This is a genomic window from Mycobacterium hippophais, assembly GCF_027529605.1.
Lineage (GTDB): Bacteria > Actinomycetota > Actinomycetes > Mycobacteriales > Mycobacteriaceae > Mycobacterium > Mycobacterium arseniciresistens.
In genome coordinates, this window is the sequence record NZ_JAPZPY010000017.1 from 1 (window position 1) to 55,511 (window position 55,511).

Genomic DNA, 55,511 nt, shown 5'->3' on the forward strand with positions numbered 1-55,511 from the left:
GCGGCGGGTGAACAGTTCGGCCATGGCGGCGTGTTTGCGTGCGCAGGCGGCGGCTTCGATGCGTGCCCAGCCGGTGATCGCCTCGCAGACCTCGGCATCGGCCGACTCGGGCAGCGCGTCCATCTCCGGCGGCAACTCTTCGAACATGTGTTCGATTATAGCCGGCACCCCCGACAAGTAACCGAAACAGCGGGGATGGTCTCGGACACCGCTGACGTTGTCGACTGTCATGACCACGATGCGTGCGATCGGCTCATTCGCCGGCGGCCCCGTCGACGACCCAAGGACCCTGCAGGACGTCACCGTCGACATCCCGGAACTCCGCCCCCGCGACATCCTGGTCCGCGTACTCGCGGTGTCCGTCAACCCGGCCGACGTCAAGCAGCGCGCCGTCGTCCCGGAGTCGGCCACGCCCACCATCCTCGGCTACGACGCGGCAGGCATCGTCGAATCCGTTGGGCCGCAGGTTGAGTCGCTTGCGGTCGGGGACGAGGTCTGGTACGCCGGCGACCTCACCAGACCAGGGACCAACGCAGAGTTCCAGGCCGTCGACGAACGGATCGTCTCCCGCAAGCCGAGCGGCCTGTCCTTCGGCGACGCGGCCGCCCTGCCGCTGACCACCATCACCGCATGGGAGTCATTGTTCGACCGCTTCGGCCTGACGAAGGAGTCGACCGGTGACCTCCTTGTGCTCGGCGCCGCAGGTGGTGTCGGCTCGATCATGATCCAGCTTGCCAAGGCGCTGACCGGTGTGCGGGTGATCGGCACCGCCAGCCGTGACGAATCCCGGGAGTGGGCGACGAGCATGGGCGCCGATGTCGTGGTCAATCACCACAATCTGCGCGAGGAGACGCTCGCCGTCGCCCCTGACGGCGTCGACTTCCTGTTCTCGCCCCACTCGGCAGGCAACATCGACACCTACGCCGACATCGTGACGCCGTTCGGGCACATCACCGCGATCGACGAGCCGCCGGGCCTGGACCTCCTCGCGTTGAAGAAGAAGAGCATCGCGTGGCACTGGGAGCTGATGTTCACCCGAGCGATGTACGAGACGCCGGACATGATCGAGCAGCAGCGCCTGCTCGCCGCCACCGCCGACCTCGTCGACCGGGGCGTCCTGCGCACCACCGTCACCAAGACCATCGACGACTTCTCGTCGACCGGATTGAAGGAAGCCCACCGCGACGTCGAATCGGGCCGGGTCACCGGCAAGATCGTCATCACCCGCTGAGAGTTAGGTTGAACCCCATGCCACTACCGCAGCCGTCACCGACCACCACCGCCGTCGTCACCGGAGCATCGTCGGGGATCGGAGCCGACCTGGCCCGCGAACTCGTCGAACGCGGACACGGCGTCACGCTGGTCGCACGCCGCGAAGACCGCCTGCGCGAGCTGGCCGCCGAGCTCGGCGACCGCGTGCGGGTCGAGGTGATCGCCTGCGACGTCGCCGATCCCGACGCGCGTGCGGCACTGTTCGACGAGATCGAGCGACGCGGCCTGACGGTGGACGTACTCGTCAACAACGCGGGGATCGGCACCATCGGCCCGGTCGCCGAGTCGAGCGTCGCCGACGAGATCGCCCAGGTCCGCGTCAACGTCGAGGCCGTCATCGACCTCACCACCCGCGCGGTGCAGCAGATGGTGCCGCGTGGCCGGGGCGCGATCCTCAACGTCGGCTCCACGGCCGGGTTCCAGCCGTTCCCGGGCCAGGCCGGCTACGCAGGCACGAAGGCCTTCGTGAAGACCTACACCGACGGCCTGCGCGGCGAGCTGGCAGGCACGGGCGTCACCGTCGCGGCCCTGCATCCTGGCCCGGTACGCACCGGGTTCCTCGAGGCCGCCGGCGTCGACGAGCGCGAATTCGCCAACGCATTCCCGAAGTTCATGTGGATGCCGTCACGGGCCGTCGCGAAAACGGGCATCGAGGCGCTCGAAGGCGGCGGCGGCAGCGTCATCCCCGGCCTGCCGAGCCAGATCAGCACCCGGCTGTTCCAGCTGCTGCCGCACCGCGTGCTGCTGCCCCTGGTCGCCAAACAGCATCCCGGGCTGAAGAATTCACGCCGCTGACAGCGGCCAGGGTCGCATCCAGCCCTCCACCGGCAGCGCAAGGCCGTTGCACAGTGTGCACACCGTGCGGTACCAGCCGACGGCGATCAGCAGCTCCATCCGTTGTTCGTCGTCGAGCTCGCCGCCGAGCGCGTCCCAGGTGTCCGACGTCCATGACCCGGTGCGTTCCAGCTCGTCGATCGCCTCGATCAGGATGCGTTCGGCCGCAGTCCAATCCGCGGGTGCACCGGTGACCAACGCGTCGCACTCTTCGTCGCTCACCCTGGCCAGCGGCCCCCAGAACGCGGCTTGGCCGCCCCACTCGTAGGCGCATCCGACGAGTGCGCAGATGCGCAGGATCGCGATGGTGCGCACCCGCGCAGGCAGCCGGGCGTCCACGTACAGCGACTCGCCCATCTTGCGCAGCCGGTGTGCCAGCTTCGGGTGGCGCTGCAGGCAACGCACCAGCAGCAGTGGTTCGTAGGTGCGGTCCGGGTGGCCCCAGCTGTGGATCTCGGCGGCGTCGGCCTCGCTCCACGGCGGCGCCAGCGGCTGGACGCGACTCATGCGACGGGCGCCGGCCGTCGGCCCCGGACCAGCCGCCCGGGCCGGGCCGCTGTGGGCGCACCGTGCTCGGCGATCACCTCACCCGACACCACGGTCGCGACGTACCCGTCGGCGCGCTGGTCCAGCCGCCGCCCGCCCGCGGGCAGGTCGTGGGCCACCACGGGCTTGTGCAGCCGCAGTGCGTCGGGGTCGATGACGTTCAGGTCGGCTTTGTAGCCGACCGCGATGCGGCCCCGGTCGGCGAGGCCGGCGACCCGCGCGGGCGCGGACGTCAGCTCCCGCACCGCGTCGGCGACCGACAGCCGGCCCGCCGCGCGATCACGCACCCAGTGCGTCAGCATGTACGTCGGAAAGCTTGCGTCGCAGATCATTCCGTAGTGCGCGCCGCCGTCGCCGAGGCCGAGCACTACATCGTCGCGGCGGATCAGGTCGGCCACCGTGTCCAGCGAGCCGTCCCGGAAGTTGGCGAGCGTGACCAGCAGCATGGCGTGCCCGCCGTCGTCGAGAACCCGGTCGTAGGCCTCCTCGAGCGGGGTCACGCCGCGCGCTCGTGCCCTGGCGGCGATGCTGTCCGACCGGTCGGGTTCGTAGTTCGGCGGGTCGCCCAGGGGGAACATCCACTCGAACGCCTGCGCGGCGAACATCAGCGGGTGCCCGTCGCCGGCCGCGGTGTCGTTCAGGATGCGTTCGCGCACTTCGGGTCTGCGCATCTCGGCGACCCGTTCGGCCAGCGGCAGGCCCGCCAGTTCGCGGTAGCTCGGGTAGAGCACGAAGGGATGACCCGACAGTTCGAGGCCGAGCACCAGGCCGATCGGCCGCGGGAACACCTGGGCGCTGATGTCACCGCCGGCGGCATTAGCCTTCTCCACCATGGTGAGCGCGTCGACGAAGAACGGGTCACCGGCGTTGCCGATCGCCAGGGTGAAGGTGACGGGCAGGCCGACGTCCTCGGCCACGTCGAAGACGGTCCGGAGCGCGGGCTCGTAGTCACCGGCGACGAGGTCGGGCACGAACTGGATCAGCCCGCCTCCGCCGTCGTGGACGCCACGGGCGATCGCGTCGAACTCCGCGTACGCCGCGCCGAAACTCGGTATGGGCTGGCCACTTTCACTCTTGTGCAGGGTCAGCTGCGACGACGCGAAGCCCAGTGCGCCGACCTGGACGGCCTCGGCGGCGAGCTTGCGCATCATCGCCAGGTCCTCTTGGGTGGCCGGTTCGCGCTCGACGCCGCGCCGGCCCATCACGTAGACGCGCAGCGGCGAGTGCGGCAGGAAGGCGGCGACGTCGATGTCGCGCTGTCGCGAATCCAGGGCGTCGAGGAACTCGGGGAAGGTCTCCCACGTCCACGGCAGGCCGTCGACCATGACCACGCCCGGGATGTCCTCAACGCCCGCCATCACGTCGACCAGCACGTCGTGGTCCTCCGGCCGGCACGGCGCGAAGCCGACCCCGCAGTTGCCCATCACCGCGGTGGTCACGCCGTGCGCCGACGACGGCGTCATCCGGTCCGACCAGATGGCCTGTCCGTCGTAGTGGGTGTGCAGGTCGACGAATCCCGGCGTGACCAGCAGGCCGGTGGCGTCGATCTCCCGGGCGCCGGTCCCGTCGACGGCGCCCACCGCGGCGATGGCGCCGTCGGACACCGCGACGTCTGCCGTGAACGGCTCACCGCCGAGGCCGTCGACGACGGTGCCGTTGCGAATGACGAGATTGAATGTCGCGCTCCGCGCTCCGGCCTCATATGTCATGGCACGAATGTACGGTGACGGGGTGATCGATCACTTCGGAATCAACTGCGCTGACTTCGACAGGTCAAAAGAGTTCTACGACAAGGTGCTCCACGTCCTGGGTTACAGCAGGCAGATGGACTTCGGCGTGGCCGTCGGCTACGGCGCCGAGGGGCATCCGCACTTCTGGATCGCTGACATGAACGCCGGCGAGGTGCCCGGGCCCAACCGGGAGATGCACGTCGCGTTCGCCGCGAAGGACCCCGAGAGCGTGCAGGCGTTCTTCCGCACCGCGCTGGCGCTGGGTGTGGAACCTCTGCACGAGCCGAGACTGTGGCCGGAGTACCACGAGAACTACTACGGGGCGTTCGTCCGCGATCCCGACGGCAACAACGTCGAGGCGGTCTTCCACGGCGGCGGCCCCAAGGGTTAGTGCGGCGGAATCGTCACCGCGCGGCGTCCCCGCGACAGCAGCGCCATGAAGACGATCCAGCACGCCACCGCCGCCACGGCGAGCCACTTCGCGAGTTCGAAGCCGACCGTCAGCAGCTCGCCGCTCCAGCCGATGGCCCTGGTCAGGACCGACTGCTCGGCGTTGTTGTCCGCCACATCGGGCATCACCGCGCCGATGACGAGCAGCAGCAGCCACAGCAGCAGTTGCACCACGATCTGAGCGGTCGTCAGCCGGCCGTGCCGGCGGGTGTGCCGCAACGCCGACCACGTCGACATCGACAGCGCGATCACGAGCAAGGGAACCACCGTGAACGCCGATATCAGTGCGATCAGACCCACCGTCCCGCCGAACACCGCGCGACCCACCCAGACCCACAGGATCATCGCGATGTTCATCGGGATCATCGCGGCCACAACGACTCTGCTCAGCGCTGCCACCGACCGATCGTAAGCGCCCCGGCGGCCCGCTTCGGGCGGCAGTTCCGACGGGCTCACGGGTACGTTGAGACCCATGGCTGACTCTGACGCGACCGCGGCCCGCGAACTGCTGCGTGACTCGTTCACCCGGCTCATCGAGCACGTCGACGCGATCGCCGACGAGCTGTCCGACGAGGTAGCGCTCTACCGGCCGGCTCCGACCGCCAACACCATCGCCTGGCTGCTGTGGCACAGCGCCCGCGTGCAGGACGCACAGCTGTGCGACGTCGCCGGGGTCGAGGAGGTGTGGACGCGCGACGGCTGGGTCGACCGGTTCGGCCTCGACCTCCCGCGCGACGACACCGGGTACGGCCACGGTGCGGACGACGTCGACAAGGTCCGGGCGTCCGCCGATCTGCTCGCCGGCTACTACCACGCTGTGCACAAGGTGACGCTCGAGTACATCGCGTCGGTGACGCCGGAGGACCTGAGCAGGATCGTCGACGAGCGGTGGGACCCACCGGTCACCGCGAGCGCGCGACTGGTCAGCATCGTCGACGACTGCGCCCAGCACCTGGGGCAGGCGGCGTACGTGCAGGGCATCGCCGGCTGAGGTGTCGATGACAAGAGCGGCCGGATGGTGGCCGCCGGTCGCGATCGCGGCGATGGTGCTGCTCGGCGTCGCCGTCGGCACCGGGACCACCGGTCTCGACGCCTGGTTCTCCGACCGCGACTTCCCGCGGTGGTGGCGGGTGGTGGTGGACTGGCGGGTGCTGCTCGCCGTGCTGGCCGCGATATTCGCCGTCGCGCTGTGGCGCGGACGGTGGCGGCTGGCGATCGCCGCAGTGGTCTGTCCGCCGCTGGGCATCGCGGTGGTCTGGACCGTCAAGCCGTTGTTCGGCCGCCTGAGCGGCGGCGCCCTGGCGTATCCCAGCGGTCACGTGACGACGCTCGTGGTGGTGTCGGGCCTGGTGGTGCTGGCTGCAGGGAGCCGGTTGTGGGTGCTGGCACTTGCCGCGCTGGCCGTGGCGGTCGGCATGCTGGCCGTCGGATCGACCTTCCACTACTTCACCGACACGGTCGGGGCGCTGCTGCTCGGCACGGCGATCGTGACGCTGGCCGGCCGCGCGCTCCGGCACCCCACTTGACAGGTGTCAACCCCACTGCGATCTGCGTCACAGCAGGCGGTTAGCATGGGGACATGACTGCTACGCCTGACGTGGACGCGGCCGAGACCGGCACCATCCGCAACCCCGCGACCGGCGCCGTCGCCGGCACCGTGCGCTGGACGGACCCCACCGACGTGCCGCGCATCGCGACCGGCCTGCGGGCCGCGCAGCGCGACTGGGAGGCCCGCGGCGCCAAAGGCCGCGCGAAGGTCCTCGCCCGCTACGCCGTGTGGCTGGGTGAGCACCGCGACGAGATCGAAGAGCTGCTGATCAAGGAGACCGGCAAGTCCGCGGTCGACGCGGCGCAGGAGGTGCCGCTGCTGATCATGATCGCCTCGTACTACATCAAGACCATGGAGAAGGCGCTGGCGCCGGAGAGCCGGCCTGCGTCGCTGCCGTTCCTGTCGATCAAGAAGGTCACGGTGCACTACCGGCCCCGTCCGGTCGTCGGCATCATCGCGCCGTGGAACTACCCGGTGGCCAACCTGCTGATGGACGGCATCGCCGCGCTGGCCGCCGGATGCGCGGTGCTGCTCAAGCCGTCGGAGCGGACACCGCTGACGGCCGAGCTGTTGCTGCGCGGCTGGCTGGACTCCGGGGCGCCCGAGGTGATGGCGATCGTGCAGGGCGCCCGCGAGGCCGTCGAGGCCGTGGTCGACAACTCCGACTACATCCAGTTCACCGGGTCCAGCGCCACCGGCGCGAAGGTGATGGAGCGCGCCGCGCGCCGGCTCACCCCGGTCAGCCTGGAGCTGGGCGGCAAGGACCCGATGATCGTGCTCGAGGACGCCGACGTCGACCTGGCCGCACACGCCGCCGTCTGGGGCGCGATGTTCAACGCCGGCCAGACATGTGTGTCGGTGGAACGGGTGTACGTCCTCGACGCGATCTACCAGCAGTTCGTCGACGCCGTCGTGCGCGCCGTCGAAGACCTCAAGATGGGCGCGGGCGACGGGTACGACGTCGGCGCCCAGATCGACCAGAGCCAGGTCGCCGTCACCGAGCGCCACGTCGAGGACGCCAAGGCCAAGGGCGCCCGCGCGCTGACGGGCGGCGAACGGCCCGCCGGTGAAGGCAGCTTCTACCCGCCGACGGTGCTCGTCGACGTCGACCACTCCATGATGTGCATGACCGAGGAGACCTTCGGCCCGACCCTGCCGATCATGAAGGTGTCCAGCGTCGAGGAGGCGGTGCGCCTCGCCAACGACAGCCCATACGGCTTGAGCGCCTCGGTGTTCTCCAAGGACGTCGAACGCGGCAAAGCCGTTGCGCTGCAACTCGATTGCGGCGCAGTCAACGTCAACGACGTGATATCCAACCTGATGTGCACCACGGCCCCGATGGGCGGATGGAAGACCTCGGGCATCGGCGCCCGGTTCGGCGGCGCCGACGGGCTGCGCAAGTTCTGCCGTCAGGAGGCCGTGGTGGCGCCGCGCACCAGCGTCGGCGCCGGCGGCAACTACTACAACCAGTCCCAGAAGGCGCTCAAGCGGATGAACACGATGATGACGAAGATGGCGCTCATCCGCCCCCGCCGCGAAGCCCGCTAGCGTCCGCGGCGGCGTCCACCGCCAGTTCACTTCGGCGTCACCTTCGCGTACCGGCGAGCCGTTACGTTCGGCGCCGTGACCCTGCTGACCGACGGCTACACCGTCCGCGACGATGACGACGACGATCCGGTGCTGCTCGTGCAGCCGAGCGGCGACCCCGTCGACACGTGGCGGGAGAACTACCCGTACGACGAGCGGATGAGCCGCGAGGAGTACGAGCAGCAGAAGCGGTTGCTGCAGATCGAACTGCTCAAGCTGCAGAAGTGGAGCCAGGCCAACGGTCTCCGGCACGTCATCGTGTTCGAGGGTCGCGACGCGGCGGGCAAGGGCGGCACCATCAAGCGCTTCATGGAGCACCTGAACCCGCGCGGCGCCCGCGTGGTGGCGCTGGAGAAGCCGACCGAACGCGAACAGACGCAGTGGTACTTCCAGCGCTACGTTCCCCATCTGCCCGCCGCCGGGGAGATGGTGCTGTTCGACCGGTCCTGGTACAACCGCGCAGGCGTCGAGCGCGTGATGGGTTACTGCTCACCCGAGCAACACGCCGAGTTCATCCGGCAGGCACCGCTTTTCGAGCAGATGCTGGTCAACGACGGCATCAGCCTGACCAAGCTGTGGTTCTCGGTCACCCAGAGCGAGCAGCTCACCCGGTTCACCATCCGGCAGGTGGACCCGGTGCGGCAGTGGAAGCTGTCCCCGACGGACCTGGCGTCGCTGGACAAGTGGGACGACTACACGCAGGCCAAAGAGGACATGTTCGCGCTGACGGACACCGAGTTCGCACCCTGGATCGTGGTCAAGAGCAACGACAAGAAGCGCGCCCGGATCAACGCCATGCGGCACGTGCTCGGTAAGTTCGACTACGACAACAAGGACCACGAGGTGGTCGGCCGCGCGGATCCGCTGATCGTGGGACGGGCGCTGACGGACTGAAACCCCGCGCGGTCCTTCACCGACGTGGGGAGGCCCGGGCGTGCGATTCGTCATGACGGTGCTGCTGTGGCTCGTCACGACGGCAGCCCTTGCGGTGGCGGTGCCGACGGCGTGGGCCCAGACGACCGTCGTCAGCGAGGACGGCTACGCCGAATTCGCCGCGTCGGCCGCCGAGGACCCGGCGCTGCAGCAGGCGGTCGCCGCCGAGTTGACCACCCAGATCCTCGACCTCGCCGGCGACAACGGTTACGGCGGGCTCAACCCCGCCCTGGTGCGCCAGGTCGCCACCTCTTACACCGGTAACGCCGGCTTCCCCGGCCAGTTCGCGCAGGCCAACCGCATCGCGCACCGTTACGTGTTCACCGACTCCGCGCAGCCCGGCGACCAGCAGAACCAATGGCTGATCGACGTCGCGCCGATGCTGTCGGACACGTCGTTCCGCGCGACGCTGGGCGACCTCAACCTCGGCGTGCCCGAGACGCTCGAGGTGCCGATCACCGTCCCGTCCGCCGAGCTGCGGCCCGGCAAGCTGCGGCCGCTGGCCACCTGGACGCCGTGGGCCGCCGTCGGCTCGGCCGTGCTGGCCGGGGTGTTCGCGCTGCTGACCCTGGCCGCCGCTCGGTCTCGCGGCAAAGCCGTTGCCGCACTGGGAGTATCGGCACTGCTGGTGGGCGCTGCGGGCTGGGCCGGGCTGGAGGTCGCCCGCGGGCGCATCGACGGCGCACTCGGCAACACCACCGGCGACATCCGCCTGATCGCCGACGCGATGGTCGGCCACGCCGAGGACAGCCTGCACCACTGGTTCAACCTGACCCTGGCCGCCGGCGGCGCGCTGGTGCTGGTCGGTGCGCTGGTGGCGATGCTCGGCGGGTTGCGCCGCGAACGGCGCTCAGGGTTCGATCACGTGTGACGGATCCGGCCTGCGCTCCGGCGGCGCCTGGCTGTAGTCGCCCCACGGGCCGTCGCGACGCTCGACCGCGGCCCGCACGCCCTCCCTGGACGCGGTGTCGATGAAGTCGAGCGCGTCCGGGGTGTTGCGCATCAGCCCGTCGAGGATGCCGCCGAGCGTCTGGGTGGACGCCAGGCCCATGTTCTCGTAGGCCTGGTTGACGATGAGCTTCTGCGCCTGCAACTGCGACAGCGGGATTCTGGCGAGCCGCCCGGCGATCTCGGCGACACGGGCCTCGAGCCGCTCGAACGGCACCGCCTCGTTGATCAGTTCCACGTCCGCGGCCTCCCGGCCGGTGAGCGGCTCTCCGGTCAGCGAATGCCACTTCACCTTCGCCAGGCTCAGCCGGTAGAGCCACATCCCGGTGAGGTACGCGCCCCACATCCGGCTGTACGGGGTGCCGATGACGGCGTCCTCGCTGGCGATGACGAGGTCGGCGCACAGCGCGTAGTCACTCGCACCGCCCACACACCAGCCGTGCACCTGGGCGATCACCGGCTTGGACGCCCGCCAGATCGCCATGAACTTCTGCGTCGGACCCGTCTCGCGGGCGCTGACCATCGCGAAGTCCTTACCCGGGTCCCACCGGCCGTCGGTGTTCATCGCCTCGCCCCACTGACCGAAGCCGCCGCCGAAGTCGTAGCCGCCGGAGAACGCCCTGCCCGCGCCGCGCAGCACGATCACCTTGACCGCCGGGTCGCGTTCGGCCAGGCCGACGGCGGCCTCGATCTCGTCGGGCATCGGCGGCACGATCGTGTTGAGCTGGTCGGGGCGGTTCAGCGTGATCGTGGCGATCGGCGCTGCGACCGTGTAGAGCAGGGTCTCGAAGTCGGGCATGGCTGCAGTTTGGCAGGGGAGCGCGCCTGACTCACCGCCAGTCGCGGAACGCGCCGAGCAGCCGGTCACGGAACGCCGGTTCGATCGCGTCGTCGCCGATCCGGCCAAGGGTGTCGACGGTGGTGCGGAACTGCTGCAGGTAGTGGTCGCAGCCGTCGCACTCGACCAGATGCACGTCGAAGCGCGCCCGGGTGTCGGGGTCCAGCGAGCCGTCGAGGTACGCGGTCACCAGTTCGACGAGTTCGTTGCAGTCCATGTCTCCGGTCATCGCTGGTCCCTACCGTCTTTGTCTTGCACGTCTTGGTCTTGCACGTCGTTGTCTTGCACGTAGTCTTCGAGCGCCTGCCGGACCGCCGCACGGCCGCGGTGCAGGAGCACCCGTTGATTGCCGGTCGTGATGCCGAGCAGTTCACTCACCTCGGCCGAGTCGAGGTCGAGCAGGTCGCGCATCGTGACCACCTGCCGCTGCCGCTCCGGCAGCTTGTCCAGTTCGCGCCGGGCGACCGCCACGAGTTCGTCGCCGAGCACCGAGCCCTCCGGGGTGTCGGGGAAGGGCGCGGGTGCGGCGTCGGCCCGCCAGTGCCCCGGCCACTCGTCACCGGCGTCGCGGAACCGTGCCGGATCGACGGTGCCCTCGGTGAACGCCATGATCTGCAGGTCGCTGTCGCGTCGCTCGCGGACCGCCCTGGACTTGGCGATGTTGATCAGCACCGTGAACAGCCAGGTGCGCACCGACGATCGCCCCTCGAATCCCGCGATGCCCTTCAGCAGGGCGATCCACGTCTCCTGCACCACGTCCTCGGCCTGCTCGTGGGTGTGCACGTAGCCGCGCGCCACCCGCAGCATCGCCGGGGTGTGCTGGTCCACCAGTAGCGCGAAGGCGGCCTCGTCGCCACCCCGAAGGGAGGCGACGAGCGCCGCTTCATCGCCGGTGGCGGTGGTCATCTCGTCGTGAGGGTAGCTCCACGGCGGTCCGTTTCGGCCGACTTCAGCGCATCGGCCAGCGTCCACACCGAGACGGCGATCAGCACAACGTCTTTGATCAGGAATCCGCCGCTGAGGGTGAGCATCGGGAAGCCGCCCTCCCCCGCCGCGAAGGCGTCGGGCAGGGTGACCAGGAAGCTGATCGTGGCGACGAACAGGCCGATGGCGATCACGCTGCCGAGGGCCGATGCGCGGGGCCACAGCGGCTTGACCGCCAGCAGCACCGCGGCGGTCACCTCGACGACGCCGAGCAGCGCCGAGAACGTCGTGACCGAGAAGATGTCGTACACCCAGCTCATCAGCGGGCTGCTGGCGACGAGCGGTTCGATGCCCTTGGCCTCGTAGGTGGTGAACTTCATCAGTCCGAGCCAGCCGATGACGAGGACGAGGCTGTAGCGGATCAACACCGCTCCGGCTCGCTCGAGTCCGGCTCCGGTGAGGAAGCTCCTGACGCTGTGGTCGTGGATGGTGGTCATGTGCGGCTCCTGACGTGAATGGCGGATCGGTTATACGACTGAGTGCCGCCTGACCCGCCATCCGTTACACCGCTACGTGCTCAACTTCCGGTGCAGGAATTCGTAGATCAACGCCGACCGGAACGCGGCCTGCGAATTGTCGGCCGCGCCGCCGTGGCCGCCCTCGATGTTCTCGTAGTACTGCACCGGCTGGCCGGCCGCCTCGAGCGCCGCGGTCATCTTGCGGGCGTGCCCGGGGTGCACCCGGTCGTCACGGGTCGACGTGGTGATCAGCACCGGCGGGTACCGTCGGTCGGCCGAGATGTTTTGGTAGGGCGAGTATTCCGAGATGAACGCCCAGTCTTCGGCGTTGTCCGGGTCGCCGTACTCGGCCATCCAGGAAGCGCCCGCCAGCAGCAGGTGGAACCGCTTCATGTCGAGCAGTGGCACGCTGCAGACCAGGGCGCCGAACAACTCCGGGTACTTCGTCAGCATCACGCCCATCAGCAGGCCGCCGTTGCTGCCGCCCTGGGCGCCCAGTTGCTCGACCGTCGTCACGCCGCGGGCCACCAGGTCGGCCGCCACCGCCGCGAAGTCCTCGTACACGAGGTGGCGTCCCTCGCGCATCGCCTGCGTGTGCCAGCCCGGGCCGTACTCGCCGCCGCCGCGGATGTTGGCCAGCACGTAGGTGGCCCCGCGGGACAGCCACAGCCGGCCGAGCACCCCGTCGTAGCCCGGTGTGCGGGACACCTCGAAGCCGCCGTACCCGCCGAGCAGCACCGGTCCCGGCGCCTGGCTGTGCCGGTGCCCGACGACGAAGTAGGGCACCCGGGTGCCGTCCGCCGAGGTGGCGAAGTGCTGGCTGACCTCGAGGTCGGCGGCGTCGAAGAACGACGGCGCCCGCTTGATCTCGGTCGGCGCTCCGCCCGCGGTGCCGTGCAACAGCCGCGACGGCGTGTCGAATCCGCTGGAGTCCAGGAAGATCTCGTCACCGTCGCGGTCGGCCGCCACCACCACGGTGTTGGTGTTCTCCGGGATCCCCGGCACCGGTTCGGCGGCCCAGGTGCCCGGCGTCACCACCTGCACCCGGCTCGCCACGTCGGCCAGCGTCACGAGCAGCAACCGGTCCCGGGTCCACGTGTAGTGGTGCAGGCAGGTGTGCTCGTCCGGTTCGAACACCACCTGCAGTTGTGCTGTGCCACCCAGGAATTGCTCGTAGTCGGCGGCCAGCAACGAGCCGGCGCGGTACTCGGCGCCGCCGGTGTTCCAGTCGGTCCGCAGCTCGATGAGCAGCCATTCGCGGTGCGCCGAGACCGTGGCGTCGGTGGGTGCGTCGAGCCGGATCAGCTCGTCGCCGCGCATTTCGTGGACCTCGTCGTTGTAGAAGTCGACCGCCCGGCGCAGCATGGTGCGCTCGAATCCCGGTGTGCGATCGGTGTATGCGGCCACCACGACGTCGCTGGGCTCGCCGCTGAACAGCGTCTCGGCGTCGGCCAACGGCTGCCCGCGGCGCCACCGTTTCACCAGCCTCGGGTAACCCGAGTCGGTCAGCGAACCGTCGCCGAAGTCGGTGCCGACCAGCACGGTGTCCTGGTCGACCCAGTCGATCTGGGTCTTCGCCTCCGGCAGCTCGAATCCGCCGTCGACGAACTGCCTTGTCCGCATGTCGAACTCGCGGACGATAGCGGCATCCGACCCACCTCGGGAGAGGCTCACCAGGGCCAGGGTGCGCTCGGGTTCGATGACGTCGGCGCCCGCCCACACCCAGTTCTCGTCGTCGGCGCGCGCCAGCTCGTCGACGTCGATGACGACGTCCCAGTCGGGGTTCTCGCCGCGGTAGCTGTCCAGGGTGGTGCGCCGCCACAGCCCGCGCGGGTTGGCCGCGTCGCGCCAGAAGTTGTACAGGTACTCACCGCGGCGCCGCACGTAAGGGATGCGGGCATCGGTGTCGAGCACCTCGAGCGCCTCGGCCCGCATCTGTTCGAAGCGGTCCCCGGCCAGGCCGGCGAGAGTGGGCTCGTTGTGCGCCCGCACCCAGTTCAACGCGTCGTCGCCGGTGATGTCCTCGAGCCACAGATGGGGATCGGCTGTCGTGGTCTCGTCGCGCGAGCGGTCTTCAGGAGCCATGGAATTCATTGTGGCGGCGAGCGTACTGTGACCTCAGTTACACCGCTGATCGAGGGAGGCACCCATGACCACCTACGCCCGCCCAGGCACCGCCGACGCGCTGATGTCGTTCGAGTCGCGATACGCCAACTTCATCGGCGGCGAGTGGGTGGCGCCGGCCGGCGGGGAGTACTTCGAGAACCCGACGCCCGTCACCGGGCAGGGGTTCTGCGAGATCCCGCGCTCCACCGAGGCCGACATCGAGAAGGCCCTCGACGCCGCGCACGCCGCCGCGCCGGCCTGGGGCAAGACGTCGCCCGCCGAGCGCGCGGTGATCCTGAACAAGATCGCCGACCGCATCGAGGCGAACCTGGAGTCGCTGGCGCTGGCCGAGTCGTGGGACAACGGCAAGCCGATCCGCGAGACGCTCAACGCCGACATCCCGCTCGCCGTCGACCACTTCCGCTACTTCGCCGGCGCGATCCGTGCCCAGGAGGGGTCGCTGTCCCAGATCGACGACGACACCGTCGCCTACCACTTTCACGAACCGCTCGGCGTCGTCGGCCAGATCATCCCGTGGAACTTCCCGATCCTGATGGCCACCTGGAAGCTGGCGCCCGCCCTGGCCGCGGGCAACGCCGTCGTGCTCAAGCCCGCCGAGCAGACCCCGGCGTCGATCCTCTACCTGATGTCGCTGATCGGCGACCTGCTGCCCGCGGGCGTGCTCAACGTCGTCAACGGTTTCGGCTTCGAGGCGGGCAAGCCGCTGGCGTCGTCGAACAGGATCGCCAAGATCGCCTTCACCGGCGAGACCACCACCGGGCGGCTGATCATGCAGTACGCGTCGCAGAACCTCATCCCGGTGACGCTGGAGCTGGGCGGCAAGAGCCCGAACATCTTCTTCTCCGACGTGATGGCCGCCGCCGACGACTACCAGGACAAGGCGCTCGAGGGCTTCACGATGTTCGCGCTCAACCAGGGCGAGGTGTGCACCTGCCCGTCGCGCAGCCTGGTGCAGGCCGACATCTACGACGAGTTCCTCGAGCTGGCCGCGATCCGGACCAAGGCCGTCCGCCAGGGCGACCCGCTGGACACCGAGACGATGATCGGCAGCCAGGCCTCCAACGATCAGCTGGAGAAGATCCTGTCCTACATCGAGATCGGCCGCTCCGAAGGCGCCCGGGTGGTCACCGGCGGCGAGCGCGCCGACCTCGGCGGCGACCTCAACGGCGGCTACTATGTGCAGCCCACGATCTTCGCCGGCGACAACGCCATGCGGATCTTCCAGGAGGAGATCTTCGGCCCCGTGGTGGCGGTGACGTCGTTCGACGGCTACGACGACGCCATCCGCATCGCCAACGACACCCTCTACGGCCTGGGCGCGGGAGTGTGGAGCCGCGACGGCAACACCGCCTACCGCGCCGGGCGCGACATCAAGGCCGGCCGGGTGTGGACGAACTGCTATCACGTCTATCCCGCGCACGCGGCGTTCGGCGGCTACAAGCAGTCCGGCATCGGCCGGGAGAACCACAAGATGATGCTCGACCACTACCAGCAGACCAAGAACCTTCTGGTGTCCTACAGCGACAAGGCCCAGGGGTTCTTCTGACGAGCGTCCGCCCGCACAGGGCGCTCATCACACGTGCCGCCGCCGACCTGCTCGAGACGCTGCAGGCCCGCCACGGCGCGCTGATGTTCCACCAGTCCGGCGGCTGCTGCGACGGCTCCTCGCCGATGTGCTACCCCGACGGCGACTTCATCGTCGGCGACCGCGACGTCCTGCTCGCCGTGCTCGACGTCGGTGAGGCGGGGGTTCCGGTCTGGATCTCGGGGCCGCAGTTCGACACGTGGAAGCACACCCAGCTGGTGATCGACGTGGTGCCGGGCCGCGGCGGCGGCTTCAGCCTCGAGGCGCCGGAGGGCAAGCGGTTCCTCAGCCGGGGCAGGGCCTTCACCGACGAGGAGAACGCCGCGCTCGCCGCGGATCCGCCGCTCACCGGCGCCCGCTACGAGGCGGGGGAACGCCCGCAGCCGCACGGCACCCACGTCGTGGCCGAGACCGGCCGTGTCGAATCGGATGCATGTCCGTTACCTGGGCGCGCCGCGCCGGTTGAGGGCTGACACGGTTCTCGGCCCTTATCGTTTTCAATCGTGATCCCGCTTCCCAGGGCCTGGCTGTTGACCGGCGCGATGCTGGTCGGCGCCGCGGTGGGGCTGCTCGCCGGCGTGACGACGATCCTGCTCGTCGACACCAGCGTTCGGCCCGACGTGGTGATCGGCCTGGTGGTCGGCGTACCGGGAACGATCGGCATGCTGGCCATCCTGCTGTCGGCCCAGCGCTGGGTGACGACGCTGGGCGCGTTCGTCGTCGCGATCGCGCCCGGGTGGTTCGGAGTCCTGACATTGACCCAGGTGGTGAGCGGTGCCTGAGAAGACAGAAGAGAAGACCAGCGACAACACCTCGCCGTACCTGCCGACCTTCGACACCGGCAGCTTCGAGGCACTGCGCGACCCGGTCAAGCCCCGTGCCGCCGAACCCGAACCGGTGCTCGCGCCCTCACCCGACTACGCACCGCCCGTCGCGTTCGAGGACGTGCCGTCCGAGCCGATGCCCGAACAGGTGGCCGCTGCCCAGCCGCTCGTCGTGCCGGGGTCCTACCAGTTCGTCAAGCGGTGGATGTTCGCGCTCGTCGTGGCGGGAGTATGGGTGGTCGCGGCCGGGATCGGCGCAGGCCTGTACCAGTGGTGGTACACCGACCCCGACCTGACCAAGCGGTGGCCGGTCTTCGCGGTGCTGGTGTACCTGGTGGCGTGCACGGTGGCGGCGCTGCTGGCGGCGATGGTCGCGCACCGGCCGAAGGTGTCGGCGATGGCGATCGGGCTGATATCGGCGCCGCTGGCGTCGACGGCCGCCGCGGCCGTGCTCTACGGCGCCTACGTGTTCGGCTGGATCGCCCGGTAGCGCGCGCCCTCGGGCCCACTAGGCTGGTGGGCGTGACCCACTATGACGTCGTCGTCCTCGGAGCCGGTCCCGGCGGGTACGTCGCGGCCATCCGCGCCGCCCAACTCGGGCTGAACACCGCCGTTGTCGAACCCAAATACTGGGGCGGGGTGTGCCTCAACGTCGGCTGCATCCCGTCGAAAGCGTTGCTGCGCAACGCCGAACTGTCCCACATCTTCACCAAGGAAGCCAAGACCTTCGGCATCAGCGGGGAGGCGACGTTCGATTACGGCGTCGCCTACGACCGCAGCCGCAAGGTCGCCGACGGCCGCGTCACCGGTGTGCACTTCCTGATGAAGAAGAACAAGATCACCGAGATCCAGGGCTACGGGAAGTTCAAGGACGACCACACGCTGTCGGTCGACCTCAACGACGGCGGCACCGAAGAGGTCACGTTCGACAACGTCATCATCGCCACCGGCGCGCACACCAAGCTGGTGCCCGGCACGAAGCTGTCGGAGAACGTCGTCACCTACGAAGAGCAGATCATGGAGCGTGAGCTGCCGAAGTCGATCGTCATCGCAGGCGCGGGGGCGATCGGCATGGAGTTCGCCTACGTGATGAAGAACTACGGCACCGACGTCACCATCGTCGAGTTCCTGCCGCGGGCGCTGCCCAACGAGGACGCCGACGTCTCCAAGGAGATCGAGAAGCAGTTCAAGAAGCTCGGCGTCAAGATCCTCACCGGCACCAAGGTCGAGTCGATCGACGACGACGGCAAAGAGGTCACCGTCACCGTCAGCAAGGACGGCAAGTCGCAGGAGATCAAGGCCGAGAAGGTGCTGCAGGCCATCGGATTCGTCCCGAACGTCGAGGGCTACGACCTCGATAAGGCCGGGGTGGAACTCACCGAGCGCGGCGGCATCGGCATCGACGACTACATGCGCACCAACAAGCCGCACGTCTACGCGATCGGCGACGTGACGGGCAAGCTGCAGCTGGCCCACGTCGCCGAGGCGATGGGCGTGGTCGCGGCCGAGACCATCGCCGGCGCGGAGACGCTGCCGCTGGGCGACTACCGGATGATGCCGCGCGCCACGTTCTGTCAGCCGCAGGTGGCCAGCTTCGGGCTCACCGAGGAGCAGGCCCGCGACGAGGGCTACGACGTCGTCGTCGCGAAGTTCCCGTTCACCGCGAACGCCAAGGCGCACGGCATGGGCGACCCGAGCGGCTTCGTCAAGCTGATCGCGGACGCGAAATACGGCGAGCTGATCGGCGGGCACCTCATCGGCCACGACGTGTCCGAACTGCTGCCCGAGCTCACGCTGGCGCAGAAGTGGGACCTGACGGCCACCGAGCTCGCCCGCAACGTGCACACCCACCCGACGATGTCGGAGGCGCTGCAGGAGTGCTTCCACGGCCTCACCGGCCACATGATCAACTTTTGAGAAACGAGCTCGTCGCCGGCATCGGCGGATTGGTGATCGGGCACGTCCTGTGGCTGATCGGCATCTCGCTGGCCACCGGCACCCCCGACATCAGCTTCTGGGTGCTGCTGGTGGCGGCGGTCTCACTGCTGCTCGGCGTCGCGGCGGGGGTGCTGGGATGGCGCCACTACCAGCGCAAGTCGCACGTGTGGGCGGCATTCCTGTGGTGCCTGCCCGCGGCGCCCGTGCTGTTCTCGATCATCGTGCTCGGCGTGACCTACCTGTAGTCAGTCCGGGAAGTCGAGCGGCACCTGCAACGTGCTGATGGTCGCCGCCAGGCCGTCGTATTGCGCTGCGAGCATGCAGAATTCGATCAGCTGCTGCTCGGTCAGGTGCTTCGCCAGCGCCTTCCACGTCTCCGGGGAGACGCCGCGGGTGACGACGAACTCGTCGGTGGCGGTGATCAGCACCCGTTGCCGGTCGGTGAGGCCGTCGGCGTCCGGGCCTGCGAAGATCCGGGCCTGCGTCTCGGCGTCCACCCCACGGCTACGGGCCAGCCTGCGGTGCTGCTGCAGCTCGTACTCGCAGTCGCGCAGGTGGCCGACCCGCAGGATCACCGTCTCGGCGTCCCGGCGGGTGAGCTTGCCGAGGGGGCCGAGCAGGACGCCGCTGTAGGGCAGCCATGCCAGGAACAGCAGCCGGTGCCGGCCCAGGACGTTGAAGAGGCTGAATCGCGGGGCACGGATCGAGCGGGCGCCCGCCTTGGCGATGGCCCAGTTGAGCGGACCCAGTTCGCGGAATCCGCCGGGCTCGATGCGCGCAGGCTCTACTGAACTCACCCCATCGAGTCTGGCACAGGTGGGCCCCGAAAGGCCCGGGCACCGGTGACGGATCAGGTCTGCTTGACCAGATACGGCGACACGGTCGAGCGGTGCTCATCGAGGTCCAGCGCCCGGCCGAGGGCGGGGAAGGCGCGCTGCGGGCAGTTGTCCCGTTCGCACACCCGGCATCCCGCACCGATCGGGGTCGCCACCGAGGCATCGCCGGACAGGTCGAGCCCCTCGGAGTAGACGAGCCGGTGGGCGTGCCTCAGCTCGCATCCCAGCCCGATGGCGAACGTCTTGCCGGGCTGCCCGTAGCGCGCCGCGCGCCGTTCCACCGTGCGGGCCACCCACATGTAGTCCCGCCCGTCGGGCATCTGTGCGATCTGCACCAGGATCTTGCCCGGGTTGGCGAACGTCTCGTAGACGTTCCACAGCGGGCAGGTGCCGCCGCTGGAGGAGAAGTGGAATCCGGTGGCGGACTGGCGTTTCGACATGTTGCCTGCCCTGTCCACCCGAACGAACGACAGCGGGACGCCGCGCATCGACGGCCGCTGCAGCGTCGACAGCCGATGCGCGATGGTCTCGTAGCTGACCGCGTAGAAGGCCGACAGCCGTTCGACGTCGTAGCGGAAGTTCTCCGCCACGTGGTGAAATTGCTGATACGGCAACACCGTCGCCGCGGCGAAGTAGTTGGCGAGCCCGAGGCGGGCCAGCGTGCGGGACTCGTCGCTGGTGAACGTGCCCTCCTCGACGAGCCTGTCGATGAGATCGCCGAACTCCAGGAAGCCGAGTTCGGCGGCCAGCTTGAACACCACCTGACCCGACGAGAGGTGCCCGCCGATCTCCAGGGTCTTCGTCGCGGGATCGAAGCGGTGCATGACGTTCTCACCGAGGTCGTTGCGCCGGACGATGCGGACCCCGTGCACCGCGGTCAGGCGGTCGGACAGCTCGCGGGCCAGTTCCGCGCGGTGCATGCGCAGCCGGATGGTGAGGTCCTCGGCGGCGGTGTCCAGCTCGTGCAGGTAGTTCTGCCGGTCGTAGAAGTAGTCGCGCACCTCTTCGTGCGGCATCGTGATCGAGCCCGAACCGCTGCCGTCTGCGAACCGCTCCTCCGTCACCGCGGCGAGCTGCGCCGTCGTGAGCCGGTAGCGCCGGTGCAGGTTCACCATGGCGCGGGCGAGCGTGGGATGCGCGGCGACGACGTCGGCGATCTCCGCGACGTCGACCTCGACGCCGAGGTCGCGGTCCATCGTCAGCTCTCGCAGTTCGGCGACGAGCCGGGTGTCGTCCTGCGAGGCGAAGAAGGTCGCGTCGACGCCGAAGACCTCGGTGATCCGCAGCAGCACGGCGACGGTCAGCGGGCGGACGTCGTGCTCGATCTGGTTCAGGTAACTCGGCGAGATGTCGAGCTTCTGCGCAAGGGCGGCCTGGCTGTAGCCCCGTTCGCTGCGCAGCTGCCGCACGCGCGAGCCGACGAAGGTCTTGGCCATCTGACCAGCGTAACAACGTGCGAAGAAGCGCTTCGCAGCGTTCGCACGGGCAGCCGCTGTGGCAGGATCGGGGCGCCTGGCATGATTCGGTTGGGCAACGATCTGGGAGGACGAACGTGAGCGGCACGCAGGCAGCTGCCGGCGCCGGCTTGGCAAAGACGATGATGCCGGTGCCCGACCCGCATCCCGACGTGTTCGACACCGGATGGCCCCTGCGCGTCGCCGACGTCGACCGCGCCGGCCGCCTGAAATTCGACGCCGCGACGCGTCACATCCAGGACATCGGCTCCGACCACCTCCGCGAACTGGGCTTCGAGGAGACCCATCCGCTGTGGATCGTGCGCCGCACCATGATCGACCTGATCCGGCCCATCGAGTTCCAGGACATGATGCGGTTGCGCCGCTGGTGTTCGGGCACGTCGAACCGGTGGTGCGAGATGCGGGTGCGCATCGACGGCCGCAAGGGCGGGCTGATGGAGTCCGAGGCGTTCTGGATCAACATCAATCGCGAGACCCAGGGTCCGGCGCGCATCTCCGACGACTTCATCGCGGGGCTGCAGCGAACCACCGATGTGAACCGGCTGCGCTGGAAGGCCTACCTCAGCGCGGGTGCCCGTGAGGACGCCGCCGATATCCGCGAGTACCCGGTGCGCGTCTCGGACATCGACATCTTCGACCACATGAACAACTCGGTGTACTGGTCGGTGGTCGAGGACTACCTGGGCAGCCACCCCGAACTGCTGCAGAAGCCGCTGCGCGCCACCATCGAGCACGACCTGCCGGTGGCCCTCGGCGACAAACTGGAGATCATCTCGCACGTGCACCCGCCCGGTTCGACCGACAAGTTCGGCGCCGAGCTGACGGATCGCACTGTTACAACGCTCACATATGCGGTCGGCGACGAGACGAAAGCCGTCGCATCACTCTTCACGCTCTGATCATCACGGTTTAACAGTACGGGCGTACTGACCAGCGAAAACGGGTTACCGATCAGTAGCTTCTGAACCGGTACAGCTGCCGAACCTCTTCGCAATCTTCACAAGTTAGCCGGGGGTGTTGGCGAAACTTGGCAAGCGAAACGGGTGGACCTGCAGTTATACCTTGGGGCATCCTCGTAGGAGCACAGCCGCGAAGTCGTTCGAGTGTTAGCAAGCCGGGAAAGTCGGCCACACCGCAGCGATTCAGTACTCACGAAGGAGCAGTCGATGTCGACCGTTGGCACCCCGAAATCGCCCGAACAGATCAAGCAGGACTGGGACACCAACCCCCGGTGGAAGGGCATCACCCGCGAGTACAGCGCCGAGGACGTCGTCGCGCTGCAGGGCAGTGTCGTCGAGGAGAACACCCTCGCCCGCCGCGGCGCCGAGGTGCTGTGGAGCCAGCTGCACGACCTCGAGTACGTCAACGCCCTCGGCGCCCTGACCGGCAACATGGCCGTCCAGCAGGTTCGCGCCGGGCTGAAGGCCATCTACCTCTCGGGGTGGCAGGTCGCCGGTGACGCCAACCTGTCCGGCCACACCTACCCCGACCAGAGCCTCTACCCGGCCAACTCGGTGCCGCAGGTGGTCCGCCGCATCAACAATGCGCTGATGCGCGCCGACCAGATCGCCAAGGTCGAGGGCGACACCTCGATCGAGAACTGGCTGGCCCCGATCGTCGCCGACGGCGAGGCCGGCTTCGGTGGCGCGCTGAACGTCTACGAGCTGCAGAAGGCCATGATCGCCGCCGGTGTCGCCGGTTCACACTGGGAGGACCAGCTGGCGTCGGAGAAGAAGTGCGGCCACCTCGGTGGCAAGGTGCTGATCCCCACCCAGCAGCACATCCGCACCCTGACGTCGGCCCGCCTGGCCGCCGACGTGGCCGACGTGCCGACCCTGGTCATCGCCCGCACCGACGCCGAGGCGGCCACGCTGATCACCTCCGACGTCGACGAGCGCGATCAGCCGTTCATCACCGGTGAGCGGACCAAGGAAGGCTTCTACCGGGTCAAGAACGGCCTGGAGCCCTGTATCGCCCGCGCCAAGGCCTACGCCCCGTACTCCGACCTGATCTGGATGGAGACCGGCACGCCGGACCTCGAGCTGGCCCGCAAGTTCGCCGAGGGCGTCAAGTCGGAGTTCCCCGACCAGATGCTGTCGTACAACTGCTCGCCGTCGTTCAACTGGAAGAAGCACCTGGACGACTCGACCATCGCGAAGTTCCAGAAGGAGCTCGGCGCGATGGGCTTCAAGTTCCAGTTCATCACCCTCGCGGGCTTCCACGCCCTGAACTACTCGATGTTCGATCTGGCCTACGGCTACGCCCGCAACCAGATGAGCGCGTACGTCGAGCTGCAGGAGCGCGAGTTCGCCGCCGAGGAGCGGGGCTACACCGCGACGAAGCACCAGCGCGAGGTCGGCGCCGGCTACTTCGACCGGATCGCCACCACCGTGGACCCGACCAGCTCGACCACGGCGCTGACCGGCTCGACCGAAGAGGGCCAGTTCCACTAGAAGTCAGTTGATAGCGTCAGGCCCCGTCCGTGTTCTCGGGCGGGGCCTGTCGCTGTATCGGAGGAGATCAATGAGCATCGAGCGGGTAGGCGTCGTCGGCGCCGGACAGATGGGCGCAGGCATTGCCGAGGTGTCGTTGCGCGCGGGTGCCGACGTCCGCATCTACGAGCCCACCGAGGCGCTTGCCGAGGCGGGCCGCGGCCGCATCGTCTCGTCGCTGGAGCGCGGTGTCAGCAAGGGCAAACTGACCGAGGCCGAACGCGACGAGGCGCTCGCGAGGTTGAGCGTCGCCACCGACATCGCCGAGCTGGCGGACCGCCAGCTGGTGGTCGAGGCGATCGTCGAGGATGCGGCCGTCAAGGCGAAGGTCTTCGCGCAGCTCGACGAGGCCATCACCGATCCCGATGCCGTGCTGGCGTCGAACACGTCGAGCATCCCGATCATGAAGATCGCCGCGGCCACCAAGAATCCCAGCCGCGTGCTGGGCCTGCACTTCTTCAACCCGGTGCCGGTGCTGCCGCTGGTCGAACTGGTGCCGACGCTGGTCACGACCGACGAGGCGCTGGCGCGCGTCGAGCGGTTCGCGGGTGAGACGCTCGGCAAGAAGGTGGTGCGCTGCACGGACCGGTCGGGCTTCGTCGTCAACGCGCTGCTGGTGCCCTACCTGCTGTCGGCGATCCGGATGGCCGAGGCCGGCGTCGCCACCGTCGAGGACATCGACACCGCCGTCGTCGCCGGGCTGTCGCACCCGATGGGCCCGCTGAAGCTGTCGGACCTGGTCGGGCTGGACACGCTGAAGCTGATCGCGGATTCGATGTTCGAGGAGTTCAAGGAGCCGCTCTACGGGCCGCCGCCGCTGCTGCAGCGGATGGTCGAGGCGGGCCAGCTGGGCAAGAAGTCGGGCAAGGGCTTCTACACGTACTGATTTCTGGCGCGAGTGCACGGTTGTTGTACGCAAACGCCGAGTGACCCCGTCAACAAGCGTGCTCTCGCGTGCGCAACGCTGCGCGGACTCGTTGCACCACGCTCGCGGGTCGCTGGTTGAGCTGTCGAGCACTGACCCGGACGATCAGCCAGCCGCGCGAGGCGAGGAACTCCAGGCGCTCGATGTCGCGAGCGTGCTCGTCGGGATCGGTCCAATGCTGCTTGCCGTCATACTCGGCGCCCACCTTCGCCGCCAGCCAGCCCATGTCTATACGCCTGCTGCCCTCCCTCATCTGGGTCGCAGGGCGGGGGATGCCGGAACGAACGAGCAGGAGTCGTAGGCGGGTCTCCTGCGGGGACTCGGCGCCACCGTCGGCCACGTCGAGCACCTCACGAAGGCGTCGTGCCCCCCGCGCTCCCGGGTACCTGCGCGCGACGGCGGTGACGTCCGCGACGGTGGCGCCAGAGGCGTTGAGCAGTGCGTCCACCCGGATGACGCCCTGCTCGTGGGGGAGGCGTCTGGCGAGGTCGTACGCGGTGCGTGCCGGCGTCGTGCACCGCATGCCGTACCGGAGGCACACCTCATCGTCGCGGATCACGTCCGAGTGCACGAGAATTCCATGCGCGCCGGGCCGTCTGGAGTGGGCCAGCTCCACGGGTGCGTCCGCGTCGATCCAGCGACTGCCGAGGGCAGCGGCCGCCGAGTGGCCGACGAGCGTTGCCTTCCGCCCGGACCACAGCCAGGCGGCACGGGCACGGTCCAGCGCGCTCAGTTCCGTGTCGGCACGCACATAGACGTTGCGATGTACCTTCCGGTAGCTGCGCATGAGATCGCGACGGGTCAGATCACCGTCGGCCAGCGCCTCGGTCGCGACGATGAGACGAGGATGCATACCTTCATCGTCTGGCCCGTCGCCCACCACTCCGCGCGGCAATCGTGGCGGCTGTGGATAACCGGAAGCGAGTGCACGGTTGTTGTACGCAAACGCCGAGTGAGGGTGCGAACAAGCGTGCACTCGCGAAGAGCGCGGTCGCTCTAGACCTCTGCGAGGCGGCGCTTCTCCGCCTCGACGTCGAAATCCGCAGGGGGCCACGACAAGTCCAGACCCTCGAGCGCCTCGATGAGCAGCTCGGTGACCGCGAGGCGGCTGTACCACTTGTGGTCGGAGGGCACGATGTGCCACGGCGCGATGTCGGTCGACGTGCGGTCGAGCATCGCCTGGTAGGCCTCCACGTACTTCGGCCACAGCAGGCGTTCGTCGATGTCGGCGGGGTTGTACTTCCAATACTTGTCCGGCCGCGCGAGACGCTTCTCCAGTCTCTTCTTCTGCTCGTCGAGTGAGACGAACATCGCGACCTTCACCAAAGTCACTCCGCCGTCGACGAGTTCGCGTTCGAAGGCGTTGATCTCGTCGTAGCGGGTGGCCCACACGTTCGGCGGGACGAGGTCGTGCACCCGCACGATCAGCACGTCCTCGTAGTGCGACCGGTCGAACACGCCGATGTGCCCCGCGGGCGGCAGCGCCTTCCGGATGCGCCACAGGTAGTGGTGGGCCAGCTCCTCCTCGGTCGGCTTGCCGAAGCTGGTGTACCGCACGCCCTGCGGATTCGCAGCGCCCACAACGTGTTTGACGATCCCGCCCTTGCCCGCAGTGTCCATGCCCTGCAGCACAAGCAACACCGAGCGGTTGTCGCCCCCGCCCCTGCTGCCGGCGTAGAACCTCTCCTGGAGGTCGGCCAGCAGCTCGTTGCGTTCCCACTGCAGGGCTTTCGCATCGCTCTTCGACCCGCCGAAGCCCGGCGTCGCGTCGGTGTCGATGTCGATGACCTTGGAGCCGTTACGGAATGCCAGCATTTCTGCCGGTTCGTGGGTCCACTCGTCTGGCAGCTCGGCTTCGGCGGTCATCGGCTGGTGGGCAGGATCGGCGACGGGTGTGCCTGGCTGCGGAACACCTCGAGTGAGCCGCCGACCTCGACGATTCCGCAGAGCGCGTTCCAGGAGAGCATGGTCAGGTAGTCGATGAGTTCGTCGGACGTCATCCGCGGGTGCGACATCCACGAGTGCGTGGCCAGCTGGACGCCGCCGACGGTGTGGAACGCCCACGGCTCGACACCGCTGGTGTCCATCCCGACCTCGGCCATCCGGCGGCGCAGCATCACCGCGAGCATCCGGGCGATGATCTGCTCGGAGTTCGCGACCGCCTGGTTTTTGCTGGCCGAGTTGTTGGCCATCACGAACCGGTACGGCTCCGGCTCGTTGGCCACCGTCTCGACGTACACCCGGATGATCTCCCTGGTGAGGTCGAAGCCGTCCATGTTCGACGTCAGCGCGGCCGCCATGTTCGGGATCAGCGTGGTCTGGGCGAATCGCATCATCACCGCGGTGGTGAGGTCGTTCTTGTCGACGAAGTAGCGGTACAGCACCGTCTTGGACACCCCGATCTCAGCGGCGATCTCGTCCATGCTGACGTTGCTTCCACGTCGGCGGATCGCCTCGAGGGTGCCGTCCACGAGTTCGTTGCGCCGGTCGACCTTGTGCTGATGCCAGCGCCGTTTGCGTCCATCGGTCTTGACCGCCACCGGCGGGGTCTGCTGTGCCACTATCCCCGTAGTCCATTCCGTAGTCCCTCTCGATACTACGACCCGCCGTCGGGGATCGGCGCGGTCAGACGGGTACATAGCGGCATGGCCCATGATGGATTGGTGGCACACAGAGCAGACGTCGAACCGGCACCGGTGGCACAGAAGGCGAGTTTCGCCGAGGCGCTCGCCGGCGCGGACTCCGCCGCCGACGCCGAGCGGCGCCGCGCGCTGCGCCGGATGAAGGCGGTCGCGCTCGGATTCCTGCTCGGGGCGACGGTCGTGTTCCTGGTGTGCACGTGGGCGCAGTCGCAGGGTGCGCCGGGGTGGGTGGGCTATGTGCGGGCCGCCGCGGAGGCCGGCATGGTCGGCGCGCTGGCCGACTGGTTTGCCGTCACCGCCCTGTTCAAGCACCCGCTGGGCATCCCGATCCCGCACACCGCGATCATCAAGCGCAAGAAGGACCAGCTCGGCGAGGGCCTCGGCATGTTCGTCCGGGAGAACTTCCTGTCGCCGGAGAACGTCGAGACCAAGCTGCGCTCCGCCGACGTGGCCAGCCGCACCGGCAAGTGGCTCGCTGAACCCGTCAACGCCGCCCGCGTCGCTGCGGAGGTGTCGACGGTGCTGCGGGTGCTGGTGGAGATGCTGCGCGACGAGGACGTCCAGCAGGTGCTGGACAAGATGATCGTCAAGCGCGTCGCCGAGCCGCAGTGGGGGCCGCCGGTGGGCCGGGTGCTCAACGAGCTGCTCGTGGCGGGGCGGCAGGAGGCGCTGATCCAGCTGCTGGCCGACCGGGCGTTCCAGTGGTCGCTCAACGCGGGCGAGATCATCGAGCGCGTCATCGAGCGGGACTCGCCGCAGTGGTCACCGCGCTGGGTCGACCACCTGGTGGGCGACCGGATCCACCGCGAGCTGATGGACTTCACCGACAAGGTCCGCCGCAATCCCGACCACGAGCTGCGGCGCTCGGCGACCAAGTTCCTGTTCGAGTTCGCGAACGACCTGCAGCACGACGAGGCGACGATCCAGCGCGCGGAGAACGTCAAAGAACAGATCATGGCCCGCGACGAGGTGACCAGGGCGGCCGAGACCGCGTGGACGGCGGCCAAGCGGATCATCCTCGAGTCGGTGGACGACCCGTCGTCGACGTTGCGGGGCCGCATCGCGGACTCGGTGATCCGCATCGGGGAGTCGTTGCGCGACGACGCCGATCTGCGCCGCAAGGTCGACAACTGGATCGTGCGGGGCGCTCAGCACCTGGTGGCCGAATACGGGGCGGAGATCACCACGATCATCACCGACACCATCGAGCGGTGGGACGCCGAGGAGGCCAGCGATCGGATCGAACTGCACGTCGGCCGCGACCTGCAATTCATCCGTATCAACGGCACGGTGGTGGGCTCGCTGGCGGGCCTCGTCATCTACTCGATAGCCCAGCTACTCTTCTGACCTGCGCTAGCTAGTGCTTGCAAAAGTTAGCACTCCGTCGTACGGTTGATTCCGACACCAATCGGATACCCGACGCACGGAGGGGGCTGAGACCATGCAGCAGGATGAAAATCTTGCCGCGGTCGTGACCACCGCCGCGCAGGACATCGGCAGCTTCATCCGGAGTCAGCGCGAAGCGGCCCAGGTATCGGTGCGGCAACTGGCCGAGAAGGCCGGCGTCAGCAATCCCTATCTCAGTCAGATCGAGCGGGGACTGCGCAAACCGTCCGCCGACGTGCTCAACCAGATCGCGAAGGCGTTGCGGGTGTCAGCCGAAGTGCTCTACGTCCGGGCCGGGATCCTCGAGCCGAGCGCGACCAGCGATGTACGCGACGCCATCGTCAACGACGCGGCGATCAACGAGCGGCAGAAGCGGGTCCTGCTCGACATCTACTCCTCGTTCGTTCAGCAGAACGAGGCTGCGGAGCTCCCGGCGGAAGGGGAGCCGACGACTGACTAGAACAGATCCACCCCTGAGAACCGCACATCTGAATGAAGACAGATCCTGAAAGGAAGTACGACATGGCCGAGAAGACTCAGCAGCAGAACCTGGACATCGAAGACCTGAAGGCGCCGCTGCTCGCGGCCGTGGGTGCCGCCGACCTGGCGCTCGCCACCGTCAACGAGATCGTGGCCAGCCTTCGTGACCGTGCAGGCGACGCCCGCACCGACGCGAACGCCCGTCTCGACGAGCGTCGCGCCCGGCTGAACAAGCTGCAGGAAGAGATCCCCGCACAGGTCGGTGAGCTGCGCGAGCGGCTCACCACCGATGAGCTGCGCAAGGCGGCCGAGGGGTACGCCGACGCCGCGCAGACCACCTACGTGAAGCTCGTCGAGCGTGGCGAGGCCGCACTCGAGCGGCTCCGCAGCCAGCCGGCCCTCGAGGACGCCGCCAACCGCGTCGAGGGGATCACCGACCAGGCCGTCGAGCTGACCCAGGAGGCGCTCGGCAACGTGGCCACGCAGACCCGCGCCGTCGGTGAGCGGGCCGCCAAGCTGGTGGGTGTTGAGCTGCCGAAGCGCACCGAGAGCGCCTCGGAGCCGGTGAAGAAGGCCGCTGTCAAGGCGCCTGCCCCCACCCCGGCGAAGAAGACCGCCCCGGCGCCGGCCGCCAAGAAGGCCCCGGCCAAGAAGGCCCCGGCCAAGAAGGCTCCGGCCAAGAAGGTCACACAGAAGTAATTCGACGCACGGATGGCGCCCGCTTAGGGTGGTGAGGTGATACTTGCCGACCTAGCGGGCGTCATCTCTTTCGCCCTGGTCCTCGTCGTCCTGGTGGTGGGCGTCTACTCGTTCGTGCACGCGGCGATCCAGCGGACCGACGCCTACCCCGCCGCCGGCAAGCTCACCAAGCCGGTGTGGCTGGCGATCCTCGGCGTGAGCGTGCTGCTGCTGCTCCTGCTGCAGGATGTGTTCGGTGCCGCGATCTGCGCCTGCGCCGCCGGCGTGTACCTCGTCGACGTACGGCCCAAGATCCTGGAGATCCAAGGGAAGTCACGCTGACCCGTGCGACCCGTCGTCACCGCCGCGCTGGCGGCCCTCAGCATCCTCGCGTCCGCGTTCACCGTGCTGCCCACGGCGGCGGCCAACCCGGTCCCGGCTCCGCCGTACGTCGACCACGTCGAGTGGGCCAAGTGGGGTGACCTGTCCAGCCTGCGCGTCTACCCGACGCCGTCCGCCCGGCAGGCCGCTTCCGTGCCTGCGGACGTGGCGTGGGCCGAGGTGCTCGCGCTGTCCCCGGACGCCGCGATTCCCGGCATGCGCGAACAGTTCATCTGCCACTGGCAGTTCGCCGAGATGGCCGAACCCGGCAAGGTGAGCTGGAACCTCGAACCGTGGCGTCCGGAGGTGACCGGCGAGGAGATGATGGCCGCCGGCTGCAATCCGGGCGGCACCCTGGAGCCGTTCTGATGGCCTGGACCCGCGACGCGGTGGCCGAACTCGTCGACCACACGCTGCTCAAGCCACAGGCCACCGAGGCCGACGTCATCGCGCTGATGCGGGAGGCCGACGCACTCGGCGTGTACGCCGCCTGCGTGTCGCCGACGATGGTGGCCGCCGCGAAGTCGGCGCAGGCGCCGGGACCGGTGATCGCCGCGGTGGTCGGATTCCCCTCGGGCAAGCACTTCTCCGCCGTCAAGGCGCACGAGGCGGTGCTGGCGACCGCAGCGGGTGCCGTCGAGATCGACATGGTGATCGACGTCGGCGCTGCGGTAGCGGGCGACTTCGACGCGGTGCGCGACGACATCGCCGCGGTACGCGCGGCCGTCGGCGAAGGCGTCATCCTCAAGGTGATCCTCGAGTCGGCCGCGCTGCTCGAGTTCGCCGGTGAACACGCGCTGGTCGAGGCGTGCCGGGCCGCCGAGGCCGCCGACGCCGACTTCGTCAAGACCTCAACCGGCTTCCACCCCAGCGGCGGCGCCTCGGTGGCCGCCGTGGAATTGATGGCCGCGACGGTCGGGCCGCGGCTCGAGGTCAAGGCCAGTGGCGGCATCCGCACCGCAGCCGACGCGGTGGCGATGCTCGACGCCGGTGCGACGCGGCTGGGCCTGTCGGGCACGCGCGCCGTGCTCGACGCGCTCGACTGACCCGGCTCGTCGCCGCCGGATCAGAGCTCGGAGAAGCAGGGGTCCTGCTGGCCCTTGGGCATCTGGGCGTTCTGCGTGGCGAACACCGCCGTCACTCCCGTGTCGGTGACCTCGACGCTGCGGGCGGTGATGTCCATCGGGTAGTTCTTCGTCAGCTCGCCGGTGAACGCGTCGAGCGCGGGCTGCACCGTCTCGCGGGGCAGCGTGAAGCCGAGCCCGGTCAGGTTCGTCACCTGGAGCGCGATCCCGCCGTCGACGACCTCCGGCTTGGCCGTGATGGTGCCGAGCGCGCCCTCCAGCTCGATCGTGCCGCCCTGCGGGTTGGTGGTGACGCCCGTCAGGAAGCTGCCGAACAGCGGAATGGCGTCCTGCACAGTCTGTTTGATGCCGTCGGCCGCCCAGGTGATGTTCGCCGTCAGTGATCCGACCGAGCCGCCGGAGGTCGCGGTGTCCTCGAGGCGGACGTCGCGGATGTCGATGGCCACCTTCATGCCCTTGGCCTCGCGGATCTGGTTGCCCGCCGTCTCGATGTTGATGTTGGTGTAGTGCCCCGTCATGTGCTGCAGCAGGAACGGCGGAAGCGGGTCGAACGACGCCTTCGCCTCGTCCTGCACGATGCACGACACCACCCGGGAGACGACGTCGTCGGCGCGGTTGCGGGCGTACAGCTCACCGCCGAGCAGTCCGGCGGCCACCAGCGCGACCACGATGACCACCACGAGCACGATCGACAGCGGATCGCGGAACAGGCCCTTGATCTTGTCGCCGAAGGAGGTGCGCTCGGCGTCGCCGGATGGCGGCGGACCCTGGGGCGGGTAGCCCTGCCCGCCGGGCGGTGGCGGCGGCGGCATATTCGGCGGTGGGGGTGGTGGCGGGACGGGCGGCTGGTTGGCAGGGCGGGCCCAGTCATCGGTCACCCGAGCGATTCTGCCTTACCGAACTGAGCCGACCCCGAGCGGTTGTCCAGCACCGCGATGCTGTCTCGTGCTTTCTGCGCGGTCTCCGCGTCGATGTCGGCCAGCAGCAGCTGGGCATCCGGACCCGCGCTGACCAGCTCGTCGCCGGTGGGGGAGGCGATCAGGCTGTGGCCCACCCCGGTGGGTCCGGAGGCCGCGACCTCGTCACCCGGGTACGCCTGGCCGACGGCCGCGACGTAGCTGGTGGTGTCGAGCGCGCGGGCCCGCGCCAGCAACGTCCACTGGTCGACCTTGCCCGGGCCCGACCCCCACGAGGCGTGCACGGTGATCAGCTGGGCGCCGCGGCGGGCGAGCTCGACGTAGAGCTCCGGGAAGCGGATGTCGTAGCAGGTGGTCAGGCCCACCTGGAAGCCTCCGACGGCGATCATCGCGGGCTCGGAACCCGGTGCGACCGTGCGTGATTCGCGGAAGCCGAACGCGTCGTAGAGGTGGATCTTGTGGTAGTGCGTGTCGACACCGGGACCGGCGGCGATCAAGGTGTTGGTCACCCGGCCGTCGCCGCTCGGGGTGAACATCCCCGCGACCACCACGATCCCCGAGCGGTCCGCAACGCCGCGCACACCGTCGGCCCACGGGCCGTCGAGCGGTTCGGCGACGGGCCCCAGCGGCACCCCGAAGCGACACATCGTCGCCTCCGGGAACAGCACCAGTTCCGCGCCTGCCTCGGCGGCGCGCCCGGTGTATTCCTCGACCGTCTCGAGATTGGCGGCCGGGTCGGTGCCTGCGGCGATCTGTGCCAGGGCGATCCGCATGACGTCAGCCTAGTGGCGCGCCGGCGGGTGCGATGTGGTCCCACGGGACCGTGAGGACGCCGTCGCGGATCCGGCGCCGCGGCGGCTCGACCGGGAGGCCCTGCTCACGCAGCAGGCCGAGCATCGCCCGCCAGCGCACCCGGGGCCCGAAGACGCCGTGCCCGGCGACACTGGCCCAGGCACGGTCGGCGGCCGTCAGCAGGGCGTGGATCGGTTGCCCCGGCACGTTGTGGTGGATCAGCACCTTGGGCAGCCGTTCGGCGAGGTCGGAGGGCCGCTCGATCGCGAACGGGTCGCAGGCCAGCGTCAGGCTGACCGGCGCCTCGGCGTCGAGCAGCACCCAGGCGCACCGCCTGCCCAACTCGTCGCAGGTGCCGTCGAGGATCAGCCCGCCCGGCGCCAGCCGCCGCTGCATCGCCGACCACGCATCGGCGACGGCCTCGACCGGATACTGCCGGAGCACGTTGAACGCGCGGACCAGGACCGGGTTCAGGCCGGCCAGTTCGAAGCCGCCGAGCGCGAAGTCGACCCCTGCCGTGGCGGACGGGCGGGCCGCGTCGACCCGTTCGGGATGGATCTCCAGGCCCACCACCCGCACGTCCGGCCGGATCGGCCGCAACCGCGAGGCCAGCTCGAGCGTGGTGACCGGCAGGGCGCCGTAGCCGAGGTCGACGACCAGCGGGTCGGTGGCCGAACCGACGGCGGTGCGGACCCGGGCCGAGTGCACCAGCCATCTGTCGCTGCGGCGGAGCCGGTTGTAACCGGTGGTGCCGCGGGTCAGCTGGCCGAGGGGCGCACCCACGGACCGAGTGTATGGCGCACGTCAGGCGTTCTCGGCGATCCACGCCGTGGTGAAGCGCTGCTCGGCGATCAGCACATCGACGAGCTGGCCGCCGATCAGGTTCTCCAACTTGCCGCCGACGAGCGGGACACGCACCTCGACAGTGGCCTTGCAGGTCAGTCGTGACGCCTCGCCCGCCCGTATCGGAGCGAGCGTCATCGCGCCGTCGAGGGTGACCGGGGCGCCGAGGATCACGCCGTTGACGAACCCGCTCGCCTGGCCGTCGGTGACCGGATCCCAGTGCTCTTCGCGCTGGATCGCCAGGTCACCGCGGTGGAACTGGGTGACGATTCCCGGGAGCCGGTCGGCGCGCAGCACCTGCGTGGTGGTGACGGTGACGCCGCCGTCCGGCCCGGCGGTCAGCGCGTCCAGCGAATAGTCGTCGGCGCCGGAATCGGTCAGCCGGGACAGCCAGTAGCCCTCGTCACGCAGCGCCCGGTGAACCTCATCGACGGTGCCCTCGTATTCGGTGGCCAAGTCGAATGAACGCGGCATAGCCAGCCAGGCTACCGTGACAGCCCGTGGGGCAGCAGTCCGAAGAACGCGACGTGCCGCTGGCGCCGTTGACCACGTTGCGGATCGGTCCGGTGGCCCGCAGGCTGATCACCGCCACCAGCACCGAAGAGCTGGTGGCGGCGCTGCGCAGCCCCGAGAACGCCGACGCTCTGGTGCTCGCCGGCGGGTCGAACGTGGTGCTCGCCGACGACATGGCCGACCTGACCGTCGTGCGGGTGGCCAACACCGAGATCACGGTGGTCGACAACGTCGTGCGGGCCGAGGCGGGCGCCTCGTGGGACGACGTGGTGGTCACCGCGCTGGCATACGGGCTCGGCGGCCTCGAGTGCCTGTCGGGCATCCCCGGCTCTGCCGGCGCAACACCGGTGCAGAACGTCGGCGCCTACGGGGCCGAGGTCGCCGACACCATCACCCGCGTCCGGCTGCTCGACCGGCGCAGCGGCGAGGAGAGCTGGGTGGGTCCCGAGGCAATGGGATTCGGTTACCGCACAAGCATTCTGAAGAACTCCGCCGCGGCGGTGGTGCTGGAGGTGGAGTTCTCCCTCGACGCGGACGGCCGCAGCGCACCGCTGCGATACGGCGAACTGGCGACCGCGCTGGGGGAGGAAACGGGCGCCAGGACCGACCCGCTGCGTGTCCGCGAGGCCGTGCTGGCGCTCCGGGGCCGCAAGGGCATGGTGCTGGACGACGGCACCGATCACGACACGTGGAGCGTCGGCTCGTTCTTCACCAATCCGGTGGTGAGCGCCGCGGACTTCGACCGGCTGCGCGCCACCGTCGACGGCCCGGTGCCGCATTATCCCGCCGACGAGGGCGTGAAGCTGGCGGCCGGCTGGCTGGTGGAGCACGCCGGGTTCGGCAAGGGCTACCCCGGCCCCGGCGCCCCGGTGCGGCTTTCGACCAAGCACGCGCTGGCTGTGACCAATCGGGGCGGCGCCACGACCGCGGACCTGTTGTCGCTGGCCAGGACGGTGCGCGACGGTGTCTCGGGCGCCTTCGGGATCGAACTCACCCCCGAGCCGACTCTGATCGGATGCACTCTCTAGGTACGCTGGATCCACGTGAGCGCAGAGGCGAAGTGGCCAGCCGGTCGGCCCCTGATGAATCGGCGGAAGGCCCTGACCGCACTGGCGGTCGGTGTCGTCGTTCCCGCTGCCCTGGCGGCCTGCGGCAACGAGGTGGGGTCACCGGAGGCCGCCGATGACGCGCCTGCCGCTCCCGAGCTGAAATTCGAGCCCGCGGCCGCAGCCACCGACGTGTCGCCGACCGCCCCGGTCAGCCTCGAGGTGAGCGGCGGATTCATCCAGCGCGTGGTGCTGGCCAACGCCGAGGGCAAGCCCGTCGCGGGTGTCCTCAACCGGGAGCGCACGGCGTTCAGCACCACCGAACCGCTGGGTTACGGCGCGTCGTACACGTGGGGCGGGTCGGTGGTCGGCGAGGACGGCAAGGCCGTGCCGGTGAAGGGCACGTTCAGCACGATCGACCCGGCCACCCAGGTCAGCGGGCAGTTCCAGCTGGCCGACGGGCAGACCGTCGGCATCGCGGCGCCCGTCATCCTGCAGTTCGACGCGTCGATCGACGACAACGACAAGCCGACGGTCGAACGGGCGCTGTCGGTCACCACGAACCCGCCGACCGAGGGCAGCTGGGCCTGGCTGCCCGACGAGGTCGGCGGCTCCCGCGTGCACTGGCGCACCCGTGAGTACTTCGCCCCCGGCACCACCGTGCGGGTCGACGCCCGGCTCTACGGCGTGCCGTTCGGGCAGGACGCCTACGGCGCGGCGGACTCGTCGCTGGACTTCACCATCGGCCGCCGCCAGCTGGTCAAGGCCGAGGCGTCGTCACACCAGATCGAGGTCATCACCGACGCGGGGACGATCATGACCCTGCCGTGCAGCTACGGCGAGGGCGATCTGGACCGCAACGTCACCCGTAGCGGCATCCATGTGGTCACCGAGAAGTACGAGGACTTCTACATGACCAACCCTGCCGCCGGATACGCCAACATCCGGGAGCGGTTCGCCGTGCGGATCTCCAACAACGGCGAGTTCATCCACGCCAACCCGGCAAGTTCGGGCGCGCAGGGCAACAGCAACGTCACCAACGGCTGCATCAACCTGTCGACCGAGGACGCACAGCAGTACTTCAACACCGCGATGTACGGCGACCCGGTCGAGGTGACCGGCACCCGGATCCAGCTGTCCTACGCCGACGGCGACATCTGGGACTGGGCCGTGCCGTGGGAGGAGTGGAAGTCGATGTCGGCGCTGTCGGACGCCGCGCCCCCGTCGGGCATCCCCAGCACCGCGCCCGCCGTGCCGTCGGGCGCCCCGCAGCCGGTGAACGACCGCCCCGGCGGCTAGCTCCGCCGGTTGAAGCGGGACCCGGCCGCACCGCTGACCTGATCGCGCGGCCGCACCACGATCAGATCGAGGTCGACGTGTGAGGGCCGGTCGGCGACGAATCCGATGACCTCGGCGATGTCCTCGGCGACCAGCGGCGTGACGCCCTCATAGACCTTCGCCGCGCGCTCCTCGTCGCCCTCGAACCGGTTCAGCGAGAACTCGGTCTGCACCATGCCCGGTGCGACCTCGGTGAGCCGCACCGGCTTTCCGAGCAGCTCGCTGCGCAGCGTGCGGTGCAGGACGCCCTGGGCGTGCTTGGCCGAGGTGTAGCCGGAGCCGTTGTCGTAGATCTCCACGGCGGCGATCGAGGTGACCGTGATGATCAGGCCGTCGCCGGACTCGATGAGCTTGGGCAGCAGCGCCCGGATGACGAGCAGCGTGCCCAGGACGTTCGACTCCCACATCCAGCGCCAGTTGTCGACGTCGGCTTCGGCCACGGGCTCCAGACCCCTGGCCCCGCCGGCGTTGTTGACCAGCACGTCGACGCGGTCGAGACCGGCGGCCAGCGCGGCCACCGCGTCGGCGTCTGTGACGTCCACCACAGCCGCGGTGCCGCCGATCTCATCGGCGACGGCCTGCACCAGCTCCTCGCGGCGGGCCGCACACACTACGTGAAAGCCCTGTGCGGCAAGGGTTCTCGCGGTCGCCGAACCGATGCCCGCGCTGGCACCGGTGACCACTGCGACGCGCCGGCCGGAAGTGGGATTCGTCATCTGAACAACTCTAGTCAGCGTGTTAGATTCACTTCGTGTCCAGGATGTGTCAGGTCAGCGCCGCGCAGCACTGTTGTTGCTGTCGCCGCTCGCGCCGCCGCGCCTGACCGAGCCGAGGACATTTCTTCCGTCCCGTTGAGTCGCAGGTGTGGCAAGGACCCACCAGCCGACCGACAGAGGACATCCCGTGCGTACTGCCACCCCCGCCCCCGCTGCGATCTCTCCCATCGCGAGTTCGCCGATCTCGCGCCGCGCCCACGTCCGCACCGCGCCGACCGTCAAGCGGGCGCCGCTGGCCCGCCACCACATCGTCGCTCCGTCGCTGCGGGTCGCCGACACCGCCGCCGCACTGGTGTTCAGCGCCGCGCGGACCCGCGGACCCATCGCCCGCGACGCCGTCGCCAGGGTCACCGGCCTGAGCATCGCGACGGTCAACCGCCAGGTCACCGCCCTGCTCGACGCCGGTGTGCTGCGGGAACGCGCCGACCTCGCCGCATCCGGGGCGATCGGCAGGCCGCGGGTGCCCGTCGAGGTCAACCACGAGCCGTTCCTCACCCTCGGCGTGCACATCGGCGCCCGCACCACCAGCATCGTGGCCACCGACCTGTTCGGCCGCACCCTCGACGTCGTCGAGACGCCGACCCCGCGCAGCGCCCAGGCCGCCGCGCTGGTAACGCTGGCCGACAGCGCCCGCCGCTACCTGAGCCGGTGGCACCGGCGCCGCCCGCTGTGGATCGGTGTCGCGGCGGGCGGCATCGTCGACAGCGGCACCGGACACCTCGACCACCCGCGGCTGGGCTGGTCGGACGCGCCCGTCGGCCCGGTGCTCGCCGAGTCGCTCGGCTTGCCGGTGTCGGTGGCCTCGCACGTCGACGCGATGGCCGGCGCCGAACTGCTGCTCGGCGTGCGCCGGGCGGCCACGGCCCCCGCCGCATCGGCGCTCACGCACACCACGAGCCTGTACGTGTACGCCCGCGAGACCGTCGGGTACGCGCTGTCGATCGACGGCCGGGTGCACTCGCCGGGCAGCGGGCCGGGCACCATCGCCGCGCTGCCCGCGCAGTCGAAATTGTTGGGCGGCACAGGACAATTGGAGTCCACCGTCAGCGACGAGGCGGTGCTCGCGGCCGCACGACGGCAGGGCGTCGTCCCCGCCGACGGGCCGGCGTCGACCCTGGCGAACGTGCTGCGCGCGGCACGGCAGGGCAACCCGGCGGCCAGGGAACTGCTCACCGAACGGGCCCGCGTACTCGGCGAGTCGATCGCCCTGCTGCGCGACCTGCTCAACCCCGACGACCTCGTCGTCGGCGGGCAGGCGTTCACCGAGTACCCGGAGGCCATGGCGACGGTCGAGACCGCCTTCGCCGAGCGGTCGGTGCTGGCGCCGCGCGACATCCGGCTGACGGCGTTCGGCAACCGGGTGCAGGAGGCCGGCGCGGGCATCGTGTCGCTCGGCGGGCTGTACGCCGACCCGATCGCGGCGATGCGCCGCGCGCAGGCCCGCCGCCCCGAAGTCAGCGCGTAGCCGAGGTGTAGACATGACGGTGTGCGCCTAGCAGCGGATCCGCCGGACGTCTCAGCGCGCCGCGTCGCGGTGCTCTCGGTGCACACGTCGCCGCTGGCCCAGCCCGGCACGGGTGACGCAGGCGGGATGAACGTCTATGTCCTGCAAACCGCCCTGCACATGGCGCGCCGCGGCGTCGAGGTCGAGATCTTCACCCGCGCCACGTCGTCGGCCGATCCGCCGGTGGTGCGGGTGGCGCCCGGTGTGCTGGTGCGCAACGTCGTCGCCGGACCGTTCGAGGGCCTCGACAAATACGACCTGCCGACACAGCTGTGCGCGTTCACCGCGGGGGTGCTGCGCGCCGAGGCCACCCACGAACCGGGCTACTACGACATCGTGCACTCGCACTACTGGCTGTCGGGTCAGGTCGGCTGGCTGGCCCGCGACCGCTGGGCGGTGCCGCTGGTGCACACCGCGCACACGCTGGCGGCGGTGAAGAACGCCGCGCTCGCCGAGGGCGACGCGCCGGAACCGCCGTTGCGCGCGGTCGGCGAGCAGCAGGTGGTCGACGAGGCCGACCGGCTGATCGTCAACACCGAACACGAAGCGCGCGAACTGGTCTCGCTGCATCACGCCGACCCGTCGCGCATCGACGTCGTGCATCCGGGGGTCGACCTCGACGTCTTCACTCCTGGCGACAAGCGAGAAGCCCGGGCCCGGCTGGGACTGGCCGCCGACGAGGACGTGCTGGCCTTCGTCGGCCGGATCCAGCCCCTCAAGGCGCCGGACGTGCTCTTGCGCGCGGCCGCCAAGCTTCCCGGTGTCCGGGTGCTGATCGCGGGCGGACCGTCCGGCAGCGGGATGGCCACACCCGACGGGCTGGTTCGGCTCGCCGACGAACTGGGTATCGCAGACCGCGTGACGTTCCTGCCCCCGCAGTCCCGCGAAGACCTCGTGACGGTCTACCGCGCCGCCGACCTGGTCGCGGTGCCCAGCTACTCGGAGTCCTTTGGTCTGGTCGCCGTCGAGGCCCAGGCCTGCGGCACCCCCGTGGTGGCCGCGGCGGTCGGCGGCCTGCCCGTCGCCGTGCGTGACGGCGTCACCGGGACCCTCGTCGACGGCCACGGCACCGACGACTGGGCGCACGCGATGAACGCCCTGCTCGAACGCGGGCCGGACACCATGCGCGAGGCGGCCGTCGCGCACGCCGCGTCGTTCTCGTGGGCGCACACCGTCGACGCACTGCTGGCCGGTTACGGGCGGGCCATCGCCGACTACCGCACCCGTCACCCGCGCCGGGACGGGACCACCCGCCGCGGCGGCAGGCGGTTCTCGATGCGGCGCGGGGTCCGCGCATGACCGAACGCGTCCAGAAGATCATCGAGGACACGCTCGTGGAGCACGGGCTGAACTACACCCTGCACGCGGGCGCGCGCGGCGGGCTGCCCGGCATCGTGGTCGCCCTGCCCGGCGAGCGCAGGCTGACCACCAACACCATCCTCACCGTCGGCGAGCATTCGGTGCGCGTCGAGGCGTTCGTCTGCCGTAAGCCCGACGAGAACTTCGAGGGCGTCTACCGATTCCTGCTCAAGCGGAACCGCCGTCTCTACGGGGTGGCCTACACGCTGGACAACATCGGCGACATCTACCTCGTCGGCCGGATCGCACTGCCCGCGGTGACCGCCGAGGAGCTCGACAGCGTGCTCGGCCAGGTGCTCGAGGCCGTCGACAACGACTTCAACACGCTGCTGGAACTCGGCTTCAGATCGTCGATCCAGCGGGAGTGGGAGTGGCGGGTCAAGCGCGGTGAATCACTGAAGAACCTGCGCGCGTTCGAGCACCTCATCGACGATGCGAGCGACCAGGACGGTGCCGCAGAGGCGTGAGAGGATGCCAGCCATGGCTGATTCCGGAGAATCCACGCTGATCCTGCTCCGCCACGGCGAGAGCGATTGGAACGCGAAGAATCTGTTCACCGGCTGGGTCGACGTCGACCTCACCGACAAGGGCCGGGCGGAGGCGGCGCGCGCCGGCGAGCTGATGGCCGAGCTGGACCGGCTGCCCGACGTCGTCTACACCTCGCTGCTGCGGCGCGCGATCACCACGGCCAACCTGGCGCTGGACAAGGCCGACCGGCACTGGATCCCGGTGCACCGGGACTGGCGGCTCAACGAGCGGCACTACGGCGCGCTCCAGGGCCTGAACAAGGCCGAGACCAAGGAGAAGTACGGCGACGAGCAGTTCATGACGTGGCGGCGGAGCTACGACACCCCGCCGCCGCCGATCGAAGCGGGCAGCGAGTTCAGCCAGGACACCGACCCCCGCTATGCCGATATCGACGGCGGCCCGCTCACCGAGTGCCTGGCCGACGTGGTGGCCCGGTTCGTGCCCTACTTCGAACAGACCATCGTCCCGGACCTGCGGGCGGGCCGGACCGTGCTGATCGCCGCGCATGGCAACTCGCTGCGCGCCCTGGTGAAGTACCTGGACAAGATGTCCGACGACGACGTCGTCGGGCTGAACATCCCCACCGGTATCCCGCTGCGGTACGACCTGGACTCCGACCTCAAGCCGCTGGTGGTGGGGGGTACCTACCTGGACCCCGAGGCGGCCGAGGCCGGCGCGGCGGCCGTTGCTTCGCAGGGCGCGAAGTAGCCGTCGGAAGCCCCCGCCCCGGCAAACAGTGGGTTAACGCGGCCCGAACACCTGCTCCTGGCTCTGTGACATGTCTCGTTTTGGCCGCACGCTGCTGGGATGACGTTCACCGGATGCGTACGCTTTTCGCGTGAGCGTGGTTTCCGCGCTGCTGCTGACAGCAGTGGTTGCGTTACTCGCCCTGGCCGCCGGGGTCGGGGTGGGTGCGTTGCTGACGCCCCGGATCGTCGAGGCCAGGCAGCGCCGGGCCGTCGAACAGGCCGGCATCACCGTCTCCCAGATGCTCGCCCACATCGTGTCGGCGTCGCCGACGGGGATCGTCGTGGTCGACACCTTCCGTGACGTCGTCTACTCCAACGAGCGGGCCATCGAGCTGGGCCTGGTGCGGGAGCGTCTGCTCGACGACCGGGCATGGGCCGCGGCCGAGCACACGCTGGCGACCGGTGAGGACGTCGACGTCGACCTGACCCCTCGCAAGCTGCAGCACCCCGGCCGGTCGGGCCTCTCGGTGCGCGGCCACGTGCGGCTGTTGACCCAGGTCGACCGCCGGTTCGCCGTCATCTACGTCGCCGACCAGTCCGAACACGCCCGCATGGAAGCCACCCGCCGGGACTTCGTGGCCAACGTGAGCCACGAGCTGAAAACCCCGGTCGGCGCGATGGGCGTGCTGGCCGAGGCGTTGCTGGCCTCGGCGGACGACCCCGACATGGTGCGGCACTTCTCCGAGAAGATGGTCGCCGAGGCGCACCGGCTGGCCGACATGGTCGGTGAGCTGATCGAGCTGTCCCGGCTGCAGGGTGGCGAACGGCTGCCCGACCTGGAGATCGTCGAGGTGGACAGCGTGGTGTCCGAGGCCCTGTCGCGGCACAAGGTGGCCGCCGACAACGCCGACATCGCGATCACCACCGATGCGCCCACCGGGTTCCGCGTGCACGGTGACCAGGCGCTGCTGGTCACGGCGCTGGCGAACCTCATCTCCAACGCGATCGCCTACTCACCGCACGGGTCGTCGGTGACGATCAGCAGGCGCAGGCGCGGCGACAACATCGAGATCGCGGTGACCGACCGCGGCATCGGCATCGCCAAGGCCGACCAGGAGCGGGTTTTCGAGCGCTTCTTCCGCGTCGACAAGGCGCGTTCGCGGGCGACCGGCGGCACCGGCCTCGGGCTGGCGATCGTCAAACACGTGGCCGCGAACCACAACGGATCGATCCGGCTGTGGAGTCAGCCGGGTACGGGGTCGACGTTCACGCTGTCGATCCCCGCATACTTCGGTGTCGACGGCGACACCGCTCACCAGTTCGACCAACGAGAGGACCCCGCCGGACCATGACCAGTGTGTTGATCGTGGAAGACGAAGAGTCGCTGGCCGATCCGCTGGCATTCCTATTGCGCAAGGAGGGCTTCGAGACGACGGTGGTGGTCGACGGCCCGTCGGCACTCGCCGAATTCGACCGTTCGGGCGCCGACATCGTGCTGCTCGACCTGATGCTGCCCGGCATGAGCGGCACCGACGTGTGCAAGCAACTGCGGTCGCGGTCGAGTGTGCCGGTGATCATGGTGACGGCGCGCGACAGTGAGATCGACAAGGTGGTCGGCCTCGAACTCGGCGCCGACGACTATGTCACCAAGCCGTACTCGGCCCGCGAGCTGATCGCGCGCATCCGCGCGGTGCTGCGTCGCGGCACCGAGAACGACGAATCCGGCATCGGCGACGGCGTGCTGGAGGCCGGCCCGGTGCGGATGGACGTCGAGCGGCACGTCGTCAGTGTGAACGGTGAGGCGATCACGTTGCCGCTCAAGGAGTTCGACCTGCTCGAGTACCTGATGCGCAACAGCGGCCGGGTGCTCACGCGCGGTCAGCTCATCGACCGGGTGTGGGGCGCGGATTACGTGGGCGACACCAAGACGCTCGACGTCCACGTCAAGCGGCTGAGGTCGAAGATCGAGGCCGATCCCGCCAATCCGGTGCACCTGGTGACCGTCCGCGGACTGGGCTACAAGCTCGAGGGCTGAGCGAAACGACGGCGGTGGGCCCCCTCGCACGTAGGGGGCCCACCGGTCTGTCGTCAGGCGGCGCTGTCGCCGCTGTCCGTGTCGTTCTTCTTGTCGGACTTCGTGTCGGACTCGGTGTTCGACTTCGTGTCCGACTCCTTGTCCGGCTTCTGCTCTGACTTCGCGTCGGACTTCTTGCCCAGTGAGCGCAGCTTCTTCAGTGCCGAGCTGACCGGATTGTCCCTCTGCGCCCGGTGTTTCGGGCCGGTCGTTGAAGTGGCGGGTGCGGTCGCGTCCGCGTCGGCCTCGGCCGTCGCGTCCACGTCGGTGGCATCGGAGGCAGGCGTCGTCTCCGGCCCGGACTCGTCGGTGACATCCGTCGCGGTGTCGCTGTCGGCGGTGTGAGCCACGGTCTCGGCCCGGGTCTCGGTCGGCGCCGCAATCTGCAGCGTGACCGAGGTGGATTCGGGTGTCGACGTCTCGGTCGCCTTCAGCAGGTCCGCGGTGGGCGCCTGAGGGGCGATGGCGTCGGCGATGGCATCGCGGATGTCGAGCAGGGATGCCGCGACGCCGTTCGACCCGAGCAGACCGGCGGCGAAGAACTCTGACGGGTTGAGGCCGTTGAGCACCGTCCCGGTGAGGTCGGGCCCGAAGCTCAGCACCGCGTTGGCGACCGCTTCTGCGTCGCCGGCCTCCAAAGCCGCCACCAGCGCGTCGCCGGCGGCGCCGATCGTGCTGACGGTGTCCGTCAACAGGTTGACGGGTGACAGCACCGGCCCGAGGAGTCCGAGGAGATTTGTCGGGCTGGTGAGGTCGATGACGTTCAGCAGGTTCGCGATGGGCTGTCGCAAGGCGTTCTGGAAATCGGCGTAGATCTCGGGCTGGAAGATCAGGATGTTGATGGCGCCGTCGAGGATCGGTCCGATGGCCACCTGCAACAACGTGTTCAGCCCGCCGCTGATGTCGCCTGTGGCGAGATCGTCGATTGCGGACTGGAGAAGCTGAGGCGTCTGGCTGATCGCCTCGATGAAGCTCGCTCCGAAGGTCTGGGCAAGCGCCGCGATCGCCTCGGCGCTCTGACGTTGGTTGGCGATGATGTTGCTCAGGATCGGCGCGGGATTCTCGGCGAACCTCGCACCGAGGGCTCCCGCGTTCTCCGCGGCGGTCTCGAACACCGCCGCGAACTCCTCCAGCGGATTCACCAGAGCGTTGAGTTGGACGGCGGCCGTGGAGACCTTCGGCACCTGCACATCCGGTAGGGGAGGAGCGACGGGGCCGGCGGCGAGTGCGCCGACTCCGAGCACCGCCACACCGGCGGCTAGATACGAACGCGCGGCAACTTGCATTGTTTCTCCTTGCGGAAGGGATCGTGACCGCGCAGAACTTACCTACAAGTAAGTTCGAAGAAGAGGCAGTTCAGGAAACTTTCTCGGCCTCGGGTGAGGACCTGAAAAGCTCGGCAAAGCCACAGGATGAGTCGGGTTAATAGCTGCTCAGGCTGGTTTCAGCGGCCGCCGGGCGATCTGCTGAGCAATCCGCAGTACTGTGCGCCAGCACAGCATTTAGGTCAGCTACCAAGTGGCGCCCGCGGTCACTGTTTTGCTGATCCGTCGAACTGTTCGTAACCGCACTTACGCTACCCAGCGGTAACGTACCACCGCCCACTTTGCTGATCGGCTGTTTTGTCGAGCCGGTTGACACAATACCGCTGTGTGTCGATCAGACCCGCTCGTCTGCGCGACGGCCCAGGTCAGGGCGCCGGCGCCTTCGCCATTCCGTTGCGATCGCAACCGAATGTCACCGCCCGCCACTTTGTGAGGCGGCCCATGGTCGAGCCGCTGGGTGTTCCAGGTCACTGCACAGGCGGCGACCTGCGCCCCAACCCTTGGCGATGACGAAACGTGTCATGATCGTGCGATTTCAGCAACGTTAGCGCAGTTAGCTATGCTCTGTTACGCTCCGCAGCGGAGTCACCCCTAGAGCGAAGGCCTCAATGTGTCGTGCCGCCTGTGTGCATCTGATCGGCTGATCAGCGTCCTCGATCTCGGCGCGACCCCGCCGTGCGAGAAGTTCCTCTCTGTCACCGACCTCGAGCTGCCCGAGGCGACATTTCCGCTGCACCTGCGGCTGTGTACCGACTGTCTGCTGCTCCAGATCCCCGCGCTGATCACGCCGGAGGACACCTTCACCGAATACGCCTACTTCTCGTCGTTCTCCGACAGCTGGGTCGATCACGCACGCCAGTTCGTCGGCGGCGCCGTCGAACGGCTGGAGCTGACGCAGAAGTCATTTGTCATCGAAGTTGCCAGCAACGACGGCTACCTTCTTCAGCACGTCGTCGACGCGGGCGTGCGCTGCCTCGGCATCGAACCGTCGGTGAACGTCGGCGCCGCGGCCGCCGACCGTGGCGTGCCCACTGTGACCGCGTTCCTCGACGAGGCGACGGCCCGCGACGTGCGAGCCGAACACGGTGCCGCGGACCTCGTGGTCGCCAACAACGTCTATGCCCACATCCCGGACCTGCTGGGGTTCACCCGCGCGCTGCGGCTGCTGATGGCCGACGACGGCTGGCTGTCGATCGAGGTGCACCACGCGCGCAACCTCGTCGAGCTCGCCCAGTTCGACACGATCTACCACGAGCACTTCCAGTACTACACAGTGGCTTCGGCCGCGCGGGCGCTCGCAACGGCCGGGCTCGCCGTCGTCGACGTGGAGCCGATCCCCACCCACGGCGGATCGATCCGGGTGTGGGCCAGGCCGGAGCCGGTCGCGGGCACACCGTCCGCGCGGGTGGCCGAGGTGCTGGCCGCCGAGGAGGAGGCAGGCCTGCACGACGTCGCCGGCTACGTCACGCTGCGGCCCCGCGTCGAGCACGTCCGTCACGAGCTGCTGCGCTTCCTGCTCGACTGCCGCGCGGCGGGCAAGCGGGTGGTCGGCTACGGCGCCCCCGGCAAGGGCAACACGCTGCTCAACTACTGCGGCATCCGGTCGGACCTCATCGAGTACACCGTCGACCGCAACCCGTACAAGCACGGCAGGTACACCCCCGGCACCCGCATCCCGATCCATTCGGTGGACCGGCTCGAGAAGGACCGGCCCGACGTGATCGTCGTGCTGCCGTGGAACCTCGCCACCGAGATCACCGAGCAGCTGGCCTACACGGCCGAATGGGGTGCGCAACTGGCGATCCCGCTGCCGCACCTGCAGATCGTCCAGCCCGGCGCGACCACTCCGGCACGCCGAACCACGAATGGGGACCCCGAATGAAGGTAGTGCTGTTCTGCGGCGGATACGGCATGCGGATGCGCAACGGCGCCGAGGACGTCGTGCCCAAGCCCATGCAGATGATCGGCCCGCGGCCCCTGATCTGGCACGTGATGCGGTACTACGCGCACTTCGGGCACAAGGACTTCATCCTCTGCCTCGGCTACGGCGCGAGCCACATCAAGGACTTCTTCCTGAACTACCAGGAGGCGATGTCCAATGACTTCGTCATCCGCGACGGCCAGGTCGACCTGCTGGACTCCGACATCGCCGACTGGACGATCACCTTCGTCGACACCGGGCCTGAGTCGCCGATCGGTGAGCGGCTGCGCCGTGTCCGGCACTTCGTCGAGGACGACGAGTACTTCCTCGCCAACTACGCCGACGTGCTCACCGACGCGCCGATGGACCAGATCGTGGACGAGGTGAAGGCGTCCGGCGCCGCCGCCTCGATGCTGATCGTGCCGCCGCAGTCGTCGTTCCACTGCGTCGACATCGCCGAAGACGGCAACATCAGCGGCATCACCGCCGTGTCGCGACTGCCGATCTGGGAGAACGGCGGCTTCTTCGTGCTCAAGACCGCCGACGTGCTCGAGCTGCTCACCGAGAACTGCGACCTCGTCGAGGACGTCTGCGGCAAGCTGGCCGCCCAGGGGAAACTTTACGGCCACAAGCACTTCGGGTTCTGGAAGCCGGCCGACACGTTCAAGGAGCGCGCCGAACTCGACGCCGGGTACCAGCGTGGCGACCGGCCCTGGATGCTCTGGGAGCACTCGAAGGCGGCTCCGCAGCTCGCACCGGCGACGTGATCGATCTGCAGGCAGGCGATCTGAGCGAGATCGCCGTCCTCGGGGCGCACTGCGACGACGTCGCCATCGGCATGGGTGGCACACTGCTGGCGCTGTCAGAGGCCAACCCCGGCCTGCGTGTGCATGCGCTGGTGCTCAGCGGCGCCGGTACCGAACGTGAGGCCGAGGAGCGGGCCGCGCTCGCGGCGTTCTGTCCGGGTGCGACGGTGGCCGTGACGATCCTCGACGTGCCCGACGGGCGTGCACCTGCGCACTGGGAGCGGGTGAAGGACGCGCTGAAGGCGTTTCGCGCGACCTGTTCGCCCGACGTGGTGTTCGCCACGCATCGCGGCGACGCGCACCAGGATCACCGGATGCTCGCCGAACTGGTGCCCACCGAGTTCCGCGACCAGCTGATCCTGGGTTACGAGATCCTCAAGTGGGAGACCGACACCCCCGCGGTGACGGTGTTCCATCCCCTCGACACCGCGACGGCCGAGGAGAAGGTGCGGCTGCTGCACAAGCACTATCCGTCCCAGACCGCCAGGGACTGGTTCGACGAACTGTCGTTCCTCGGGCTGTCGCGGCTGCGCGGCGTGCAGTGCCGCAGCAGTCACGCCGAGGCATTCGTGGTCGACAAGGTCGTCGTCAAATTCGGGAAAGGCAACGCCGCATGACACAACGGGTTCTGGTCACCGGCCACCAGGGATACCTCGGCACCGTGATGGTCCCGGTGCTGCAGGCCGAGGGCCACGACGTGGTGGGCCTGGACAACGGCTACTTCAGCGACTGCGTGCTGGGCCAGGCTCCGGTGGACCCGCCCAGCCTGCGCACCGACCTGCGCGACGTGACCGTCGAGGAGCTGCGCGGATTCGACGCGGTGGTGCACCTCGCCGCGCTGTCCAACGACCCGCTGGGGGCGCTGGAGCCGCAGATCACCTACGACATCAACCACTGGGCGTCGGTCCGGCTGGCGCGGCTGGCCAAGGACGCCGGCGTGCAGCGGTTCCTCTACGCGTCGACCTGCTCGGTGTACGGCGCCGCGGGCGACGGGCTGGTCGGCGAGGATGCGCCGCTGCGACCCCTGACGCCCTACGCGATCAGCAAGGTCCGCGTCGAGGACGACGTGGCGGCGATGGCAGACGACGACTTCACGCCGGTATTCCTGCGCAACGCAACGGCCTTCGGCTTCTCGCCGCGGCTGCGCGCGGACATCGTGCTGAACAACCTGGTCGGTCACGCGGTGCTCAGCGGTGTGGTGCGGGTGATGTCGGACGGCACGCCGTGGCGCCCGCTGGTGCACGCCCGCGACATCGCGCAGGCGTTCGCGGTCTGCCTGGCGGCGCCCGCGGAGACCATCTCGTGCCGGGCGTTCAACGTCGGCGGCGAGGCGAACAACGTCACCGTGGCGCAGATCGCCAACGAGGTGGTCGATGTCGTACCCGGCTCGACGGTCGCGATCACCGGTGAGAGCGGCGCCGACCCGCGCTCCTACCGGGTCGACTTCAGCCGCGCCCGCAACGAGCTCGGCTTCGAGGCGGCATGGTCGATCGCCGACGGCGCCGCCGAGCTGTATGCCGCATACACGGCACACGGCTTGCAGCGCAACGACTTCGAACACAAATTCACCCGGTTGGCGCGACTGCAGGAGCTGCGTGGCAGCGGAGCGATCGACGAGACGATGCGACGTGTCAACGCAATTGCGTGAGCAGCTCGCCCCAGGTGCCCGCGGCGGCGTCGCGGTCGGAGATGCGCGTCACCGGCAGCGGCCAGTCGATCGCCAGTTCGGGATCGGCGTGGTGCACCGCGACGTCCTCGGCCGGGTCGTGCGGACGGTCGATGCGGTAGCAGACGTCGGCGATCTCGGTGAGCGCCTGGAAGCCGTGCAGAATGCCGGGCGGCACGTACAGGTGACGGAAGTCGTTGTCGTCGAGCAGGAACGACTGGTGACGTCCGAAGGTCGGCGACGACGGCCGGGCGTCGACGAGCACGTCGTGCACCGCGCCGTGCGCGCAGCGGACGAGCTTCGCCTCGCCGCGGCCGCGCCGTCCGTGCAGGCCGCGGATGACACCCCGGGCCGAACGGGACTGCGAATCCTGGCGGAACGCCGCGGCAGCGCCGGGGGTGCCGAGGTGACCGTCGAAGATGTCCGCGTCGAAGGTGCGGGTGAACAGGCCACGATCGTCACGGTGCGGCTGCGGGACGAGCACCACCACCCCGGCCAGTTCGGCCTGCTCGATACGCACGAGGACATGCTGCCATGAGTTGTCGCGGATGCGGGGAACCTGCGCTGCACCGGGTGCTGGACCTGGGCGCCGTGCCCGCGGCCGATCACTTCCCGCCGGCGTCGTCGCCGGTCCGGCCGCAGGAGACGGCTCACCCGCTGGCGATGGCGCTGTGCCCGGACTGTGGGCTGGCCCAGCTGTCCGAGGACGACACGGTGACCGACGAACCGCGCGGGATCGAACCGCAGGCGCTTCGCGACCAGGCCGCCGACGCGGTGGCCCGGGTGGCCGGCCAGGGCTGGCTGACCGGCGCCACGGTCCGCGAGTTCGGCAGTCCGCACGGCGGCAGCTGGCTTCCGCTGCTCGCCGACCGCGGATTCGTCACCACCGCGGGACCCGCCGACGTGGTGCTCGACTGCTTCGGCATCATGCACGAACCCGATCAGAAGGCGGCGTTCGCGCAGCGGGCGGCCGCCACCGGACCCGGTGGCGTGCTGCTGCTGCAGTACCATTCGCTGTCCGCCATCGTGTCGCACGGGCAGTGGAATGCGTTGCGCCACGGACACTTCGCGTACTACTCGATGCCCGCGCTGGTCCGGTTGCTCGCCGGCGCCGGGATGCGGGCGGAGACGGTGTGGCACTTCGACCTCTACGGCGGCACGGTGCTGGTGGCCGCCGTGCACGGCGACGCGCCGCCGGGACCCGACGCTGCGGCGTTGCTCGACGCGGACGCGCCGATGACCGACCCGCGGCAGGTCGGCGCATTGCAGACCGCCGCGGACACCCACGCGTCGCAATTGCGCGGGTGGCTGGAGTCGGAACGACATGCGGGGCGGCGGGTGTACGCCTACGGCGCCGCGTCGCGGGCGGTGGCGCTGTTCGCCCGTGCCGGCGTCGACCGCTCGCTGATCGGCGGGGTCGCCGACGCGTCGCCGGCCAAACAGGACCGCCGGATGCCGGGCACCGACGTGCCCATCATTTCGCCCGAGGACCTGCAGGCCGCCGGGCCCGACACGGTTCTGCTCACCGTGCCCGACCTGCTGCCCGAGGTGTCGTCGCGGATGCCCGCACTGGCGGGCAGGTGGGTGACCGACGAGAGGTTCGCCGTGCCGCAAGACCCTTCGTTCGAACGCTCGCGCGCGCTGCAGGATCGGTTGCACGATCTGGTCCCCGGCGGGGCGCACACCTACGCCCGCGGGTCCGACCAATATCCGGAGTTCATGACACCGGTGTTGACGCGCGGGGCCGGCGCACGCGTGTGGGACGTCGACGGCAATTCGTATGTGGAGTACGGAATGGGGTTGCGATCGGTGACCCTCGGCCACGGCTACCGGCCGGTGGTGGAGGCGGTGAGCCGGGCGATCGCCGACGGGGTGAACTTCAGCAGGCCGACGGCGATGGAAGTCGCCGCCGCCGAGGACTTCCTGTCGTTGGTGCCGGGCGCCAACATGGTGAAGTTCGCCAAGAACGGCTCCGACGTCACGACCGCGGCGGTGCGATTGGCCCGGGCGGTCACCGGGCGGGTGAAGGTCGCGGCGTGTGAGCAGCCGTTCTTCTCCACCGACGACTGGTTCATCGGGACGACCGCCATGAACAGCGGCATCCCGGACGCGCATGTCGCGACGACGGTGCGGTTCACCTACAACGACCTGGACTCGGTGGCGGCGGCGCTGGCCGGTGACGACGTCGCATGCGTGATCCTCGAGGCGGCCACCGCGACCGCCGAACCGGCGCCAGGCTTCCTGGCCGGCCTTCGCGGGCTGTGCGACCGGCACGGCACGCTGCTGGTGTTCGACGAGATGATCACCGGCTTCCGCTGGTCGGCCGGTGGCGCGCAGGCCGTGTACGGCGTGCAACCGGACCTGTCGTGCTGGGGCAAGGCGATGGCCAACGGGTTCCCGCTGTCCGCGCTGGCCGGTCGGCGGGAGTACATGGAACGGGGCGGCTTGCGCACCGACGAGGATCGGGTGTTCCTGCTGTCGACCACGCACGGCGCCGAAACCGCCTCGCTCGCAGCGTTTTCAGCGGTGGTTCAGGCGTACCGCGACGGCGACCCGGTGGGGCGGATGGAACGCGCGGGCCGGATGCTGGCCGACGGCGTGACTGCGGCGGTGGCGGAGCATGGCTTGGAACGGCACGTCCGGGTGATAGGCCGGCCGTCGTGCCTAGTGTTCGTCACCGGCGACGCCGACGGTGTCCCGTCCCAGGCGTACCGGACGCTGTTCCTGCAGGAGTTGTTGCGCCGTGGGGTGCTCGGCCAGTCCTTCGTCACGTCGGCGGCGCACACCGATGCCGACATCGAGCACACGATCGCCGCGGTGCGCGGCGCCCTGCCCGTCTACCGCCGCGCCATCGACGCCGGGACCGTCGACGGGCTGCTGGAAGGCCGGCCGGTCGCGCCGGCCGTCCGCCGCACGGCCGCACCACGTTTCATCGACGCCCGGGTGTCCTAGCGGCGGCTAGAAGGGCGGCGGTCTGTTTCGCTCTGCGACGTAGTCCTCGTTGAGGCGGCGGTCGGCGTCGATGCGGGCCGCCCGATCTTGGGCTCGGGTTCGGGACCGCCGCGGCATCATCACACCCGTCGCGACTACTGTCTCCCCGCGGACGGTCACCGCAGCGGTGGGCCGGCAGAGCGCCGGGAACTGCAGCCGGCTGCCGGGCTCGGTGGTGTGTGCCAGCCCGTCGGGACTCGTCCACACCACCGTGCCGTCGGGCAGTTGCCGTTCCCGCCAGCCGTCGGACCCACCCCAGTAGGTCTTCAAGAGGTGGTGGTTCCGGCACAGGCACTTCAGGTTGGCGGCCTGCGTCGGACCGGCCGGATAGCTGATCGTGTGGTCGATGTCGCAGTCCCACGCCGACACGTCGCAGCCCGGGTAGCGGCACGTCATGTCGCGACAGCGGACGAACTCGTCGAGCTTGGCCGATGGCCGGTACCGAGGCTCGGGGGGACTGTCGCCAGGGTGGACGATCGTGCGCACCAACGCCCGGGGGGCCAGCGTCGCCAGCACCGGTGCCGGCAGCAGACCGCCGCCGATCAGGACGCCGGGAGTGGCATCGGTGGGTCCTTTGGGCGCCGGCTGCCAGAAAGCTTCGGCGATCGTCTGCTCCTGCAGTGGCTTACCGGCGGTCGGACGCTCCGGCTCGGCGCCGTTCAATCGAGCTCCCTCGGATTCGGCGAGGCTGCTCTCGTCGGCCACGACATGGATCACCGCGTTGCTCGGTGTCACTCCCGCTGCGGCGCAGTCTGATTCACCACAATTGCAGGTCAGACGGTCAGCTCCCGCGGCGAATGCGCCGAGCGCGTCGGCGCGGCGCTGGTCGAGATCGCGGCCATCGGCGTCACACACCGCACGGGCCATCGCGTCGAGCCGCTTGTCCAGAGCCACCGCATCATGGGCGTACATCCGCGCCCACAGCGTCCCAACGCCGCTGCCATCAGGAATGTGGACATCGGCGTACCGGTTGCGTGCGTGAATCTCGATGCGGCGCAACGCATAGGGGTCGTAGCGGTCGACCCAGTAGTCGATCGCGCCCTCCAGCATGGCCGCGGACAGCGACCCCCAGCCGCTGATGTGCGCCGCCAGTTCGGCGTCGACCTTGGCCAACGCCTCCTCCTGCTTGATCAGCGCGGTGCGGAAGACGATCGTGTTGATCAGCCGGTAGGACACCGCGCCCGCGGCGAAGACTTCGGCCACCCGCGGCAGCCGGTCGGCCAGTGCCCTGGCCACCATCAGCTGATGGGACGCCGCCCCGGGCGTCACCCCCATGGCGGCCGCCACCTCGGCGCTCACCGCAGCCCAGTTGTCGAGGCACCACTGCTCCCTCTCGGCGGCGTTCGAAGCAGTAAGACGCGCCTGCAACACCGAAGCGATCGCGGCCAATCGCCGGGCCGCGGCCGCATTCTCCACCCGCGCCCACGCCGCGACGGCCGCGCCACCGCGGACGTCGCGGTCCGGCATCTCCAACGCTTCGAACATATGAGCGAATTTACGGCGCACCACCGACGCGGGAGTCGGCCACAACGACCACCGACGTGGAGCTGTGGATGAACTCGCGACTGTGGACAACCGCTTGACGCGACGGACTAGCCGGTGATGCCGCCCATGATCTCGAAGACCTCGAACGAGTTGACCCCGGCGAGCACCGACGGGTCGCGATGGCCGATCTCGAGCACCTCGGCCTGGTCCCGCGCACGCAGCACACCCATGCCCCACACGCCCTCGGGGTCGGCGACCGGGCCGTAGACCACCACCCTGCCGTCTGCCAGCAACGTGCGCCAGTAGTCCTGATGGCCGGCCATCGCCTGCTGCTCGTCGGCCGTCATCGTCTGCGCGAAGTCCGCCCGCGGCGGGATCAACCGGAACAGGAAGAGCGTGTCAGCCATGGGTGTGTGACTCCGATGCGCGGGTGGCAGGGTGGATGGCGATCAGCCCTAAACCGCTGCGCCGCTTGCACATCGCGGCGAGCTCGGCGTAGGCCTTCTCGCCGAGCAGTTCGGTGAGCTCGGGACCATAGGACTCCCACACCTGCCGCGATCCGACGTGCGCGGCCGGGTCGCCCGTGCAGTACCAGTGCAGATCGGCGCCGCCCTCACCCCAGCCGCGACGGTCGTACTCGGTGATCGTCGTCCTGAGCACCTCGGTTCCGTCGGGCCGGGTCACCCAGTCCTGACTACGCCGAATCGGCAACTGCCAGCACACATCCGGCTTCATCGTGAGCGGCTCGACACCCATCTTGAGTGCCTTGCTGTGCAGTGCGCAGCCGATGCCGCCCTCGAAGCCGGGCCGATTGAGGAAGATGCACGCGCCCTTGTACTTGCGGGTCCGCAGATTGGGTTTGTCGTCGTACTCGTCCATCTCGAGGTAGCCCTTCTTGCCCAGGCCCTTCTCGCGGAACTGCCAGTCGTCGTCGGTGAGGTGCTTGACCGCGTCGTCGAGCCGGGCGCGGTCGTCGTCGTCGGACAGGAAGGCGCCGTGCGAGCAGCAGCCGTCATCCGGCCTGCCCTCCACGGTGCCCTGGCACGCGGGCGTGCCGAAGACACAGGTCCACCGCGACAACAGCCACGTCATGTCGGCCGCGATCAACTGTTCGGGGTCGTCGGGATGATAGAACTCGACCCACTCGCGGGCGAAGTCGAGCTCGACCTCGCCGGGATGTGAACTGTCCACGACGACACGCTACTCCCGGCACCGGTCATCCGGCACGAGGAATGCGAGCGCGTCGCCGCGGCGCGAAGATCACATCGATCATGCGTCGCAACGCCTTCCGATCCGCCGCGGGCCACGTCCCCACCTTGCGGCCGGAAGCACATGGCGGGCATTGCCGGAGTCCTTCCGGAAGTTCGCCCGGCACCCACTAGGTTGGGGGAGTGCGACTGGGCGTACTCGACGTGGGCAGCAACACGGTGCATCTGTTGGTGGTCGATGCCCGCCGTGGCGGTCACCCGACGCCGATGAGCTCGACGAAGGCGTCACTGCGGCTGGCCGAGGCGATCGACTCGTCCGGCAAACTGACCCGCAAGGGCGCCGACAAGCTCGTCGACACCATCGACGAGTTCGCCAAGATCGCCGCGAGTTCAGGGTGCGCGGAGTTGATGGCCTTCGCGACCTCGGCCGTGCGTGACGCCACCAACTCCGAGGACCTGCTGGCGCGGGTGCTGGCCGAGACGGGCGTCTCACTGCAGGTGCTCAGCGGCGTCGACGAGTCGCGGCTGACCTTCCTGGCCGTTCGCCGCTGGTACGGCTGGAGCGCAGGGCGGATCATCAACATCGACATCGGCGGGGGTTCGCTGGAGCTCTCCAACGGGGTCGACGAAGAGCCCGAGGCGGCGCTGTCGCTGCCGCTGGGCGCCGGTCGGCTGACGCGGGAATGGCTGCAGGACGACCCGCCGGGCCGGCGCCGGGTGGCGATGCTGCGCGACTGGCTGGCCACC

At 69.2% G+C, this 55,511-nt stretch carries 60 protein-coding genes and 1 pseudogene (1 of these 61 running past the window's edge); 38 read left to right on the forward strand and 23 right to left on the reverse strand.

Annotation, left to right across the window (positions count from 1 at the left end; all coding sequences use genetic code 11):
- The first annotated feature begins 229 nt into the window (after nt 1-229).
- A complete protein-coding gene (locus O6P37_RS26135) occupies nt 230-1,231 on the forward strand; it encodes a zinc-binding alcohol dehydrogenase family protein (RefSeq protein WP_269896818.1) in 1,002 nt (333 codons plus the stop codon).
- 17 nt (nt 1,232-1,248) lie between these two features.
- Nucleotides 1,249-2,067 (forward strand): SDR family NAD(P)-dependent oxidoreductase, encoded by an 819-nt coding sequence (locus tag O6P37_RS26140; protein WP_269896819.1) that lies wholly within the window; start codon nt 1,249-1,251, stop codon nt 2,065-2,067.
- Here O6P37_RS26140 and O6P37_RS26145 read toward each other — a convergent pair.
- Together O6P37_RS26145 and O6P37_RS26150 are read right to left on the reverse strand one after the other, a co-directional pair.
- Entirely contained in the window at nt 2,056-2,613 is a 558-nt protein-coding gene (locus O6P37_RS26145) for a carboxymuconolactone decarboxylase family protein (RefSeq protein ID WP_269896820.1), read from the reverse strand. The two genes, O6P37_RS26140 and O6P37_RS26145, sit on opposite strands and share 12 nt — an antisense overlap.
- Nucleotides 2,610-4,361, reverse strand: coding sequence for an N-acyl-D-amino-acid deacylase family protein (locus O6P37_RS26150; protein WP_269896821.1), 1,752 nt, complete (start codon nt 4,359-4,361; stop codon nt 2,610-2,612). The genes O6P37_RS26145 and O6P37_RS26150 overlap by 4 nt, the downstream gene beginning before the upstream one ends.
- A gap of 22 nt (nt 4,362-4,383) precedes the next feature.
- Between O6P37_RS26150 and O6P37_RS26155 the strand changes: the two genes are divergently transcribed.
- Nucleotides 4,384-4,773, forward strand: coding sequence for a VOC family protein (locus O6P37_RS26155; RefSeq protein WP_264013149.1), 390 nt, complete (start codon nt 4,384-4,386; stop codon nt 4,771-4,773).
- Here the strand turns inward: O6P37_RS26155 and O6P37_RS26160 are convergent.
- Complete coding sequence (locus O6P37_RS26160; RefSeq protein WP_269896822.1) at nt 4,770-5,231, reverse strand: hypothetical protein; 462 nt, start codon at nt 5,229-5,231, stop codon at nt 4,770-4,772. The two genes, O6P37_RS26155 and O6P37_RS26160, sit on opposite strands and share 4 nt — an antisense overlap.
- Nucleotides 5,232-5,304: 73 nt before the next feature.
- Here O6P37_RS26160 and O6P37_RS26165 point away from each other — a divergent pair, with 73 nt between their 5' ends.
- The 5 genes from O6P37_RS26165 to O6P37_RS26185 all read left to right on the forward strand — a co-directional run bounded on the left by O6P37_RS26165 (nt 5,305) and on the right by O6P37_RS26185 (nt 9,772).
- Nucleotides 5,305-5,823 (forward strand): mycothiol transferase, encoded by a 519-nt coding sequence (locus O6P37_RS26165; RefSeq protein ID WP_269896823.1) that lies wholly within the window; start codon nt 5,305-5,307, stop codon nt 5,821-5,823.
- A gap of 7 nt (nt 5,824-5,830) precedes the next feature.
- Complete coding sequence (locus O6P37_RS26170) at nt 5,831-6,358, forward strand: phosphatase PAP2 family protein (RefSeq protein ID WP_269896824.1); 528 nt, start codon at nt 5,831-5,833, stop codon at nt 6,356-6,358.
- A gap of 53 nt (nt 6,359-6,411) precedes the next feature.
- Nucleotides 6,412-7,929 (forward strand): aldehyde dehydrogenase family protein, encoded by a 1,518-nt coding sequence (locus O6P37_RS26175; protein WP_269896825.1) that lies wholly within the window; start codon nt 6,412-6,414, stop codon nt 7,927-7,929.
- 75 nt (nt 7,930-8,004) lie between these two features.
- Nucleotides 8,005-8,862, forward strand: coding sequence for a polyphosphate kinase 2 (gene ppk2 / locus O6P37_RS26180; RefSeq protein ID WP_269896826.1), 858 nt, complete (start codon nt 8,005-8,007; stop codon nt 8,860-8,862).
- Between the two features lie 40 nt (nt 8,863-8,902).
- Entirely contained in the window at nt 8,903-9,772 is an 870-nt protein-coding gene (locus O6P37_RS26185) for a hypothetical protein (protein WP_269896827.1), read from the forward strand.
- On the opposite strand, the gene O6P37_RS26190 is transcribed toward O6P37_RS26185, so the two are convergent.
- The 5 genes from O6P37_RS26190 to O6P37_RS26210 form a co-directional block, all read right to left on the reverse strand.
- Nucleotides 9,752-10,648 carry a crotonase/enoyl-CoA hydratase family protein gene (locus tag O6P37_RS26190; protein WP_264013069.1) on the reverse strand — a complete coding sequence of 299 codons (897 nt, stop codon included), beginning with the start codon at nt 10,646-10,648 and terminating at the stop codon, nt 9,752-9,754. The two genes, O6P37_RS26185 and O6P37_RS26190, sit on opposite strands and share 21 nt — an antisense overlap.
- Before the next feature lie 31 nt (nt 10,649-10,679).
- Complete coding sequence (locus O6P37_RS26195) at nt 10,680-10,916, reverse strand: anti-sigma factor family protein (RefSeq protein WP_269896828.1); 237 nt, start codon at nt 10,914-10,916, stop codon at nt 10,680-10,682.
- Complete coding sequence (locus O6P37_RS26200; protein ID WP_269896829.1) at nt 10,913-11,593, reverse strand: RNA polymerase sigma factor; 681 nt, start codon at nt 11,591-11,593, stop codon at nt 10,913-10,915. Before O6P37_RS26200 ends, O6P37_RS26195 begins: the two co-directional genes overlap by 4 nt.
- On the reverse strand, nt 11,590-12,108 hold the full coding sequence (locus O6P37_RS26205; protein WP_269896830.1) for a YkgB family protein: 519 nt from the start codon (nt 12,106-12,108) through the stop codon (nt 11,590-11,592). Before O6P37_RS26205 ends, O6P37_RS26200 begins: the two co-directional genes overlap by 4 nt.
- A gap of 72 nt (nt 12,109-12,180) precedes the next feature.
- Entirely contained in the window at nt 12,181-14,214 is a 2,034-nt protein-coding gene (locus O6P37_RS26210) for a prolyl oligopeptidase family serine peptidase (RefSeq protein WP_269896831.1), read from the reverse strand.
- A 64-nt stretch (nt 14,215-14,278) separates the two neighbouring features.
- Here O6P37_RS26210 and adh point away from each other — a divergent pair, with 64 nt between their 5' ends.
- From adh to O6P37_RS26240, 6 genes are read left to right on the forward strand one after another with little or no spacing between them, the layout of a single operon-like run.
- Complete coding sequence (gene adh, locus O6P37_RS26215) at nt 14,279-15,802, forward strand: aldehyde dehydrogenase (RefSeq protein ID WP_264013075.1); 1,524 nt, start codon at nt 14,279-14,281, stop codon at nt 15,800-15,802.
- Nucleotides 15,799-16,314, forward strand: a complete 516-nt coding sequence (locus O6P37_RS26220; RefSeq protein WP_269896938.1) for a DUF779 domain-containing protein — start codon at nt 15,799-15,801, stop codon at nt 16,312-16,314. The genes adh and O6P37_RS26220 overlap by 4 nt, the downstream gene beginning before the upstream one ends.
- 30 nt (nt 16,315-16,344) lie before the next feature.
- Entirely contained in the window at nt 16,345-16,623 is a 279-nt protein-coding gene (locus tag O6P37_RS26225; RefSeq protein WP_269896832.1) for a putative holin, read from the forward strand.
- Entirely contained in the window at nt 16,616-17,155 is a 540-nt protein-coding gene (locus tag O6P37_RS26230) for a hypothetical protein (protein ID WP_269896833.1), read from the forward strand. Before O6P37_RS26225 ends, O6P37_RS26230 begins: the two co-directional genes overlap by 8 nt.
- Nucleotides 17,156-17,187: 32 nt before the next feature.
- Complete coding sequence (gene lpdA / locus O6P37_RS26235) at nt 17,188-18,582, forward strand: dihydrolipoyl dehydrogenase (RefSeq protein WP_269896834.1); 1,395 nt, start codon at nt 17,188-17,190, stop codon at nt 18,580-18,582.
- Nucleotides 18,579-18,848 (forward strand): hypothetical protein, encoded by a 270-nt coding sequence (locus O6P37_RS26240; RefSeq protein WP_269896835.1) that lies wholly within the window; start codon nt 18,579-18,581, stop codon nt 18,846-18,848. Before lpdA ends, O6P37_RS26240 begins: the two co-directional genes overlap by 4 nt.
- Here O6P37_RS26240 and O6P37_RS26245 read toward each other — a convergent pair whose 3' ends face one another.
- Together O6P37_RS26245 and ramB are read right to left on the reverse strand one after the other, a co-directional pair.
- A complete protein-coding gene (locus tag O6P37_RS26245) occupies nt 18,849-19,400 on the reverse strand; it encodes a carboxymuconolactone decarboxylase family protein (protein WP_269896836.1) in 552 nt (183 codons plus the stop codon).
- A 53-nt stretch (nt 19,401-19,453) separates the two neighbouring features.
- A complete protein-coding gene (gene ramB / locus O6P37_RS26250; protein WP_269896837.1) occupies nt 19,454-20,875 on the reverse strand; it encodes an acetate metabolism transcriptional regulator RamB in 1,422 nt (473 codons plus the stop codon).
- Between the two features lie 161 nt (nt 20,876-21,036).
- Between ramB and O6P37_RS26255 the strand changes: the two genes are divergently transcribed.
- The 3 genes from O6P37_RS26255 (at nt 21,037) to O6P37_RS26265 (ending at nt 24,292) form a co-directional block, all read left to right on the forward strand.
- The gene (locus O6P37_RS26255; protein WP_269896939.1) at nt 21,037-21,813 is read left to right on the forward strand and encodes an acyl-[acyl-carrier-protein] thioesterase; all 777 of its coding nucleotides are present in this window, start codon (nt 21,037-21,039) and stop codon (nt 21,811-21,813) included.
- A gap of 267 nt (nt 21,814-22,080) precedes the next feature.
- Nucleotides 22,081-23,367: an isocitrate lyase gene (gene aceA / locus O6P37_RS26260; protein ID WP_264013083.1), complete on the forward strand. Its 1,287-nt coding sequence runs from the start codon at nt 22,081-22,083 to the stop codon at nt 23,365-23,367.
- A 70-nt stretch (nt 23,368-23,437) separates the two neighbouring features.
- On the forward strand, nt 23,438-24,292 hold the full coding sequence (locus O6P37_RS26265; RefSeq protein ID WP_269896838.1) for a 3-hydroxybutyryl-CoA dehydrogenase: 855 nt from the start codon (nt 23,438-23,440) through the stop codon (nt 24,290-24,292).
- 49 nt (nt 24,293-24,341) lie between these two features.
- Here the strand turns inward: O6P37_RS26265 and O6P37_RS26270 are convergent, their stop codons facing one another.
- From O6P37_RS26270 to O6P37_RS26280, 3 genes are all read right to left on the reverse strand, one after another.
- Nucleotides 24,342-25,184 (reverse strand): DUF559 domain-containing protein, encoded by an 843-nt coding sequence (locus tag O6P37_RS26270; protein ID WP_269896839.1) that lies wholly within the window; start codon nt 25,182-25,184, stop codon nt 24,342-24,344.
- A gap of 143 nt (nt 25,185-25,327) precedes the next feature.
- On the reverse strand, nt 25,328-26,197 hold the full coding sequence (locus O6P37_RS26275) for a polyphosphate kinase 2 family protein (protein WP_269896840.1): 870 nt from the start codon (nt 26,195-26,197) through the stop codon (nt 25,328-25,330).
- Nucleotides 26,194-26,892, reverse strand: a complete 699-nt coding sequence (locus O6P37_RS26280) for a TetR/AcrR family transcriptional regulator (RefSeq protein WP_269896841.1) — start codon at nt 26,890-26,892, stop codon at nt 26,194-26,196. The genes O6P37_RS26275 and O6P37_RS26280 overlap by 4 nt, the downstream gene beginning before the upstream one ends.
- A 99-nt stretch (nt 26,893-26,991) precedes the next feature.
- Here O6P37_RS26280 and O6P37_RS26285 point away from each other — a divergent pair, with 99 nt between their 5' ends.
- From O6P37_RS26285 to deoC, 6 genes are all read left to right on the forward strand, one after another.
- Nucleotides 26,992-28,320 (forward strand): DUF445 domain-containing protein, encoded by a 1,329-nt coding sequence (locus O6P37_RS26285; RefSeq protein ID WP_408633257.1) that lies wholly within the window; start codon nt 26,992-26,994, stop codon nt 28,318-28,320.
- A 94-nt stretch (nt 28,321-28,414) separates the two neighbouring features.
- A complete protein-coding gene (locus O6P37_RS26290) occupies nt 28,415-28,819 on the forward strand; it encodes a helix-turn-helix domain-containing protein (protein WP_269896843.1) in 405 nt (134 codons plus the stop codon).
- 62 nt (nt 28,820-28,881) lie between these two features.
- Nucleotides 28,882-29,538: a heparin-binding hemagglutinin gene (locus tag O6P37_RS26295; protein ID WP_269896844.1), complete on the forward strand. Its 657-nt coding sequence runs from the start codon at nt 28,882-28,884 to the stop codon at nt 29,536-29,538.
- A 36-nt stretch (nt 29,539-29,574) separates the two neighbouring features.
- The gene (locus tag O6P37_RS26300; RefSeq protein WP_264013091.1) at nt 29,575-29,859 is read left to right on the forward strand and encodes a DUF2516 family protein; all 285 of its coding nucleotides are present in this window, start codon (nt 29,575-29,577) and stop codon (nt 29,857-29,859) included.
- A gap of 3 nt (nt 29,860-29,862) precedes the next feature.
- Nucleotides 29,863-30,267: a DUF2599 domain-containing protein gene (locus O6P37_RS26305; protein ID WP_269896845.1), complete on the forward strand. Its 405-nt coding sequence runs from the start codon at nt 29,863-29,865 to the stop codon at nt 30,265-30,267.
- A complete protein-coding gene (gene deoC, locus O6P37_RS26310) occupies nt 30,267-30,944 on the forward strand; it encodes a deoxyribose-phosphate aldolase (protein WP_269896846.1) in 678 nt (225 codons plus the stop codon). Before O6P37_RS26305 ends, deoC begins: the two co-directional genes overlap by 1 nt.
- Before the next feature lie 20 nt (nt 30,945-30,964).
- On the opposite strand, the gene O6P37_RS26315 is transcribed toward deoC, so the two are convergent.
- From O6P37_RS26315 to O6P37_RS26330, 4 genes are read right to left on the reverse strand one after another with little or no spacing between them, the layout of a single operon-like run.
- Nucleotides 30,965-31,861, reverse strand: coding sequence for an LmeA family phospholipid-binding protein (locus tag O6P37_RS26315; RefSeq protein ID WP_269896847.1), 897 nt, complete (start codon nt 31,859-31,861; stop codon nt 30,965-30,967).
- A complete protein-coding gene (locus O6P37_RS26320) occupies nt 31,858-32,673 on the reverse strand; it encodes a carbon-nitrogen hydrolase family protein (RefSeq protein WP_269896848.1) in 816 nt (271 codons plus the stop codon). Before O6P37_RS26320 ends, O6P37_RS26315 begins: the two co-directional genes overlap by 4 nt.
- Before the next feature lie 4 nt (nt 32,674-32,677).
- Nucleotides 32,678-33,475, reverse strand: coding sequence for a class I SAM-dependent methyltransferase (locus O6P37_RS26325; RefSeq protein ID WP_269896849.1), 798 nt, complete (start codon nt 33,473-33,475; stop codon nt 32,678-32,680).
- A 21-nt stretch (nt 33,476-33,496) separates the two neighbouring features.
- Entirely contained in the window at nt 33,497-34,009 is a 513-nt protein-coding gene (locus O6P37_RS26330) for a DUF2505 domain-containing protein (RefSeq protein WP_269896850.1), read from the reverse strand.
- A 26-nt stretch (nt 34,010-34,035) separates the two neighbouring features.
- Between O6P37_RS26330 and O6P37_RS26335 the strand changes: the two genes are divergently transcribed.
- Nucleotides 34,036-35,076 carry a UDP-N-acetylmuramate dehydrogenase gene (locus O6P37_RS26335; protein ID WP_269896851.1) on the forward strand — a complete coding sequence of 347 codons (1,041 nt, stop codon included), beginning with the start codon at nt 34,036-34,038 and terminating at the stop codon, nt 35,074-35,076.
- A gap of 54 nt (nt 35,077-35,130) precedes the next feature.
- A complete protein-coding gene (locus tag O6P37_RS26340; RefSeq protein ID WP_269896852.1) occupies nt 35,131-36,393 on the forward strand; it encodes a L,D-transpeptidase in 1,263 nt (420 codons plus the stop codon).
- Here O6P37_RS26340 and O6P37_RS26345 read toward each other — a convergent pair.
- On the reverse strand, nt 36,390-37,148 hold the full coding sequence (locus O6P37_RS26345) for an SDR family oxidoreductase (RefSeq protein WP_269896853.1): 759 nt from the start codon (nt 37,146-37,148) through the stop codon (nt 36,390-36,392). The genes O6P37_RS26340 and O6P37_RS26345 overlap by 4 nt on opposite strands.
- 241 nt (nt 37,149-37,389) lie before the next feature.
- Between O6P37_RS26345 and O6P37_RS26350 the strand changes: the two genes are divergently transcribed.
- The 6 genes from O6P37_RS26350 (at nt 37,390) to regX (ending at nt 43,323) form a co-directional block, all read left to right on the forward strand.
- Nucleotides 37,390-38,673, forward strand: a complete 1,284-nt coding sequence (locus tag O6P37_RS26350; protein WP_269896940.1) for an ROK family protein — start codon at nt 37,390-37,392, stop codon at nt 38,671-38,673.
- A 21-nt stretch (nt 38,674-38,694) separates the two neighbouring features.
- Complete coding sequence (mshA, locus tag O6P37_RS26355; protein WP_269896854.1) at nt 38,695-40,011, forward strand: D-inositol-3-phosphate glycosyltransferase; 1,317 nt, start codon at nt 38,695-38,697, stop codon at nt 40,009-40,011.
- A complete protein-coding gene (locus tag O6P37_RS26360; protein WP_269896855.1) occupies nt 40,008-40,538 on the forward strand; it encodes a type III secretion system chaperone family protein in 531 nt (176 codons plus the stop codon). Before mshA ends, O6P37_RS26360 begins: the two co-directional genes overlap by 4 nt.
- A 13-nt stretch (nt 40,539-40,551) precedes the next feature.
- Nucleotides 40,552-41,307 carry a phosphoglyceromutase gene (locus tag O6P37_RS26365; protein ID WP_269896856.1) on the forward strand — a complete coding sequence of 252 codons (756 nt, stop codon included), beginning with the start codon at nt 40,552-40,554 and terminating at the stop codon, nt 41,305-41,307.
- A gap of 130 nt (nt 41,308-41,437) precedes the next feature.
- The gene (locus O6P37_RS26370) at nt 41,438-42,640 is read left to right on the forward strand and encodes a sensor histidine kinase (RefSeq protein WP_269896857.1); all 1,203 of its coding nucleotides are present in this window, start codon (nt 41,438-41,440) and stop codon (nt 42,638-42,640) included.
- Nucleotides 42,637-43,323, forward strand: coding sequence for a two-component sensory transduction protein RegX (gene regX / locus O6P37_RS26375; RefSeq protein ID WP_264013105.1), 687 nt, complete (start codon nt 42,637-42,639; stop codon nt 43,321-43,323). Before O6P37_RS26370 ends, regX begins: the two co-directional genes overlap by 4 nt.
- A gap of 53 nt (nt 43,324-43,376) precedes the next feature.
- Here regX and O6P37_RS26380 read toward each other — a convergent pair whose 3' ends face one another.
- Entirely contained in the window at nt 43,377-44,648 is a 1,272-nt protein-coding gene (locus tag O6P37_RS26380; protein WP_269896858.1) for a hypothetical protein, read from the reverse strand.
- Nucleotides 44,649-45,297: 649 nt separating this feature from the next.
- Between O6P37_RS26380 and O6P37_RS26385 the strand changes: the two genes are divergently transcribed.
- From O6P37_RS26385 to O6P37_RS26400, 4 genes are read left to right on the forward strand one after another with little or no spacing between them, the layout of a single operon-like run.
- Nucleotides 45,298-46,569: a methyltransferase domain-containing protein gene (locus O6P37_RS26385; protein ID WP_269896859.1), complete on the forward strand. Its 1,272-nt coding sequence runs from the start codon at nt 45,298-45,300 to the stop codon at nt 46,567-46,569.
- The gene (locus O6P37_RS26390) at nt 46,566-47,375 is read left to right on the forward strand and encodes a glycosyltransferase family protein (RefSeq protein ID WP_264013107.1); all 810 of its coding nucleotides are present in this window, start codon (nt 46,566-46,568) and stop codon (nt 47,373-47,375) included. Before O6P37_RS26385 ends, O6P37_RS26390 begins: the two co-directional genes overlap by 4 nt.
- Nucleotides 47,372-48,031: a PIG-L deacetylase family protein gene (locus O6P37_RS26395; RefSeq protein WP_269896860.1), complete on the forward strand. Its 660-nt coding sequence runs from the start codon at nt 47,372-47,374 to the stop codon at nt 48,029-48,031. The genes O6P37_RS26390 and O6P37_RS26395 overlap by 4 nt, the downstream gene beginning before the upstream one ends.
- Nucleotides 48,028-49,062: an NAD-dependent epimerase/dehydratase family protein gene (locus O6P37_RS26400; protein ID WP_269896861.1), complete on the forward strand. Its 1,035-nt coding sequence runs from the start codon at nt 48,028-48,030 to the stop codon at nt 49,060-49,062. Before O6P37_RS26395 ends, O6P37_RS26400 begins: the two co-directional genes overlap by 4 nt.
- Here the strand turns inward: O6P37_RS26400 and O6P37_RS26405 are convergent.
- Nucleotides 49,046-49,600 (reverse strand): dTDP-4-dehydrorhamnose 3,5-epimerase family protein, encoded by a 555-nt coding sequence (locus O6P37_RS26405; protein ID WP_269896862.1) that lies wholly within the window; start codon nt 49,598-49,600, stop codon nt 49,046-49,048. The two genes, O6P37_RS26400 and O6P37_RS26405, sit on opposite strands and share 17 nt — an antisense overlap.
- Nucleotides 49,601-49,614: 14 nt before the next feature.
- Here O6P37_RS26405 and O6P37_RS26410 point away from each other — a divergent pair.
- Nucleotides 49,615-50,592: pseudogene (locus O6P37_RS26410) on the forward strand (class I SAM-dependent methyltransferase); the annotation flags it as partial.
- Between the two features lie 48 nt (nt 50,593-50,640).
- The gene (locus tag O6P37_RS26415; RefSeq protein WP_269896941.1) at nt 50,641-52,032 is read left to right on the forward strand and encodes a glutamate-1-semialdehyde 2,1-aminomutase; all 1,392 of its coding nucleotides are present in this window, start codon (nt 50,641-50,643) and stop codon (nt 52,030-52,032) included.
- Between the two features lie 6 nt (nt 52,033-52,038).
- Here the strand turns inward: O6P37_RS26415 and O6P37_RS26420 are convergent, their stop codons facing one another.
- From O6P37_RS26420 to O6P37_RS26430, 3 genes are all read right to left on the reverse strand, one after another.
- A complete protein-coding gene (locus O6P37_RS26420) occupies nt 52,039-53,556 on the reverse strand; it encodes an HNH endonuclease signature motif containing protein (protein ID WP_269896863.1) in 1,518 nt (505 codons plus the stop codon).
- A gap of 107 nt (nt 53,557-53,663) precedes the next feature.
- A complete protein-coding gene (locus tag O6P37_RS26425) occupies nt 53,664-53,963 on the reverse strand; it encodes a YciI family protein (RefSeq protein WP_264013114.1) in 300 nt (99 codons plus the stop codon).
- Nucleotides 53,956-54,747, reverse strand: coding sequence for a hypothetical protein (locus O6P37_RS26430; RefSeq protein WP_269896864.1), 792 nt, complete (start codon nt 54,745-54,747; stop codon nt 53,956-53,958). The genes O6P37_RS26425 and O6P37_RS26430 overlap by 8 nt, the downstream gene beginning before the upstream one ends.
- Nucleotides 54,748-54,947: 200 nt before the next feature.
- On the opposite strand from O6P37_RS26430, the gene O6P37_RS26435 reads away from it, so the two are divergent.
- Nucleotides 54,948-55,511: the 5' portion of a Ppx/GppA phosphatase family protein gene (locus tag O6P37_RS26435; RefSeq protein ID WP_269896865.1), read on the forward strand. It continues 438 nt past the right edge of the window; only the first 564 of its 1,002 coding nucleotides appear in the window; it begins with the start codon at nt 54,948-54,950; its stop codon lies beyond the right edge, outside the window.

Coding starts and splice junctions, on each gene's coding strand:
- O6P37_RS26135 (WP_269896818.1), top strand. CDS start 230: ATGACCACGATGCGTGCGATCGGCTCATTCGCCGGCGGCCCCGTCGAC.
- O6P37_RS26140 (WP_269896819.1), top strand. CDS start 1,249: ATGCCACTACCGCAGCCGTCACCGACCACCACCGCCGTCGTCACCGGA.
- O6P37_RS26145 (WP_269896820.1), bottom strand. CDS start 2,613: ATGAGTCGCGTCCAGCCGCTGGCGCCGCCGTGGAGCGAGGCCGACGCC.
- O6P37_RS26150 (WP_269896821.1), bottom strand. CDS start 4,361: ATGACATATGAGGCCGGAGCGCGGAGCGCGACATTCAATCTCGTCATT.
- O6P37_RS26165 (WP_269896823.1), top strand. CDS start 5,305: ATGGCTGACTCTGACGCGACCGCGGCCCGCGAACTGCTGCGTGACTCG.
- O6P37_RS26170 (WP_269896824.1), top strand. CDS start 5,831: ATGACAAGAGCGGCCGGATGGTGGCCGCCGGTCGCGATCGCGGCGATG.
- O6P37_RS26175 (WP_269896825.1), top strand. CDS start 6,412: ATGACTGCTACGCCTGACGTGGACGCGGCCGAGACCGGCACCATCCGC.
- O6P37_RS26190 (WP_264013069.1), bottom strand. CDS start 10,648: ATGCCCGACTTCGAGACCCTGCTCTACACGGTCGCAGCGCCGATCGCC.
- O6P37_RS26195 (WP_269896828.1), bottom strand. CDS start 10,916: ATGACCGGAGACATGGACTGCAACGAACTCGTCGAACTGGTGACCGCG.
- O6P37_RS26200 (WP_269896829.1), bottom strand. CDS start 11,593: ATGACCACCGCCACCGGCGATGAAGCGGCGCTCGTCGCCTCCCTTCGG.
- O6P37_RS26205 (WP_269896830.1), bottom strand. CDS start 12,108: ATGACCACCATCCACGACCACAGCGTCAGGAGCTTCCTCACCGGAGCC.
- O6P37_RS26210 (WP_269896831.1), bottom strand. CDS start 14,214: ATGGCTCCTGAAGACCGCTCGCGCGACGAGACCACGACAGCCGATCCC.
- adh (WP_264013075.1), top strand. CDS start 14,279: ATGACCACCTACGCCCGCCCAGGCACCGCCGACGCGCTGATGTCGTTC.
- ramB (WP_269896837.1), bottom strand. CDS start 20,875: ATGGCCAAGACCTTCGTCGGCTCGCGCGTGCGGCAGCTGCGCAGCGAA.
- O6P37_RS26255 (WP_269896939.1), top strand. CDS start 21,037: ATGATGCCGGTGCCCGACCCGCATCCCGACGTGTTCGACACCGGATGG.
- aceA (WP_264013083.1), top strand. CDS start 22,081: ATGTCGACCGTTGGCACCCCGAAATCGCCCGAACAGATCAAGCAGGAC.
- O6P37_RS26265 (WP_269896838.1), top strand. CDS start 23,438: ATGAGCATCGAGCGGGTAGGCGTCGTCGGCGCCGGACAGATGGGCGCA.
- O6P37_RS26270 (WP_269896839.1), bottom strand. CDS start 25,184: ATGCATCCTCGTCTCATCGTCGCGACCGAGGCGCTGGCCGACGGTGAT.
- O6P37_RS26275 (WP_269896840.1), bottom strand. CDS start 26,197: ATGACCGCCGAAGCCGAGCTGCCAGACGAGTGGACCCACGAACCGGCA.
- O6P37_RS26290 (WP_269896843.1), top strand. CDS start 28,415: ATGCAGCAGGATGAAAATCTTGCCGCGGTCGTGACCACCGCCGCGCAG.
- O6P37_RS26295 (WP_269896844.1), top strand. CDS start 28,882: ATGGCCGAGAAGACTCAGCAGCAGAACCTGGACATCGAAGACCTGAAG.
- deoC (WP_269896846.1), top strand. CDS start 30,267: ATGGCCTGGACCCGCGACGCGGTGGCCGAACTCGTCGACCACACGCTG.
- O6P37_RS26320 (WP_269896848.1), bottom strand. CDS start 32,673: ATGCGGATCGCCCTGGCACAGATCGCCGCAGGCACCGACCCGGCCGCC.
- O6P37_RS26330 (WP_269896850.1), bottom strand. CDS start 34,009: ATGCCGCGTTCATTCGACTTGGCCACCGAATACGAGGGCACCGTCGAT.
- O6P37_RS26340 (WP_269896852.1), top strand. CDS start 35,131: ATGAATCGGCGGAAGGCCCTGACCGCACTGGCGGTCGGTGTCGTCGTT.
- O6P37_RS26345 (WP_269896853.1), bottom strand. CDS start 37,148: ATGACGAATCCCACTTCCGGCCGGCGCGTCGCAGTGGTCACCGGTGCC.
- O6P37_RS26360 (WP_269896855.1), top strand. CDS start 40,008: ATGACCGAACGCGTCCAGAAGATCATCGAGGACACGCTCGTGGAGCAC.
- O6P37_RS26365 (WP_269896856.1), top strand. CDS start 40,552: ATGGCTGATTCCGGAGAATCCACGCTGATCCTGCTCCGCCACGGCGAG.
- regX (WP_264013105.1), top strand. CDS start 42,637: ATGACCAGTGTGTTGATCGTGGAAGACGAAGAGTCGCTGGCCGATCCG.
- O6P37_RS26380 (WP_269896858.1), bottom strand. CDS start 44,648: ATGCAAGTTGCCGCGCGTTCGTATCTAGCCGCCGGTGTGGCGGTGCTC.
- O6P37_RS26390 (WP_264013107.1), top strand. CDS start 46,566: ATGAAGGTAGTGCTGTTCTGCGGCGGATACGGCATGCGGATGCGCAAC.
- O6P37_RS26400 (WP_269896861.1), top strand. CDS start 48,028: ATGACACAACGGGTTCTGGTCACCGGCCACCAGGGATACCTCGGCACC.
- O6P37_RS26415 (WP_269896941.1), top strand. CDS start 50,641: ATGCCCGCACTGGCGGGCAGGTGGGTGACCGACGAGAGGTTCGCCGTG.
- O6P37_RS26420 (WP_269896863.1), bottom strand. CDS start 53,556: ATGTTCGAAGCGTTGGAGATGCCGGACCGCGACGTCCGCGGTGGCGCG.
- O6P37_RS26425 (WP_264013114.1), bottom strand. CDS start 53,963: ATGGCTGACACGCTCTTCCTGTTCCGGTTGATCCCGCCGCGGGCGGAC.